This is a genomic window from Streptomyces sp. NPDC029956 (assembly GCF_055574655.1).
The window spans coordinates 83,653-127,461 of sequence record NZ_JBVHZJ010000020.1; the positions used below are offsets into that span (position 1 = coordinate 83,653).

The following is a 43,809-nucleotide window of genomic DNA, read 5'->3' on the forward strand; positions in this document are numbered from 1 at the left end:
ACCCCCCCCCACCCCCCCCCCCCCCCCCCCACCCCCCCCCCCCCCCCCCCCCCCCCCCCCCCCCCCCCCCCCCCGGGGGCGCCCCTGGGGGCGCGGGTTGGTTCAGTGCATGGCGATCGTCAGTGCATGACGGCCATGGCCAGCGCGCGGCGGGCGCGCAGCGAGACGCGCTCGGCGCGGCGCTGCATACGTCGAGCGGCGACCAGGCGCACAGCCTGGCGTTCCGCGTCGGCCTCACGGTGGCGCTCGTGCATATGGGCACGGGCCAGGGCTTCTGGGGCGAGTTGCATTTCACGGGTCCTGTTCTGACGCGCGGTGGGCGCGGCGGAGGGGAAGAAGACTGGGGTCGCGGAGCCGGCGGGCTCGCTGGTGGAAGAGGTCATCGGGGCCTGCTTCTGGGGATCGTGCGTGAGGGGGCGGTCGATGGTTCCGGTGGCGCTCATGCCGCGACCGGGTTCTTGCGCGGACGGCCACGGGGCCGCTTGCGGGCGACGACCACGCCCTGGACGAAGAGCTCGCCACCCCAGACGCCCCACGGCTCGCGCCGCTCCTGGGCGCCGGCGAGGCAGGCGGCCACGAGGGGGCAGGTCCGGCAGAGGGACTTCGCGTACTCGACGTCGGCCGGGGACTCCGCGAAGAAGACCTCCGGGTCGTAGGCGCGACAGGGGACGGGGACGCCGAGGTTCTCGATGGCGTCGTCGAGCGCGGTGAGCGTGCTGAGGGGGGTCAAAGTGGGGTCCTCCGTGGGGCGGCCGGGCTGGGCGATCGATTCGGAAGGCGGTACGGACGGGGCGTGCGCTTCGAGTTGCACGGTGGTCTTTCCTCGTCTGGTCGTTCCGGCCTGTTGACCGGGGTTTCGGCTGGTACCGGGGTGCGTCTGTCCCGAGGCGTCCTCGTGTCGTCGTCCCCGTTCGGGGACAAACAAAAGGGCCGCGGATCCCGGGTGGGGTTCCGCGGCCCTGAAGGCGCCGGTCTGATCATGGATCAGACTGGATCACTCCAGGGTTCGAGCCCACGGAAGGCCCACATCTTGTGGTCATGCGTCGTCGTCTGCTGCTGGGTGCCGGCACCGGTCGCCGCAAAGTCATAGGCCTTGGCCTTGCCTGCTGCTCCTGCTTCCAGTGCCTTGGTCGGTCGCTCATTGCGAAGCTCCACGGCAGGGCGCAGACCGGCGCCGGCAAGGCCGGAGACGGGCAGACCGGTGCCAATGAACGCCGAGGCGGAGAGGCCGAGCGAGCAGGCGGAGACGACGGAGCGATCGGTCATTTTGACGGTGCTGACGAAGCCGGCACGGCTGATGAAGCTGGCGGTGCTGGTCTGAATGACGTTGCTGATCACGTGGAATCGCCTCCTCTCGGCGTCTCGGAGGGCTCGGGTGCGAGCCGGACCCTCATGTTTATTTGGACAAGTACAGCACAGAGACAGGGCTTCTTAGAAGCCGCTGTTTCCGTGGTTAAGAACCTATGGGGCTTGACGGGGCAGGCGCAAACTATTTTTCCCACGAGTTTCACTCAGCTGTCGTCGAGGCCCGCCCCGCCGTCCTCACCTGCGCAGATGGCCAGGACGTCGGCGCCGAAGCGGTCGAGCTTGCGGGCGCCGACGCCGGAGATCGAGGAGAGCTCCCCGCCGGTGGCGGGGACCCGCTCGGCGATGGCCATCAGCGTCTTGTCGGTGAACACGCAGTACGCCGGCTGGCCGAGCTCCCTGGCCTGGTCGGCACGCCAGTCGCGGAGCCGCTCGTACAGCGCCTCGTCCATGTCCGAAGGGCAGTCCTCGCACCGCATGAGTTTCATGGCGCCCGCCTCGGTGAGGGTGGCCCCGCAGACCCGGCAGAGCACGGGGCCGCGCGGCTTGCGGCGGCCGGCGGCCGCGCCCCGCTCGAAGGAGCCGGACCCGCCGGAGGCGACGGTGCCGAGGGAGCCGGAGCCGGGCCTCAGGCCCTTGAGGAAGCGGCTGGGGCGCCGGGAGGCCCGGCCGCCCGGGGAGCGGGAGAGCGCCCAGGACAGCGTGAGGTGGAGCCGGGCGCGGGTGACGCCGACGTACAGCAGGCGCCGCTCCTCCTCGATCTGCTCGTCGGTCTTGGCGTAGGTGATGGGCATCATGCCCTCGGTGAGGCCGACCAGGAAGACGGCGTCCCATTCGAGGCCCTTGGCGGAGTGCAGCGAGGCGAGGGTGACGCCCTGCACGGTCGGCGCGTGCTGCGCGGCGGCCCGCTCGTCGAGTTCGGCGACCAGGTCGGAGAGGGTGGCACCGGCCCTGGCGCGGGCGAAGTCCTCGGCGAGGCGGACGAGGGCGGCGAGGGACTCCCAGCGGTCGCGGACGGCCCCGGAGCCCGAGGGCGGCTGCGAGGTCCAGCCCTTGGTCGAGAGGACTGCCCTGACCTGGGCGGGCAGGTCCTCGGCGTCGTCGAGGAGGGAGTCGTTGCCCCCGGCGCGGGCCGCGCCGCGCAGGGCGATGCCCGCCTCCCGTACCTCCTGGCGCTCGAAGAAGCGCTCGGCGCCGCGCAGCTGGTAGGGCACTCCGGCGTCGGCGAGGGCCTGCTCGTACACCTCGGACTGGGCGTTGATCCGGTAGAGGACGGCGATCTCGCCGGCCGGGACGCCGGCGGCGATGAGGTCCCGGATGCGGCGGGCGGTGCCCTCGGCCTCGGTCGGCTCGTCCGCGTACTCCGTGTAGACGGGATCGGGGCCGGGGTCGCGCTGGGAGATCAGCTCCAGGCGGTGCTCGGCGGCCCGGCCGCGGGCCTGGCTGAGCAGTCCGTTGGCGAGGTGGACGACCTGGGGGGTGGAGCGGTAGTCGCGGACCAGCTTGACCACGGTGGCCCCGGGGTGGCGGGTGCGGAAGTTCAGCAGGTGGTCGGGCGTGGCGCCGGTGAAGGAGTAGATGGTCTGGCTCGCGTCGCCGACGACGCACAGGTTGTCGCGGTCGCCGAGCCACAGGTCGAGCAGCCGCTGCTGGAGCGGGGAGACGTCCTGGTACTCGTCCACGACGAAGTGCTGGTACTGGCTCCGGATCTGGTCGGCGATGTCGTGCCGGTCCTGGAGGATGCCGACGGTGAGCAGCAGGACGTCCTCGAAGTCGATCACCGAGCGGTCGCGCTTCAGCTGCTCGTACATCGCGTAGATCTGGCTGATCTCCGCCGGATCACGAGGGGCGTCCCGGTGGGACTTGGCGACGATGGCGGGGTAGTCGGCGGGGACGGTCTGGGTGACCTTGGCCCACTCGATCTCGCCGGTGACGTCCCTCAGCTCGTTCCGGTCGAGCCGGACCCGGCAGCGGGCCGCGGCGTCGGCGACCAGCTGGATCTTCCGCTCCAGGAGCCGGGGCAGATCACCACCGACTGCTTTCGGCCAGAAGAACTGGAGCTGACGGAGGGCCGCGGAGTGGAAGGTGCGGGCCTGGACGCCGCCCGCGCCGAGCTGCCGGAGCCGGCCGCGCATCTCGCCCGCGGCACGGTTGGTGAACGTGACGGCCAGCACGCTGGCGGGCTGGAGTCTGCCCGACCGCACCCCGTACGCGATGCGGTGGGTGATCGCCCGCGTCTTGCCCGTGCCGGCGCCCGCCAGCACGCACACCGGGCCGGTCAGGGCCAGGGCGACCTCGCGCTGCTCCGGGTCGAGCCCGTCGAGCACCGCGTCGGCCGTCTCCGGGACCTGCGGGAAAAGAGTGGAGTGCGTTGCTGCTGTCACCCTCCAATGCTGCCAGGTCCGCCGAGCTCGCCGCGGAGGCTTGTCCACAGGCCGCGGTCGCGGTCATACGAATTCCGGGAATGGCCGGGACCGGGCGTACGTTCTCTCTCTCGGCACCCGTCAGCGAACCAAGAGGAGCGCCTCGCCATGCAGGGCACTGTGACGATGTACAGCACCACGTGGTGCGGCTACTGCCGTCGGCTGAAGAGCCAGATGGACCGCGAGGGCATCGCGTACACGGAGATCAACATCGAGCAGGACCCCGACTCGGCGGCCTTCGTCGAGAAGGCGAACGGCGGAAACCAGACCGTTCCGACCGTCCTCTTCCCGGACGGCTCGACCCTGACGAACCCGAGCCTCGCCCAGGTGAAGCAGGCGCTCAGCGTCTGAGCCACCCGGCCCCCGACGCCTGAGGAACCCCCGACCGGTACGGACCGGCCGGGGGTTCCGTGCGTGCAGGGGGCGCGTCCGGGGCGGCGAGGAGATCCCGAGGGGTTCGGGTGAAGATCGCGAAACGCCCCTGCGGAGACCGCGAGGAGCGGCGGCGCACCGGGGGTGACGCGGACCGGTCGGAGGTACCGTACGACCGGGATTTCGCCTGCGCGAACCCCATAAACACCCTCCCGCCGTGAAGAGCGTCACACAGCATCCCGTCTTTGTGGGGCTTCTGTCAGCACCCCTATGCTCTCGTCCCGACCGAGATTTGCGACTGCATATCCAGGTGGGATACCTCGTGCTCAACCAGACAGCCCCTGCCCCTCTCGCCGCGCCCGTGTCCTGGAGCCGCGTGCCGGGCACCAGGCCGGACGCCGCGGGCCGAGGCCGCGGACGTCTCCACGTCCTCGACGGCCTGCGTCTTGTCGCCGCCCTCATGGTGGTCGGCTACCACTACCTCGCCTTCGGGGAGGGCTGGCCCGCGCCGGTCGAGCGACTCTTCCCCGGCACCTACTCCGTGGCCTCGTACGGCTACCTCGGCGTGGAGTTCTTCTTCCTCATCAGCGGCTTCGTCATCTGCATGAGCGGCTGGGGCAGGCCGGTGAAGGAGTTCTTCGTCTCCCGTGTGACGCGTCTCTACCCGGCGTACTGGTTCGCCGTCGTCGCCACCTCCGTCACCGTCGCGGTGATCCCCGGCGGGCGCGAGCACCTGCCCTGGAACGACATCCTCACCAACCTGACGATGCTCCAGGAGCCGCTGGGCGCCGACTCCGTCGACCCGGTCTACTGGACCCTCTTCGCCGAGCTCCGCTTCTACCTGCTCTTCACGGTGCTCGCCTGGTGGGGCCTGACCTACCGCCGGGTGCTGCTGTTCTGCTGCGCGTGGGGAGCGGCGAGCGTCCTGGTCTCCCCGGCCGAGCCCGGCCCCCTGAAGCTGCTGCTGATGCCCGGGTACAGCTGGTTCTTCATCGCGGGCATGGCCTTCTACCTGATGTACCGGTTCCGCCCGAACCTGATGCTCTTCGGCGTCGTCGGCGTCTGCTACTGCGCCTCGCTCGCGCCCTCCATCGAACGGTTCAAGAAGCTCACCTTCCTCGGCGACCGGCCGGCGTGGCCCGTGCTCGTCGTACTCGCCGCCTTCTTCGGGGTGATGGCGCTCGTCGCGACCGGCAGGCTCTCCGGCATCCGCTGGCGGTGGCTGCCGGTGGCCGGGGCGCTCACCTATCCCCTGTACCTGCTGCACGAGGTCATCGGCTGGGAGCTCTTCGCGCGCTTCGGGGCGCGGGTCTCCCCCTGGGTGCTGCTCACCGCCGTGCTGCTCGGGATGCTCGTGCTGTCGTACCTGGTCCACCGTCTCGTCGAGCGGCCGCTCAGCCGGAGCCTCAGGCATCGCCTGCTCCGTCGGTGAGCACCGCGGAGACGTCCCCGTCCGGCCGTGCGGGCGGGGACGTCCTCAGGTGCGGGACCGTCTCAGATCACGTCGCCGGGCTTCGGCAGCGGCTTGCCGTACCAGCGCTCGATCAGTCGGGAGGCGATCGAGATGCCGTACGGCGGGATCACCTCGCCCGACTCGAAGGCGGCGGCCAGGTCCTCGCGGGAGAACCAGCGGGCCTCGTGGATCTCCTCGCCGTCCACGGTGATCTCCGAGGAGGTCGCGCGGGCGAAGAAGCCCAGCATCAGGCTGGACGGGAACGGCCAGGGCTGGCTCGCGATGTACTCGACCTCGCCGACCGTGACGCCGGCCTCCTCGAAGACCTCGCGGACCACCGATGCCTCGATGGACTCGCCGGGCTCGACGAAACCGGCGAGGGTCGAGAAGCGGCCCTCGGGCCAGTGGACCTGGCGGCCGAGCAGCGCCCGGTCCTCCTCGTCCGTGACCAGCATGATCACCGCGGGGTCGGTCCGCGGGTAGTGCTCGGCGCCGCACGCCTGGCAGCGGCGGATGTGTCCGGCGGCGGCGATGACCGTGCGTTCGCCGCAGCGCGAGCAGAAGCGGTGGAGGCGCTGCCAGTTCTCCAGGGCCACCGCGTGCACCATGAGGCCCGCGTCCCGGTCCGAGAGCAGCAGTCCCGCCTCGCGGAGCCCGGCGGGCCGTGCGGACTGGTCCATGCGGCCGGGCAGGGAGTCCTTCTGGAGCGCGAAGTAGGAGACGCCGTCGGCGTCCGTGCCCAGGAAGTAGCGGTGGGTCTCGGTGACCGGGGCCTCGAAGGCCGGGGTCATGACGAGTTCGGTCGTGCCGTCCGCGGTGTCGTCGATCAGCACCTGCCCCCCGGAGACCACGAAGACCCGCGTGGTGGGGTGGCTCCAGGCCGCCGCCAGCCACGCCTCGTCGAGGCGGTGGTGCGCGGCGCGGTCGATGCCGCTCGGGGCGGTGAGCGAGATCGGGCGGTCCGCTGACGCGTTCTTCAAGGTGCTCACAGGTGCTTCCAACTCCCCCGGATCGGTGTGTGGGTTCAGCGCTCGGCGGTTCAGGCGGGACGAAGGGCGGCGGACAGGTCGCCCCACAGGTGAGCGGTCGTCTCGACGCCCTTCATGAGGAGATCGAGCTCGATCTTCTCGTTGGGGGCGTGCCAGCCGTCGGACGGGACGGAGATGCCGAGGAACAGGACGGGTGCCTCCAGGACGTCCTGGAGGTCGGCGGCCGGTCCGGAGCCGCCCTCGCGGGTGTAGCGGACCTTGGCGCCGTCGAAGGCCCGGCTCATGGCCCCGGCGACCGCCGTGAGGGCGGGGTGGTCGAGCGGGGTGAGGCAGGGGCGGGTCGGGGCGCCGAAGACGATCTCGTACCGGATGCCGGCGGGGACGAGACCGGCGAGCCAGTCCCGCACCGCGAGCTCGATCTTGTCCGGGTCCTGGCCGGCGACCAGCCGGAACGACAGCTTGAGCTGGGCGGAGGCGGGGACGATCGTCTTGCCGCCGGGGCCCTGGTAGCCGCCGCCGATGCCGTTGACCTCGGCGGTGGGGCGGGCCCAGACCCGCTCCAGGGTGGAGAAGCCGGCCTCGCCGAGGGTGCCGTGCGACTTCGCCGTGCCCAGCCAGGCCGCCTCGTCGAAGGGCAGCTCGGCGACGAGGGCGCGCTCGGCGTCGCTGAGCTCGGTCACTCCCTCGTAGAAGCCGGGGATCGCCACGTGCTCGTCGGCGTCGTGGAGGGCGGCGACGATCCGGCCTGCGACGGTGGCCGGGTTCGGCACGGCGCCGCCGAAGGAACCGGAGTGGATGTCCTGGTCGGGGCCGTACAGCTCGATCTCGCAGTCGGCGACCCCACGCATGCCGGTGCACACGGTGGGGGTGGTCTCGGACCACATGCCGGTGTCGGAGACGATCACGACATCGGCGGCGAGGCGCTCGGCGTGCGACTCGACGAGGGCCCGGAAGTGCGGGGACCCGGACTCCTCCTCGCCCTCGACGATCAGCTTGAGGTGGACGGCGGGAGCGGTGCGACCGGTGGCGGCGAGGTGCGCGCGGACGCCGAGGGTGTGGAAGAACACCTGCCCCTTGTCGTCGGCCGCCCCGCGCGCGTACATCCGACCGCCGACCACGGTCGGCTCGAACGGGTCCGTGTGCCAGCCGTCCTCGCGGGCGGCGGGCTGTACGTCGTGGTGGCCGTAGACGAGGACCGTCGGCGCGTCCGGGTCGTCGGAGGGCCATTCGGCGAAGACGGCGGGGGCGCCGTCCGTCTCCCAGACCTCGACCGTGCCGAAACCGGTCTCGGTGAGCTTGGCGGCGAGCCACTCGGCACTGCGCCGTACGTCCCCTGCGCGGTCCGGCTGCGCCGACACGGAGGGGATGCGCAGCCACTCCGCGAGGTCGCCAAGGAAGGCGGCACGGTGCTGCTCGATGTACGTACGTACGGCGTGGACGGCGCTGTCCGGGGTCTCGCTCATGCCCCCGAGCCTATCCGGCGCCCGGGGGTGCCCCTCCCGGCAGGATGGCCTGGTCGGCGTCCGGGGCCGGCTCTCCGAGGAGGAGGGCCTCCAGCTCGGCTCGGCCGGGCAGGCGGGTGGGGCGGGCGACCTCGCCCGTCCGTACGTAGACGAAGGCGGCGGCCACGTCCTCGGGTGGGAGGCCGTGCTGCTCGGCCCAGGCGAGCCGGTAGATCGCGAGCTGGAGCGGGTCCGCGGTGCGCAGCCGGCTCGTCTTCCAGTCGACGATCTCGTACGCGCCGGAGTCCGGGTCCCGGTAGACGGCGTCGATCCGGCCGCGGACGACCCGGCCGCCGAGCGAGAGGTGCACGGGGACCTCGACGCGGTACGGGGTGCGGTGGGCGTACTCGGTACGGGCGAAGGCCTCCTTCAGCTCGTCGAGGTCCCGCTCGTCGAGGATCTCCGGTTCCCCCGCGAAGTCCTCCCCGCCGGGCAGCTCCTCCGGTCCGAGGAACGGCAGCGGCAGCTCCTCGAACCGGGACTCCACCCAGGCGTGGAACCGGGTGCCCCGACGGGCCGCCGGCTGGGGGGCCTTCGGCATGGGCCGGGCCAGCTCCCGGGCGAAGCCGTCGGGGTCGGCGGCGAGGCGGAGGACCTGGGAGGCGGAGAGGTAGGCGGGGAGGACCACGTCACGGGTGGTGGCGCGGGCGCGGCGGAGTTCGGCGGTGAGGGCGGTGAGGTCGCGGTCCCAGGAGGCGATCGTCCTCACGTCCTCGGGGGTCGGCGGGTGGGACTCCTCGCGGGGGGCGGGGACCGCGTCCGCGTGGGTGTCCTCGGGGAGTCCGTCCTCGTCCCAGACGGGTTCGTCCGCGTCCCACAGGGGTTCGTCCTCGTCCCGGACGGGCTCCTCCTCGTCCGGCCAGAGGTCCTCCGGGCGCGGGTCCCGGTCGACGGGCGCCGCGCCGTCGGGGTCGTGCCCGCCCGGCCCGTCCTGCGGGACGATGGCCCACAACCTGGCCAGGACGTCGTCCGCCGCCTTCCGGCGGCGCCTGAACGACTCCCCGTCGAGCGGGAGCGGCCAGGTCTCGTCGCCCTCCGCCTCCGTCAGCGTCGGGTTCTTCGCGTCCTTCTCCGGTTCCTCCGCCCATGCCTCGATCTCCCCGTGGCCCGTCTCGCAGTGGGCGTACAGGGCCTGGAGGAAGTCCGACGGGCCTCGGGGCTTCTTCTGGGACGGGCCCCACCAGTGGGCCGAGCCGAGGAGGAGGCTCCGGGGGCGGGTGAAGGTGACGTAGCCGAGGCGGAGCTCTTCGGTGAGCTGGTGGTCCCGCATCTCGTTCTTGAAGGCGGTGAGCGCCTTGGCGTTCCAGGTGTCGATGGCCGGCAGCGTGGCCGCGTCGCCGCGCAGGGCGTGCGGAAGGACCTGCGGCTGCGAGGTCCACGACTCGCGGGCCCGGGCGCTGGGGAACTGGCCGGTGACCAGGCCGGGGACGGCGACGACGTCCCACTCCAGGCCCTTGGACTTGTGGGCGGTGAGGACCTTGACGGTGTTCTCGCCGCCGGGCAGGGCGTTGTCGAGGCCCTTCTCGAACTGGACGGCCGTACGCAGGAAGCCGAGGAACGCGAGGAGGCTCGCCTCGCCGTCCAGGGAGGCGAAGCCGGCGGCGATGTCGAGGAAGTGGCCGAGGGTCTCGCGGCGGCGGGCGGCGAGCGCGTGCGGGGAGGCGGACAGTTCCACCTCGAGGCCGGTCGCGGAGAGCACCCGGTGCAGGACGTCCATGAGCGGGTCGGCGAGCGAGCCGCGCAGGGCGCGCAGCTCGGCGGCGAGGCGCGCGAAGCGGACCCGGGCGTCGGCGGAGAAGGCGAGGCCGTCGTCGGCCGCGCCGCCCGATTCGAGGAAGGTGTCGAGCGCGTCGGCGAGGGAGACGACCTCGGCCGGGTCGACGCCCTCGACGGCGGCGGCGAGCCGCTGCTCGGGGTCGGGTTCGCCGCCGCCCCGGTGGACGAGGTGACGGGCCCTCCTGCCGAGGAGCGCGAGGTCGCGGGGGCCGATGCGCCAGCGGGGGCCGGTGAGGAGACGGACCAGGGCGGCGTTGGCCCCCGGGTCCTGGAGGACCTCGCAGACGGCGACCAGGTCGGCGATCTCGGGCAGGTGGAGGAGGCCGGAGAGGCCGACGACCTCGACGGGTACGTCACGGGCGACGAGGGCCGCGTGAATGGCGGGGAAGTCGGTGGCCGTGCGGCACAGGACGGCGATCTCGCCGGGCTCCCGGCCGGTGCGGACGAGATGGGCGAGGGAGTCGGCGAGCCAGTCGATCTCCTCGGCGTGGGTGGGGAGGAGCGCGATGCGGACGCTTCCGTCGGCCTCGGCGCCGGGCGCGGGGCGCAGCGCCTCCACGCCCGCGTGCATGGCGCGCAGGGGCGCGGCGAGTCCGTTGGCGAGCTCGAGGAGGCGGCCGCCGCTGCGCCGGTTCTCGGAGAGCGAGTAGCGGTCGGCGGGGCTGCCGTCCTTGTGCGGGAAGTGCTCGGGGAAGTCGTCGAGGTTGGCGACGGAGGCGCCGCGCCAGCCGTAGATGGCCTGGCAGGGGTCGCCGACGGCGGTCACCGCGTGGCCGGTCGCCCGCTGCCCGGTGCCCTGGCCGAAGAGGCCGGAGAGCAGCAGCCGCTGGGCGACGGAGGTGTCCTGGTATTCGTCGAGGAGGACGACCCGGAACTCGTCGCGGAGGATCTCGCCGACCTCGGGCCGGGTGGTGGCCAGTTCGGCGGAGCGGGCGATCTGGTCGCCGAAGTCGAGCAGGTCGCGGGAGCGCTTGGCGGCCCGGTAGCGGACGACGAGGTCGAGGAGTTCGCGGCGGGCGGTGGCGGCCTCGGGGATCTTCCGCAGCTCGGCGTTGCTGAGCTTGGTCCCGGCGAGGCCGGTGAGCAGCGCGGAGTCGTACGAAAGAAGTCTTTCCGGCGGTACGAGGTGTTCGGCGAGCTCGGCGTCGAGGGCGAGCAGGTCGGTGATCAGGGTCGCGAAGGAGCGGGTGAGTGCCGGGTACGGGCCGGGGGCCTCGCGCAGGACGCGGGCGGCGAGCTGGTAGCGGGTGGCGTCGGCGAGGAGCCGGGAGGTGGGTTCGAGCCCGATGCGGAGGCCGTGGTCGGTGAGGAGCTGCCCGGCGAACGCGTGGTACGTGGAGATCCGGGGCTCGCCCGGGAGGTAGTAGGGGTCGGCGGCCGCCGTCGAGGGGTCGTGGCCGGGCACCGGGTGGGCCGGGTCGATGCCGTCGGGGTCCGTCACCCCGGCCCGGACGAGGGCGGTGCGGACGCGCTCGGCGAGCTCACCGGCCGCCTTGTTGGTGAACGTGAGACCGAGGACCTGCTCGGGGGCGACCTGGCCCGTGCCGACCAGCCAGACGACCCGGGCGGCCATCACCGTCGTCTTGCCGGAGCCTGCTCCGGCCACGACGACCTGCGGGGCGAGCGGCGCGGTGATGCAGGCCGTCTGCTCCGGGGTGAACGGGATGCCGAGGAGCTCCTTGAGCTGCTCGGGATCGGTGATACGTGCGGTCACCTCAAAGAGGCTAACGCGGAGGACCGACAGTCCGGTCCTGTCCGGTGCCGTCCGGCCCGGCCGGCCGGCGAGACCCTCCTCACGCGGGCGTGCCCGGGTCCAGCTTCGACAGGTCCACCGTCTCGTCGGCGGGCGGGACCACGACCCGGACGGGCTTGTCGTAGTCGGAGAGCCGGAGGGCGCCCGGTTCCGCGCCGCCGGCCTTGACCATCCTCAGGATGTACGGCTTGCCCTCCTGGGACACGGACACGGTGGTGGTCTCGCCGTCGGTCTTCTTCTTCACGAGGTTCGCGACGGGGGTGCCGTCGACCTCCGTGTCGGGGCCCCTGGTCAGTCCCCTGCGTTCCGACTTGTCCTTGTCGAGGTCGGCGAGGAGCGACTTCAGGTCGCAGACACCGCTGAGGTCGGCGCTGCCAGCCTGCCCCGGGGCGATCTTCAGCCAGCGGCCCTTGACCAGCTCGACCGTGGCGTCGATCTGGGCGTCGGGCATTCCCTGGGAGGCCATGGAGACGCGCCAGAAGGCCTCGTCGCCCTTCATGTAGGTGATCCGGTCGATCTTGCGGAGCTCGGCGGTGCCGCCCTCGATCTTCATCACACCGGTGCACTCGTCGCGGTCGTTCACGGCGAAGTCGATGTCGAGGGGCTGTTCCTCCGTGACGACCCGGCCGGTCATCCGGAGCGAGGTCGCCGATCGGGTCGCCGCGACCGCCTTGTCGCCGATCTCGTCGGCGGTGAGACCGGAGAACGGATCGGGCGACGGTGCCGACACCGAAGGTGCGGCGGCCGCGGTGCCGGTCGTCGCGGCCCAGGCCGCGACGGGTGCGGGACCCGTGACGACGGCGACGGCGCAGACGACGGCCGCGGCGCGGAGCTTTCGGTGGGACGCCATGCGAGCCTCCTCGCGGTTTCCCCGATCCCTGTCCACCAGGGTCTCCCCGGGCGCGCGTGCCCGCGAGTCCGCGCGCCGGGGTCTCCCGCGCGGGTGCCCGCGACTCTCCGCGCACCGGCGCCTCCCCGCGCGCGTGCCCAAGGCTCGGGGCGGCCCGGGCCGTGCCGTCAGTCGACGACCTGGCGGCCCTCCGGCTGGGCGCTGCACGAGGCGCGGAACGAGCAGTTCGTGCAGTGCTGGCCGGTGGTGGGGGTGAAGCGCTCGTCGAGGACCCGGCCCGCGGCGTTGGCGAGCAGTTCGCCGACCCATTCCCCGGCGAGCGGTTCCTGCGCCTGGACCTTGGGGAGGGCGTCGCCGCCCTCCTTCTGCGGGGCGGCCTGCCGGAGCTGGACGAGTTCGGCGCCGCCGGGCTCCGGCCGCCGCCCGTCGAGGACCTCGTCGAGGGCGCCCTCCCGGACCGCGAGCTGGTAGACGGCGAGCTGCGGGTGCTGGGCGACCTCGTCCTTGGTGGGGGCCGCCTTGCCGGTCTTGAAGTCGACGACGTACGCGCGGCCGTGCTCGTCGGTCTCGACGCGGTCCATGGAGCCGCGGATGCGGACCTCGTACGCCCCGGCCTCCAGGGTCACGTCGAAGCCGTGCTCGGAGGCGGCCGGGGTGCGGCCGCCGCGGTCCATGACGTGCCAGCTCAGGAAGCGTTCGAGCGCCACGCGCGCGTTCTGCTTCTCCTGGGCCGACTTCCAGGGCGCGTCGAACGCGAGGGCGTCCCACACCGAGTCCAGGCGGGCCATGAGGACGTCGAGGTCGGCGGGGGTACGGCCGGAGGCGACCTCGTCGGCGAGGACGTGGACGACGTTGCCGAAGCCCTGGGCGGCGGTGGCGGGGGCCGCGGCCTTGACCTCGCGGCCCAGGAACCACTGGAGGGAACAGGTGCTCACCAGGTTGTCGAGTGAGCTCGGCGAGAGGGCGACGGGCCGGTCGCGCTCGCGCAGCGGCTCCGGACTGCGGGTCGGCTCGAACAGGCCCCACCAGCGGTCCGGGTGCGCGGCCGGGACCAGGGACTGACCGTCCTCGTCGGTGAGCGCGGCGAGCTCGGCGAGCCGGTGGGCGGCGGCGTCACGGAGCGCGGGCGAGGCGTCCGGGTCGACGGTGGTGGCGCGCAGCTCGGCGACGAGCGCGGAGACGGCGAGGGGGCGGCGGGGGCGGCCCGGCACGTCCTTCGGTTCGGCGCCGAGCTCGGTGAGGAAACGGGAGGGCTGGTCGCCGTCCTCGGCGGCGGCCTTCACGGCGGTGACGACGAGCCGGTCACGCGCGCGCGTGGCGGCCACGTAGAAGAGGCGGCGCTCCTCGGCGAGGAGGGCGCCGGGGGTGAGCGGCTCGGCGAGGCCGTCCCGGCCGATGCGGTCGGCCTCCAGGAGGGAGCCGCGGCGGCGCAGGTCGGGCCAGAGTCCCTCCTGGACACCGGCGACGACGACGAGGCTCCACTCCAGGCCCTTGGACCGGTGGGCGGTCATGAGGCGGACCGAGTCGGGGCGGGTGTGGCGCCGGGTGAGGGTGTCGGCGGCGATGTCCTGCGCGTCGAGCTCTTCGAGGAAGTTGAGGACACCGCGGCCGCCGACGCGCTCCTCTGCGCGGGCGGCGGTCTCGAAGAGGGCGCAGACGGCGTCGAGGTCCCGGTCGGCGTTGCGGCCCGCGGGTCCGCCGCGGAGCGCGGCCCGCTCGAGCCGGCCGGGCCAGGGGGTGCCGTTCCAGATCACCCAGAGGGCCTCCTCGGCGGTGCCGCCGTCGGCGAGGAGGGTGCGGGTGTCGCGGAGCAGGTCGCCGAGCCGCTTGGCGCCGCGGGCGTAGGCGGGGTCGTGGGCGGCGAGGCGCTCGGGCTCGGCGAGGGCACGGGCGAGCAGGACGTCGGAGGGGGCGGGGACCTTCGTCCCCGCGGCCCGCTCCTCGTCCCGCAGTGCCCGGCCGAGGCGGCGGAGGTCGGCCGGATCCACTCCCGCGAGCGGCGACGCGAGCAGCTCCAGGGCGGTCTCGGTGGGAAGCCACGCCGCCGTGGCATCGCGGTCCACGGGCTCGCGGTCCACGGGCTCGGGGTGCACGGGCTCGGGGTGCACGGGCTCCGGGTGCACGGGCTCGGGCTCCACGGGCTCGGGGCCGGGTGCGGCGCCGTCGTCGGTCGTGGCCGCCCCTGCCCGGACGTCGTCCGTGGCCGCCTCCGCCCCGGCGTCGTCCGTGGCCGCCTCCGCCCCGGCGTCGTCCGTGGCCGCCTCCGCCCCGGCGTCGTCCGTGGCCGCCCCCGCCGCTCCCGCGGGACTCCTGCCCACGGCCGAGGCCACCGCCCGCAGGGCCAGCAGCAGCGGGGCGACCGCCGGTTCGTGGCGGAGCGGGGTGTCCGCCGCGTCCGTCTCCACGGGGACGCCCGCCGAGGTGAGGGCGCGGCGGAGGGACGGGAGGTTGGCGGAGGCCCGGGTGAGGACGGCCATGTGCTGCCAGGGGACGCCGTCCTCCAGGTGGGCGCGGCGCAGCAGGTCGGCGATGTTCTCGGCCTCCGCCGAGGCCGTCGGGTACGTGTACGCCTCCGCCCGGCCGCCGTCCCGGGCGGCCGTGAGGTCCCGGTGGGCGCGGACCTTGTCGGCGGGGAGCCGGGGCATCGGCATCCGCAGGGCGAGCTGCCGGGTCGCGCCGAGCAGTTCGGCGCCCGAGCGGCGCGCGGTGCGCAGGACCCGGACGTCGGCGCCGCCGAAGGCCGCGGGGAAGTCGAGGATGCCGTTCACGTCGGCGCCCCGGAAGGCGTAGATGGACTGGTCGGGGTCGCCGAAGGCGACGACCGTGCTCCCGCCCGTCGCGCGCCCGCCGCCCCGCTCGGACGCCCTTCGGGAGGCCCTCGTCGCATCGCCCGCGAGGGCGTGCAGCAGCCGGACCTGTGCCGGGTCGGTGTCCTGGTACTCGTCGACGTAGATCGCGTCGTACGCGGGCAGGCTGATGTCCTCGGCGAGGAGCACGGCCCGGTGGACGAGCTCCGTGTAGTCGAGGACGCCCTGGAGGTCGAGGACGTCGAGGTACTCGGCGAGGAAGCCGGCCGCGGCCTTCCAGTCGGGCCGGCCGACCTGCTCGGCGAAGTGGGCGAGGGCGTCCGGTCCGAGGCCGAGTTCGCGGGAGCGCGCGAGGACGGCCCGTACCTCGTCGGCGAAGCCGCGGGTGGTGAGGCAGGCACGGAGTTCGTCGGGCCAGCGGATGCTTCCGAGCCCGGCCTTCTCCAGGTCGATGTGGCCGGCGAGGAGTTCCCGTACGGCGAGGTCCTGCTCGGGTCCGGAGAGCAGTCGCAGGGGTTCGGCGAAGAGTTCGGCGTCCTGGTGGGCCCGGATCAGGGCGTAGCAGTACGAGTGGAAGGTGGTGGCCTGCGGCGGGCGGCGGCCGCCGAGCCGGGCGGCCATGCGGTCGCGGAGTTCGACGGCGGCCTTGCGGCTGAAGGTGAGGACGAGGAGCCGTTCGGGGTCGGCGCCCTTCTCCATCCGGGCGGCGACGGCCTCGACCAGGGTCGTCGTCTTGCCCGTGCCGGGTCCGGCGAGGACGAGAAGAGGTCCGCCGTCGTGGTCAACCACTTCGCGCTGGGTTGCGTCCAGCTGAGGGGAATCCATCGGGGCCGGCGTGGTACGCACCAGTCGGTACGCGCCCGGGTTCCGCGGCCGTCCCGAACCCGGGTACGGCTGTCCCTGGTACGGCGGCGTACGCCGGGTGGTCGAGGAGGTACTCACGTGGGTCGCCGGTCCTGGTGGGAGTGGTGGTGCGGGTGAGGCGGCCGTCCGCCGCGGCCGGCCGGCGGGCTCGTCGGCCCGCCGTCGCCTCGGGGGACGCGAACGTCGACGTTACGCGAAACGGCCCGCCGCCGAGCCGTACTCCGCGCCCCGTTCCGTACCGCGTACGCACCCTCCGGCGCCGCTCACGCCCGGCCCCGCACGGTCGTCCCCGGTCGACGGGCTCAGGTGTGAGTTCCGTCCCAGCGCGCCCGACGCATGTCGATCTTCGGCAGGTGTCCCCCGGCCGCCGGGCCCCGCTCGCGCAGCGGCGTGCCCTCCTCCCGGTAGTGGTCGAGGGCCCTCAGCTCGTGCCCGGGGAGCAGCGTGCCGTCCGAGCGGACCACCCGCCACCAGGGGGCCGTCCCGCCGTACAGGGCCATGACCCGGCCGACCTGGCGGGGCCCGCCCTCGGCCAGCCATTCGGCGACGTCGCCGTAGGTCATCACCCGGCCGGGCGGGATCCCGTCGGCGACGTCGAGCACCCGTTCCGCGTACTCGGGCAGTTCTCCGGGCTCCCCCACGGGTACCTCCATGCTCATCCGTCCCATCCTGCCTCACCCCACCGACATGGCCCTGATGCCTCCGCGCGGCGGCTCTTCGTGCCACCATCGTGCGGGCGGTGACTGGTGATACGAGATCAAGAGCGACAAGTACAAGAACAAGAGCAAGAACAACAGCGAGCACCACAGCCGGAACAACAGCGAGAACGAGAACGACACGACGCGCATGCAGAGACGGACATGGTGATGGCCCCGGACACCCAGCCCCCCGAGGAGGGCCAGGCCGACGTGCCCGAGCGGGTCTCCGGTGACGAGCCGCTGCTCGCCGCGCGGGTCCACCGGCCCTCGGACCTCATGCGGCTGCTCGCCGGTCTGCTCGCCATCGGGCTCGTCATCGCCATCGCCGCGTTCGCCCACGCGACGACCTCGGGCCTCGAAGAGGACATCAACAAGGGCGCCGTCGGCGCACCCGACGTCTTCGTCAAGATCGCCGGTCTCGTCTCCTCCATCGCCGTCCTGCTCGTCCCCGTAGCCTTCGCCATCGAACGCCTGATCAAACGTGACGGGCTGCGCATCGCGGACGGCGTCCTCGCCGCCGTGCTCGCGCACGGCCTCACCCTCGCCACCGACCTCTGGGTCGCCCAGGCCGCGCCGGGCACCATCCAGGACGCGCTGACCCAGCCGGCGTCCGGCGGCGGGCTCACCGACCCCGTGCACAACTACCTCGCCCCGGTGATCGCGTACATGACCGCCGTCGGCATGGCCCGCAGGCCGCGCTGGCGGGTGTCGCTCTGGGTGGTGCTGCTGCTCGACGCGTTCACCATGCTGGTGGCCGGCTACACCACCGCGCTCTCGATCATCCTGACCGTCCTGATCGGCTGGACGGTGGCGTACGGCACGCTCTACGCGGTCGGCTCCCCCAACGTCCGTCCCACCGGACAGACCCTCCTCGCCGGACTGCGCCGGGTCGGCTTCAGGCCGGTCACGGCGCTGCGCGCCGAGGGCGTGCCCGACTCGTCGGACAGCGGCGACCGGGGACGCCGGTACATCGTGACCCTGGAGAACGGGCCGCCGCTCGACGTCACCGTCGTCGACCGCGAACAGCAGGCGCACGGCTTCTTCTACCGCGCGTGGCGGCGGATCACCCTGCGGACGATCACCACCCGCAGGTCGATCGTCTCGCTGCGGCAGGCCCTGGAGCAGGAGGCGCTCCTCGCCTACGCGGCGATCGCCGCCGGGGCGAACGCACCGAAGCTGATCGCCACCTCCGAGCTCGGCCCCGACGCCGTCATGCTCGTCTACGAGCACATCGGCGGCCGCAGCCTCGACTCGCTCGACGACGACGACATCACCGACGAGCTGGTCCGCAGCGCCTGGCGGCAGGTACGGGCGCTCCAGTCGCGCCGGATCGCGCACCGCCGGCTCACCGGCGACGCGATTCTGGTGGATCGTTCCGGCAGAGTGATCCTCACCGATCTGCGCGGCGGCGAGATCGCCGCCGGCGACCTGATCCTGCGCATGGACATCGCCCAGCTGCTCACCACCCTCGGTCTGCGGGTCGGTGCCGAGCGCACGGTCGCCGCGGCCGTCGAGGTGCTCGGCCCGGACGCCGTCGCCGACTGTCTGCCGCTGCTCCAGCCGATCGCGCTGAGCCGCTCCACGCGCGCGACGCTGCGAAGACTCGCCCGGGAGCGGTCGGCACGCGAGCGGGAGGCCGTGCTCGCCGCCTCGGAGGCGGCCAAGCACGAGCGGGAGCTGGCCAAGGCCCAGGCCGCGGAGGCCGCCGCGGACCCGACGGCCGCGCGGGCGGAGACCAAGGCCGAGAAGAAGGCGGACAAGAAGGCCGAGAAGAGGGCTCTGGACACGGCGCTCGACGAGGCCCGCGAGGAGGACCTGCTCGCCCAGATCCGGCGGCAGGTGCTGCTCATCCGCCCGCAGGCGCCGGCGGAGCCGGTCCGGCTGGAGCGGATCAAGCCGCGGACCCTGGTCAGCATGATCGCGGGCGCGGTCGCCGCGTACTTCCTGCTGTCGCAGATCTCCCGGACCCCACTGTCGACGATCAGCGAGGCGGACTGGCGGTGGGTGGCGGCCGCGGTGCTGTTCTCCGCGGTCAGCTACGTGGCGGCGGCGATGAGCCTGCTCGGCTTCGTACCGGAGCGGGTCGGGTTCTGGCGCACGGTGGTGGCGCAGGTCGCCGGCTCGTTCGTGAAGATCGTCGCCCCGGCGGCGGTCGGCGGCGTCGCCCTCAACACCCGCTTCCTCCAGCGCTCCGGGGTACGGCCCGGACTCGCCGTGGCGAGCGTCGGCGCCTCCCAGCTCTTCGGGCTCGGGGCGCACATCCTGCTCCTGCTCTCCTTCGGCTATCTGACGGGGACCGAGCGGTCGCAGTCCTTCACGCCGTCGAGGACGGTCATCGCCGGTCTCCTCACGGTCGCGGTGCTCGTGCTCGTCGTGACGGCGATCCCGTTCATGCGGAAGTTCGTGTCGACGCGGCTGCGCTCGCTCTTCGCCGGTGTGGTGCCGCGCATGCTGGACGTGCTCCAGCGGCCGATGAAGCTGATCACCGGCATCGGCGGCATGCTGCTGCTCACCCTCACCTTCGTGCTCTGCCTCGACGCCTCGATCCGGGCCTTCAACCACACCAGCGTGTCGATCAGCTACGCGAGCGTGGCGGTCGTCTTCCTCGCGGGCAACGCGCTCGGCTCGGCCGCGCCGACCCCGGGCGGCGTGGGAGCGGTCGAGACCGCGCTCACCTTCGGTCTGGTGGCCGTCGGCCTCCCCATCGAGGTCGCGACCCCGGCCGTGCTGCTCTACCGCCTGCTGACCCTGTGGATCCCGGTCCTCCCGGGCTGGCTCTGCTTCAACTGGCTGACGAAACGCGAGGCGCTCTAGGCCTGTCCGGAAGGTGGCGCCGTACGCCCACGGGCAGGCGGGATCCTCCGGACGCGGCCCGGCGGCGGAGCCGGTCCGCGCGCCACCCGCATGGACCCCCGTCCCGCGCGGCGCCGGGGGCGGCGGCCCACCATGGGCCTATGCCGATCTCCGCCGCGCAGCGCGCCGCTCTGCTCACCGCCACCACCGTGCTGCTCGCCGCCGGGTGCTCGGACGGGGGCGACGAGGCGGACGGGACGAAGCCGAGCGGCACGGCCGGGATCTCCGCGCTGGCGGCGCAGAAGCTGTCCTGGGCCCCGTGCCCGGCGCCGTCCGCCGCCGAGGGCGGCGGGCCCGCGCCCTCGCCGCTGCCCGGGGGCGCCGCCTGGGAGTGCTCCTTCCTCCAGACGCCGCTCGACTGGTCGGTGCCGGAGGGCGAGACCATCGAACTCGCGCTGATCCGGGCCCGCGCCCGCGACCAGGACCGGCGGATCGGTTCGCTCGTCTTCAACTTCGGCGGGCCCGGCGGCTCCGGAGTCACGGCGCTGCCCGGATTCGCCAACGAGTACGAGGACCTGCGCGGCCGCTACGACCTGGTCTCCTTCGACCCGCGCGGGGTGGGCCGCAGCGACCCGGTGGAATGTCTCACCGACAAGGAGCTCGACGACTACTACGCCCTCGACTTCACGCCCGACGACGAGGCCGAGGAGCGGACGCTCTCGGACGCGCAGAAGAGGTACGCGGCCGGCTGCGACAAGGACGCGGGACCGGCCCTGCCGCACGTCGGCACCGAGAACGCCGCCCGGGACATGGACCTGATGCGCCAGGTCCTCGGCGACGACAAGCTCCACTACTTCGGCATCTCGTACGGCACCGAACTCGGCGGTGTCTACGCCCATCTCTTCCCGAAGAACGTCGGCCGGGCCGTCTTCGACGCCGTCGTCGACCCGGAAGCCGGCGTCGAGGACGGAGCGCTCGGCCAGGCGAAGGGCTTCCAGCTCGCCCTGGACAACTTCGCCCAGGACTGTGTGGACCGCGGCGACGCGTGCACCCTTCCCGGCTCGACCGTCGCCGAGATCGAGACCTTCGTGGTCGATCTCCTCGCCTCCCTCGACAAGGAGCCGATCCCGGGCATCGGCGACCGCAAGCTCACCCAGACACAGGCCACCAACGGCATCGCGCAGGCCCTCTACTCCAAGGAGTTCTGGACCTATCTGGAGCAGGGGCTCTCCGACGCCGAGGGCGGCGACGGGGCGCTCCTCCTGACCCTCTCGGACTCGATGAACGGGCGCGGCCAGAACGGCTCCTACAGCAACATCCAGGCCGCCAACGCCGCCATCAACTGCGTCGACTTCAAGGAGCGCTACACCCTCGGCCAGGCCAAGGAGCGGCTCCCCCAGTTCCGCGAGGCCTCCCCCGTCTTCGGGGACTTCATGGGCTGGGCGCTCTCCAGCTGCTCGCAGTGGCCGGTGCCCGGGACCTGGGAGCACCCGGACGTCTCCGCGCCGGGCGCGGCGCCGATCCTGGTCGTCGGCAACACCGGCGACCCGGCCACGCCCTACGAGGGCGCCCGCTCGATGGTGAAGGCGCTCGGCGACGGGGTCGGCGTGGAGCTGACGTACGAGGGCGAGGGTCACGGCGCCTACAACAGCGGCAGCGCGTGCGTGAAGAAGGCGGTCGACGCCTACCTCCTGGACGGCAAGGTCCCGGTCTCCGGCACCGTCTGCAAGTAGCCCCCGGCGGCTCCCCCAGGCCTGAAGTCACACGACAGGCCTAGGATGGGCCGCCCTGTCGGGCTCCTGGGGGGAACACATGTCCATACGTATGCGGGTGGCGGTCCTGGCCGTCACCGGCCTGCTGGTCGCGGGCTGCACGAGCGCCGGCGGCGGTGCGCCGACCACCTCCCCGGGCCGGCCGACGACCACGGCCGACGCCAAGCCGTCGGCCACCTCCGACCCTCCCTCCGCCACCGCCGCCGTTCCCCCGCTCCCCGCCTCCCTCACCGGCCAGCGCCCCGACTGGAAGGCCTGCCCGGCTCCCGGGCCCACCAGGGCGAAGCCCGGTGAGAACTGGCGCTGCGCCACCGTGAAGGTGCCGCTCGACCACGCGAGGCCCGAGGGCGCGACGATCCCGATCGCCCTGATCCGCAAGGAGGCGGGCCGCAAGTCCGACCGCATCGGCTCCCTGCTCTTCAACTTCGGCGGCCCCGGCGCCTCCGGCGTCGACATCCTGCCGCAGGTCGAGGAGGACTACGGAAAGCTCGCCGAGCGCTACGACCTGGTGGGCTTCGACCCGCGCGGCGTCGGCCGCAGCTCCGGCGTCGTCTGCCGGACCGACGCCGAACAGGCCGCCGCCGAGGCCACCGTCGACCTCACCCCGGACTCGGCCGACGAGGAGGCCGCGTACCTCAGGGACAACGCCGCCTTCGCCGCCGGCTGCGCCCGCCGCTCCGCCACGGTCCTCCCGCACACCACGACCACCGCCACCGCCCGCGACCTGGACCTGATCCGGCGCGTCCTCGGCGACGACAGGCTCCACTACTTCGGCATCTCGTACGGGACTCAGCTCGGCGGCACGTACGCGCACCTCTTCCCGAAGAGCGTGGGGCGCCTCGTCCTCGACGCGGTCGTCGACCCGACCGCCGACACCGTGGGGCACGCCCGCCACCAGACGATCGGCTTCCAGCGGGCCCTGGGCAACTACCTGAAGAGCACCGGCCAGGACGCCGAGGCCGGGACCGAGCGGATCGCGCGTCTGCTGCGGAAGCTCGACCGCGCACCGCTGACCGTCGGCGGGCGGAAGCTCACCGAGGGCCTGGCGCTCACGGGCATCGCGGTGACGCTGTACGGGCAGTCCAACTGGCCCCTTCTGACGGCGGCCCTCGCGGACGCCGAGAAGGGGCGGGGCGGCGCCCTGCTCGAACTCGCCGACTTCTACAACGACCGTGACGCGAACGGCCACTACGCCACCCAGGCGCACTCGCAGCGGGCGATCTCCTGTGCCGACTCCAGCGCCAGGCCGACCGCGGCGGAGGCGAAGGCGCTGATCCCCGAATTCCGGCGGCTCTCCCCCGTGTTCGGCGCGTTCCTCGCCTGGGACACGGCCGGCTGGTGCGCGGAGTGGCCGGTGAAGGGCGAACGGGCGACTCCGGAGGCGAGCGCTCCGGGCGCCGCTCCGGTCCTCGTCGTCGGTACGACGGGCGACCCGGCGACCCCGTACGAGGGCGCGGAGAAGATGGCGAAGGAACTCGGCACGGGCGTCGGCGTCCTCGTCACCAACGAGGGCGAGGGGCACGGCGCGTACGGCGCGTCGTCGTGCGCGACGGCGACGATCGACGCGTACCTCCTGGACGGCAAGGTCCCCGCGTACGGCAAGACCTGCTCCAGCGGGACGGCTCGCAGCGGGGCGTGACCCGTGACGGGGGCATGCGAAGGGGCCCGGATCTCGTGTCGAGATCCGGGCCCCTTCGTTCGACCGCCTAGTAGACCGGCTTCTCGGGCTCGATCTGGTGGACCCAGCCGATCACGCCGCCGCCGACGTGCACCGCGTCGGCGAAGCCCGCGGACTTGAGCACCGCGAGGACCTCCGCACTGCGGACACCCGTCTTGCAGTGCAGGACGATCCGCTTGTCCTGCGGGAGGTCCTGGAGGGCGGTGCCCATCAGGAACTCGTTCTTCGGGATCAGACGCGCGCCCGGGATCGAGACGATCTCGTACTCGTTCGGCTCGCGGACGTCGATGATGTCGATGTTCTCGCCCTCGTCGATCCACTCCTTGAGCTGCTTCGGAGTGATCGTGGAGCCGAGCGCCGCCTCCTGGGCCTCCTCGGACACGACGCCGCAGAAGGCCTCGTAGTCGATGAGCTCGGTGACGGTGGGGTTCTCGCCGCAGACCGCGCAGTTGGGGTCCTTGCGTACCTTCACCTGGCGGTACTGCATCTCCAGGGCGTCGTAGATCATCAGTCGGCCGACCAGCGGGTCGCCCACGCCGGCCAGGAGCTTGATGGCCTCGGTGACCTGGATGGAGCCGATGGACGCGCACAGCACGCCCAGGACGCCGCCCTCGGCGCAGGACGGGACCATGCCCGGCGGCGGGGGCTCCGGGTAGAGGCAGCGGTAGCAGGGGCCGTGCTCGGACCAGAAGACGGACGCCTGGCCGTCGAAGCGGTAGATCGAACCCCAGACGTACGGCTTGTTCAGCAGCACCGCCGCGTCGTTGACGAGGTAGCGCGTGGCGAAGTTGTCCGTGCCGTCGACGATCAGGTCGTACTGGCTGAAGATGTCCATCACGTTCTCGGCCTCGAGCCGCTCTTCGTGGAGGATCACGTTCACGTACGGGTTGATGCCGAGCACGCTGTCGCGCGCCGACGCGGCCTTGGAGCGGCCGATGTCGGCCTGGCTGTGGATGATCTGGCGCTGGAGGTTCGACTCGTCGACCTCGTCGAACTCCACGATGCCGAGCGTGCCCACGCCGGCGGCGGCCAGGTACATCAGCGCCGGCGAGCCGAGGCCACCGGCGCCGACACACAGCACCTTGGCGTTCTTCAGCCGCTTCTGCCCGTCCATCCCGACGTCCGGGATGATCAGGTGGCGGGAGTACCTGCGGACCTCGTCTACGGTGAGCTCGGCAGCCGGCTCGACCAGGGGTGGCAGCGACACGGGGACTCCGGTTGTCGGTATGTCAGTACGGTTGTTCTCCCCGTAACACTGCCACGCCTCTTCTCATTCCGAGACACCCGGTCCGATCCGCGAGACGATTTCGTCCCAGTAGCCGGGCAGCGAGTGAAATGGCGCGCTTTGTCCCGCACCCCCCGCACGGTCGGTGAAGAAGATCGTCCCGGCCCCCTGCCAGCGGGCGATCCGCAGGGCCTCGTCCAGGTGGGTGCGCGGAACTCCGTGCACGAGATGGACGAACTTCGCCTCCGTGTACTCGGCCGTCCACTCGGCCACCTGCGACCAGCGGTAGTCCGCCCAGGCGCCCGAGAAGGTCACCAGCTGGTCGGCGGTCTCGGCGTATCCCGGGTGGGGATGGGTGCCGTGCCCGAGGACGAGGTGGGCCTCGCCGCCGAGGACCGCCTCCAGCGTCGCGGTGACCCGCCGCACCCCGGCCAGGTCCGCCCGGTCCGCGGGGCAGCGGTCCAGGTAGTAGCCGTCGACCTTGTACCAGTCGACGAAGCGGTGGGCGTCCGAGACCAGTTCCCCGAACGGCCGGGAGCCGTACGCGGCGTCCAGGTGCCCGAGGACCCTGACCCCGGCGTTGCGGAGCCTCCCCGCCGCCTCCAGACAGTGCGGGTCCGGACGGCTGCCCGGGCCCTCCGCCACATTGAGCACCGCCCAGTGCAGCGGGGTCCCGGGGCGGGTCAGCTCGCCCCACTCGACGGGGGCGAGCAGCGGGTGGGCGTAGCCGGGCACGCCCACCCCCAGGGCTTCCTTCACCGCCCCCGTGGTCGCCGTCAGATGCGACACGCCGCCTCCATCCAGATGTCGGCGAGCGACTCCTCCAGGTTGATCCGGGGCCGCCAGCCGAGCCGGTCGCGGGCGGTCCGGACGTCGGCCTGCTGCCAGGGGCCGCAGCCGTCGGGGTACGGGTAGGGGGCGGCGGCCAGCTGGTCGGCGATGGTCCCCTCGGTGCGGGGGGCACCGATCATCGGGCGCTGCGGCATGCCGTGCGGGGCGTCCAGCTCGTGCAGGTTGCCGGAGTAGCCGGCGACCCTGGCGAGGACGGCGGCGGCGTCCCGGAGCCGGACCGCGCGGCCGGTGCCGATGTTGACGACGCCCTGGGCGGCGGAGAGCGAGGCCGCGTGCACGGCCCGCGCCACGTCCCGTACGTCGACGAAGTCACGCTGCACGCCGAGGCCGCTGAGCTTGAGCTCGCCGTCGCCGGCCTGCATGGCCCGGCGCATCGCCTCGGCGAGCCGTCCGAGCGGCGAGCCGGCGGGGGTGCCGGGGCCGACGGGCGAGAAGACGCGGAGGACCACGGCGTCGAGGCCCGAGCCCAGGACGAGTTCGGTCGCCGCCAGCTTCGACACCCCGTACGGGCCGCCGGGGCGGGGTACGGCGTCCTCGGCGGTGGAGGAGCCGGGCTGGCTGGGCCCGTACTCCGAGGCGCAGCCGACCTGGACGAGCCGGGCGCCGCAGCCGCTGCGGCGCAGGGCCTCGCAGACGGTGGCGACGGCGACGGTGTTGTGCCGGGTCAGGTCGCGGGCGCCGCCGCGGGTGGCGCCCGCGCAGTTGACGACGACCCCGGGGTGGACGGCGTCGAGGAAGCGGGTCAGCGCGCCCGGGCTGCCGGAGGCGAGGTCGAAGCGCACGTCGGCGTCGTCGCCCCGACCGAGCGCGGTGAGGTGGACCGCCGGGTCGGCGAGGAGCCGGTCGGCGACGAAGCGGCCGATGAAGCCGTTGGCTCCGAGCAGTAGCACCCTCATCGTGCGGCCCCTTCGTGCCGACCGGCCGTTCCTTGGGGTTGCGGGGTCATGGTCTTCGGTCTCCTTGCGAGGTGATCAGAGAGGTGACGGGGCACGCCCGCGGCGTCGGCTCCGCGGGTGCGAGAAGGTTTCCTGCCGGGAGGCTCGGCGGGGTGGGGGGTGCTGTGGTCGCCCGGCCTCCGCCGGGGGGTGCGGCGGGTCCTCACGGGGTGGCGTGGGCCGAGGCCCGGGCAAGGGAGCCGGTCGCGTGGGCCAGCAGGCCGAGCGCGGCGGCACCGCAGACGAGGGTGGGTACGGCCCCGGGGCCCCAGGTGCCGACGACGGCCCGCACGGGGGCGGCGAGCGCGTCGAAGCCGGGGACGGGGACGCGGGCGGCGAGGACGCTCGTGAGGGCGAGGGCCTCGGCGGCGCTGGCGGCGGCGAGGGCGGCCGCGGCCGTCTCGGGGTGGCCGTGGACGGTGAGGAGCCGGGCGAGCAACAGGAGCGCGCCGAGGGCCAGGGCCCCGGAGCTGAACCCGGTGACCCCGAGCAGCAGGGTGAGGGCGAGGAGCTGGAGGGTCACGGTGCCGAGGAGCAGTGGGCGGGTGCCGGCTGCGAAGTCGGCGAGGCCCCGGCTGTCGGCGATCCGGCGGCGTGCCCGGTGGGCGAAGAGCCGGGCGCACCAGGCGGCGGGGGCGACGGCGACGGCGAGCGCCAGGACCGGTCCGGGGGTCAGGTCCCAGGGGCCGTCCGGGCCGCCGCTGAGGACCTGGGTGAGGAGTCCGTCGCCGCAGACCGCGTACGCCACGAGCCAGACGGTCCAGAGCCGGGCGGCGGGTACGGTGCCGCCGTCGGGGGCGCGGAAGGGGCCGCGCCGCACGGCGAGGAGGAGGGCGGCGGTGAGCAGCAGGGCACCGGTCGCGCCGACGGCGAGACGCACGGGCCCGTGGGTGACGGCGAGCCCGATGCCGGTGAGCGCGGCGGCGGCGCCGGGGGTGAGGACGGCGAGCACCCAGGCCTCGGTGTCACCGCGCGGGGGTGCCGGGGGCGCGGGGGTCCCGCTGCCGCGGGGCACGCGGGCGTAGAGCTCCTCGGCCAGCGAGAACACGTCCCGGTGCCGGAAGCGGGCGGCGGTCCGGTCGGTGAACCCCTGGGCCTCGAGACCGGCGGCGATCTCCAGCGGGTCGACGGCTCGGGCGCAGAGTTCCCGGTGCCGGTGCATGAGGACTCTGACGGGGTCTGCGGTGCCGCGCCGGGGGCGGGCGGCGGGGACTCCGGCGGGGGTGGCGGCCCCCGCCGGTGCGGGCGTGACCGGGACCCGGCCGGGCAGGTCGCCCGCCGGGGCGGGGGCGGCGGCGGGGCTGGTCGTCTCGGCGGCACCGGACGGCTCGCCCGAGCCGGCCGGGCCGGTGCTGCGGGACGTGCCGACCGGGCCTGACGGTTCGGACGGGCCGGTGCTGCCGGACGGGCCGGACGGATCTGACGGGTCGTTCGCGTCGGACGGGTCCGAGACTCCCGCCGGGTCCGAAGCGCCCGCCGGGTCCGAGGCCCCCGCCGGGTCGGGGTGTGTGGCCGGGGCTATTCCGGACGGCAGGGCGTCGACGGGGCCCTCGGGTGTGCGCGGGTCGAGGCCGCCGGTACGGGGGGTCAGCGCGGGGGCGCCGAGGAGGGCCTCGGAGCGGGCGTCCCAGGCTCCGGGGCTCGTCGGGGCGGCGGAGCCGCGCATGGGGGTGTCTCCTTCAGGCATCGGGGGCTCCTGTCCCGGCGGCCACGGCCTTGTGCGCCCAACTGCCCGGCACGTGTGCCTCGGCGGGGTGGGCGAAGGGCACGCCGTCCCCGGGGCGGTGGCGCACCGGCGCGTGGGAGAGGAGTTCCAGGTAGATGCCGCGGAACGCGGCGAGGTTCTGTTCGACGGTGAAGAGTTCGAGCGCGCGGGCACGGGCGGCGGCGCCCAGGCGGTGGCGGCGCTCGGGCTCGCGGAGGAGCGCGAGGCAGGCGTCGGCGAGCGCCCGGGGGTTGCGCGGGGGGACGACGAGCCCGGTGCCGCCGATGATCTCGACGACCGCGCCGACGTCGGTCGAGACGGTGGCCCGTGCACAGAACATCGCCTCGACGAGGCTCGCCGGGAAGCCCTCGACGACGCTGGAGAGGACGACGACCGCGCCGGAGGCGTAGGTGTCCTCCAGGGTGGGCGCCTCGGGGCCGCCGAGCTCCTCGAAGGTGACCGGGTTCTCGCCGACGGCGTGCGCGCCGGTGGCCTCGTCGGGGAAGAGCTGGGCGGCGAGCCCCTTGATGTGGGTGAGGTACGCGCCGGTGCCGGGGTCCCGAACGGGTACGGCGACGATCCTCAGCCGGGCGTCGGGCTGCCGGGCGCGGATCTCGGCGAAGGCGTGCAGCAGGGCGATGAGGTCCTTGGCGGGTTCGACCCGGCCGACCCAGACGAGGGTGGTGGGGTCGCCGCTCTCCTCGTCCTCGCCGACCTCGGCGAAGCGATCGGCGGCCATGCCGGGGTGGACGGTGCGGATCCGGGCGCGGTCGGCGCCGCACTTCTCCTGCCAGCGGCGGGCGTGGGCGTTGCCGGGGGTGAGGAGGGCGGCCTGCCCGTAGACCTCGGCGGCGATCCGGCCGTGGAGGGCGGCGAGCAGGGTGCGCAGGGGTGCGGAGCGGTCGGCGCCGGCGGCCGAGAGGTAGTGGGAGCGGAGCTGTACGCCGTACTCGGTGACGAGCAGCGGGGTCCCGAAGAAGCGTTTGGCCAGCAGGCCGGGGAGGGCGGTGGTGCCGCCGGCCGCGGCGTGGCAGAGGTCGGCGGCGCCGAGCGCGTCCTCCGCGTACCAGTCGAGGGAGAGGGGGCGCAGGGTGCGCTCGAGGTGCTCGACGAAGGCGAGGTGGTCGGGGAGTCCCGCGGCAGCCGCGCCCCGGCGTGCGCCGGGCGCACGGCAGGCGGATTCGAGGGTGCGGACGGCGTCGTCGGAGCGGAGCGCACCGGGGAGCCCGCCGCGCTCGCGGGCGAGTTCGGCGAGTGCGTAGAGCCCTTCGGAGAAGGCGCTCCCGGGTTCGGCCCCTGCCTCGTCCTCCGCGCTCCCGGAGGGGTGCTCCGCGCACACGCCGACCGCGAGGCGGTGGAAGGCCTCGACGAAGCGGCGCCGCTCGCGCCGGCCGTAGGCGCGGCGAGCGGCGCGGCGGTCGCCGAAGGCGGTCCGCTCGAGGAGGGTCCGGGGGGTCCGGGTCGCCGGACCGGTGTCGGAGCCGCCCGGGTCTGCGGTGCGTGCGACGCGGGCGTTCGGGGGGAGCGGGCGCGGGGGGCCGGCCCCGCCGAGGGCGTACAGGTCGAACTGGTGCTGCCCGAGTCCCCGTACGAGCCGCTCGCACCAGAGTCCGGACTCACCGGTGGCGTACGGGTAGCCACCCTCCGTCAGCAGTCCGATCCGCATGAGTGCACCCCCGATCTCCCTTGACGACGGCCACCGTTGGTCCGGCGACTCGCAGCGGGAAGAACGTAAGCGGAGATACCGGTGGCGCGGCGGACGGTTGTCCGTCGCACCACCGGAAGGGGTGAATGCACGTAACTTTCCCACCCCGGTAGCGTTCCGTCGCGGTACGCCCCGGAGTGGTCACGGAGCGTCAGGCGACGGCCAGCTCCTGGCGTTCCTCGCGGCGCAGGTCCCGGCGTTCCGTCGCGCGGACCGGGTCGAGCGAGGGGACGGCGGCGAGCAGCTGCCGGGTGTACGGGTCCCGGGGCGCGCCGTACACCTCGGCGACCGTGCCCTGCTCGACGATCCGGCCCGCGCGCATGACGGCGACCCGGTCGCTGACCTGCCGGACGACGGCGAGGTCGTGGGCGATGAAGACGAGCCCGAGGCCGAGTTCGGCCTGGAGTTCGGCGAGCAGTGCGGTCACCTGGGCCTGGGTGGTGACGTCGAGGGCGGAGACGGGTTCGTCGCAGACGACGATCCGGGGTTCGGCGGCGAGCGCGCGGGCGATGCCGACCCGCTGGCGCTGGCCGCCGCTGAACTCGTGCGGGTAGGCCTCGTACCGGTCGGGGTCGAGCCCGACCCGGTCGAGCAGCTCCCGCACCCTGCCCCGTATCCGGGTCTCGTCCCGCTCCCCCGCCACCCGCAGCGGGTCGGCGATGGACTCGCCGACGGAGCGGCGCGGGTTGAGCGAGGCGACCGGGTCCTGGAAGACCATCTGGAGTTCACGGCGGTACGGGCGCAGCTCCCGCTCCGACAGGGTGCCGATCTCCGTTCCCCCGTAGAGGAGTCGGCCGTCGGTCGGGTCGAGGAGCCGCACCAGCATGCGGCCGAGGGTGGTCTTGCCGCTGCCGGACTCCCCGACGACACCGAGGGTTTCGCCCGCGTGGAGGGTGAGAGAGGCGCCTTCGACGGCGGTCACCGCCTTCGGACCCCGCCCGAACACCTTCCGCAGATCGCGGACTTCGAGGAGCGGTGCCCCCTGCTCCAGGGGCTCGCGCACCGGTCCGTCGAGCCGGGGCACGGCGGCCAGCAGCCGTCTCGTGTACGGCTCCGCCGGCCCGCCCAGCACTCCGGCCACGGGACCGCGTTCGACCTCCCGGCCGTCCTGCATGACGAGCACCTCGTCGACGCTCTCGGCGGCGACGCCCACGTCGTGGGTGACGAGCAGCAGCGCCGTGCCCGTCTCCCGCCGCAGCTCGTGCAGCAGGTCGAGGATCTGGGCCTGCACGGTGACGTCGAGGGCGGTGGTGGGTTCGTCGGCGACGATGAGCCGGGGTTCACAGGCGAGGGCCATCGCGAGCAGGGCGCGCTGCCGCATGCCGCCGCTGAACTCGTGCGGGCGGGAGCGGGAGCGGCGGGCCGCATCGGGGATGCCGACCCGGTCGAGGACCTCGACGGCGCGGGCGCGGGCGGCCCGCCGTGAGCCGCCGGCGTGGACGCGGTACACCTCGGCGATCTGGTCGCCCACGGCGTAGTAGGGGTCGAGGGCGGACAGCGGGTCCTGGAAGACCATGGCGGCGACTCCGCCGCGCAGTCGCCGCAGCTCGCCGGGCCCCGCCGTACCGACGTCGACGCCGCCGACCCGTACGGTCCCGCCGACCCGCGCCCCCGTCCCCCGGTGGAGTCCGAGGAGGGCGCCGGCGACGGTGGACTTGCCGCTGCCGGACTCGCCGACGAGGGCGAGGGCGCGGCCCTCGTCGAGGGTGAAGGAGAGGCCGTCGACGGCCCGCACGGCCTCCGCGGAGCGGGCGAACTCGACGGTGAGGTGCTGCACTTCGACAAGCGGCGGGGTCACGTCAGGACCACCCTTCGGTCGGCGGCCGCGTACAGCAGATCCGCGAGGACGTTGGCGAGGACGACGAACGTGCCCGTCACCATGACCACGCCCACCACCACCGGCAGGTCGATCGCCTTCACCCCGTCGATGAGCGTCTTGCCGAGCCCGGGGATGCCGAAGAGGGACTCGGTGAGCACCGCCCCGCCGAACGTCGAGCCGAGGTCGACGGCGCTGACCGCGACGACCGGCGGGACGGCCCCGCGCAGCGCGTGGCGGGTGACGACGGACCGCTCCCCCACCCCGTAGGCGCGGAAGGTGCGGATGTGGTCCTCGGCGAGCGTCTCCAGGGTGGAACTCCGGGTGAGCCGCGCGTACTTGGCGGATTCGAAGAAGCCGAGGGTGAGCCAGGGAAGCAGCATGTTCCAGGCCCACTGCTCGGGGTCCTCGCCGAGCGGTACGTAACTGGGGAAGGGCAGCCACTGGAGATAGGCGCAGACGGCCATGAGGAGCAGCAGCCCGAGGATGAAGACGGGGGTGCCGGTCCCGGCGAGGGTGAGCAGGGTCAGGATCCGCTCGGTGGGGCCGCCGCGGCGCAGCGCGGAGAGCAGTCCGGTGCCGACGCCGATCACCAGCCAGACGACCATGGCCCCGAGGGTGAGGGAGGCGGTGGCGGGGAGCCGTTCCAGGACGAGCCGGGTGACCTGCTGGTCGCTCTGGTACGAGAGTCCGAGGCAGGGCGCGTCGCAGTGCACGAGGGAGGTGCCGGTGGAGTAGTCACGGCCGGCGAAGACGCCCTGGAGGAAGTGCAGGTACTGGACGGCCATGCTGTCGTTCAGGCCGAGTTGCTCGCGGACCTGGGCGATCTGCTGCGGGTTGCAGCGCTCTCCGCAGGCGAGCCGTGCGGGGTCGCCGGGTGCCAGGTAGAAGAGCGTGTACACGAGGACCGAGAGGGCCAGCAGGACGAGCACGGCACCCGCGAGCCGCTTGAGGACGAAGCGGGTCATCAGGAGGCCTCCTTGCGGGTGCCGACGCGCAGGCGGCTCGCCTCGCGCGGGTCGAGGGCCGTGCGGACCGCGTCGCCGAGGACGGTGAAGGCGAGCACGGTGACGAAGAGCAGTCCGGCGGGCAGCAGGACGTAGGCGGGGTCGGCGCGGAACCAGGTCTGCGCGGTCGACAGCATCTGTCCCCAGGACGGGGTGGGCGGGGTGACGCCCACCCCGAGGAAGGAGAGGGACGCCTCGACGACGATGTTGGTGGGGACGAGGATCGCCGCGTACGTGATGACGGGGGCGGCGAGGGAGGGCAGCAGCTCGCGGCGGGCGGTCCGCCAGGGTCCGGAGCCGGCGAGCCGTGAGGCGGCGACGAAGTCGAGGCTCTTCAGGGTGAGGGTCTGGGCGCGCACGATCCTGGAGGTCCCGGCCCAGCCGAGGAAGCCGATGACGAGGATCAGCAGCAGGGGACGGGGGAAGCCGCGCGGGACGACGGCGGTGAGGGCGATGGCGAGGACCAGCATCGGGAGGGCGACGAGGACGTCGGTGACCCGGCCGAGGACGCCGTCGACCCAGCGGTTGCCGAGTCCGGCGGCGAGGCCGACGAGGACGCCGATGAGGATCTGGACGGCGGTGGCGCCGACGGCGACGAGCAGTGAGATCCGGGCGCCGTGGAGGAGACGGACGAACAGGTCGCGGCCGGTACCGGGTTCGACCCCGAGCCAGTGGTCGGCGCTCGCCCCGCCGAAGGCGCCGTACGGGACGCCGCCACGGGCCGAGTCGACGAGGTCGTCGTGGTAGGTGTTCGCGTCCTGGCCCGCCAGGGCGGCGAGCAGCGGCGCGGCGACGGCGAGGAGGACGAGCAGGAGGAGGACGGCGGCGGAGACGAGGGCGGCGGGGCGGGTGCGGAGCCGTCGCCACACCTGCCGGGCGGCGCCCGTGGCGGGGAGGCCCGCCACGGGCGCCGTCGTGTCGGTCAGGGAGGTCACGGACGTCACTTGACCGCGACCTGCGAGACGTCGAGGACGCCGGTCCAATCGCTGATGACGACGTTCTTGACGTTCTTGCCGACGAGCCGCTTGTAGACGGGGTGGAAGAGCGGCACGTCGAGGGCCTGCTCGCCGATCTTCTTGTCCAGGGCGCCCCAGCGGGAGGCGGCGGCCTTGAGGTCGGTCAGCTTGTTGATCTCGTCGATCTCCTTGTTGACCGCGGGGTCGTTCAGCTGCGCGTGGTTGTAGTTGGAGCCGTTGGTGACGATCTGGCGCCCGTCGAAGATCGGCGCGAGGAACGGGCCGCCGGCCGGCCAGTCGGCGCCCCAGCGGGAGAGGAAGAAGCCGGGCGCGTCCTTGACGCTCCAGCGCTTCTCGTTGAAGGAGTTGGGCTCCTGACCGTCGAGCTCGACGGTGATGCCGGCCTTGCCGAGGGCCTCCTGGACGGCGGTGGCGATCTCGGGGCTGGTGGCGCGGTTCTGGGCGGTGGAGTGCAGCAGGGTGATCTTGAGGCCGTCGGGGAAGCCGGCCTCCTTCAGGAGCGCCTTGGCCTTCTCCGGGTCGCCCGTCTTCCCGGCCGGGAAGTGGTCGTACGGCGTGAAGCCGAAGGACTTCTGCTCGGGCAGGAAGGTGGTGGCGGGCTCGGCGAGCGCGGAGCCGCCGGCCGCGTTGACGACGCTGGTGCGGTTGATCGCGTACGAGATCGCCTGCCGCACCTTCGGGTTGTCGAAGGGCTTCACGTCGGGGTTGAAGGCGAGGTAGTTGGTGAAGCCGAAGTGGCCGGTGCCGACGCGGGCGGCGAGCGCCTCGTCGGAGCCCACCTGGGCGAGTTCGGCGGGGCCGAGGTTGGTGTCGGTGGTGATCGCGGAGGCGTCGGCGCCGGTGGAGGTGGCGAGGCGCTGGTTGATGACGGCCTCGTCGAGGCCGGACCGGACGTCGATGCGGTCCGGGTATGCCTTGCGCTCCTCGTCGGTCCTGGGGTCCCAGTGCTCGTTGCGCTCCAGGGTGAGGCGCTCGCCGTCGTTCTCGTTCCTGACGACCTTGTACGGGCCGGAGGAGACGGGGTGCTCCTCGTACTTGGCGCCGGTGTCGTGGGCCTTCGGAACGGGGGTGAACTGGGTCTGGGTGGCGACGAAGGGGAACTCGCCCTCGGGCTTCCGCAGCTTGAAGACGATGGTCCTCGCGTCGGGCGTGACGATGGACGCCAGACCCTTCTTGTCCTTGTAGGGGCCTTCGTACGTGTCGCCGCCGATCAGCCAGTCGCGCAGGTACGGGGCTCCGCCGGAGAGTTCGGCGGCGAAGGAGCGCTCGATGCCGTACTTGATGTCGGCGCTGGTGATGGGCGTGCCGTCCTCGAACTTCAGGCCCTCCTTCAGCGTGTACGTCCACTCCGTGGCGTCCTTGTTGGGGCGGCCGGTGTCGGTGGCGAGGTCGGGCACGACCTCGGTGCCGGCGGCGCCCGCCTCGCGGTTGCGGGTGGTGAGCGTACGGAAGACGAGGGAGGGGACGTTGCCGCCGCCGGAGGTGTAGAGACGGGCGGGGTCGAAGTCGGTCTGGGCCTCGGCGTTGAGGACGGTGAGCGTGCCGCCCTTCTGCGGGGCGCCCGCGGCCTTGCCGGAGGTGCCGCTCTTGGCGCCGGTGTCCTCGGGGCCCGCGCAGGCGGCGACGCCCAGGGTCAGGACGAGACTGACGGCGGTCGCTGCCACGCGGCGCGAAACGACGGACGATTGACGCATCGGAGAAAACCTCTCGGAGAACTGCGGTTACGGGAAAGGGAATTCCACGCAGGCAGCGGCGAGCGGCGGCATCCGAGGGGAATGGCCGGGCACAGGGAGATCAGAGAAGAAAGCCGCGCCTGCGGGGAGGAGAAACCCGGGCGCGGAAAGTCGCCGGTGATGCGGGAACGGCAATACCGACGGGGCGCTCGGGGGCTGGGGGTACCACCCGGGCCGCTGGGCCCAGGGGGAGTCAGCTACAGAGAACGTCGGCGACGGAATGTCCGGCCACGCCGATGAGCGCCAGCTCGAAGGCGGCGCGATCGGAGACGACGTGACGGTGCGACATGCCGAGAAATATGAACGAACGCGCGAACGATGTCAACGCGGTTCGACGATTCCCGAGACGCCCGTCTCAGGATGTGATCGGCGGAGGAACAGGCCGGATCTCAACTCCCGGGATGCACCCAGGGGTTGGGACGGCACTTGATTCCGTCGATGTTCAGGGACTTCGTCTGCTGCTGCATCACGGGCGCGAGCGCACCGGGAGTGCTGCACATCACATGCCCGTGGCCCAGCCGGTGTCCGACCTCGTGGTTGATGAGCATCTGGCGATACGCGAACATCGCCTTGGGGCCGAAGGTCTCCGAGCCCTGCGCCCAGCGATAGGCGTTGATCATCACGCGGTCCGTCTGGGCCGAGTCGCAGGAGACGTTGTCGACCGTGGTGTCGAGTCCGGACTTCGCGCACCAGACGCCGGTGGTGCCGGGGCTGGCGAGCGTGATGACGAACTGGGGCTCCCCGCTGGAGATGCGCTCGAAGGTCATCTCGCCGTTGCCGGCCCAACTGCGGCGGTCGTTGAGGGTCTTGAACACGGCCGTGGCGAAGAGGTTCTGGTCGAGGCCGAGCCCCTCCTCGACGTCGATCCGGTAGCGGACCAGGGTGCCCTTGCCGGGCGCCTTCTGGAGGCCGGGCACGGCCTTGAACGTGCCGGAGCCCTTGAGCTTCGGGTCGATCGGGTACTGACGGGCGATCAGCTGCTCGTACGTCGGCGGCTGGGCGGCAGGGGCGGGCGCGGCAGGGCTCGACGGGGTGACCCGCTCGTCGGAACGGGAGGCCGAGGTGTCGTCCGAGGCCCGCTCGTCCGGCTGTCCGGCGGCGTGGGCGACGCCCGGCGCCTCGTCCTTGTCGGCGACCTGTCCGGTGACGACGACGGCGAGGACGGTGGCCACGGCGGCGGCCGCGACCCCGGTGAGGGTACGGCCCAGGCCGCCCCTGCCGGTCGACTCGTCGGTATCGGGGACGCTCTCGCGGCGCGGGCCGGGGATGAACGGCGCCTGGGGGGCGGCCTGTTCGGTCTCCTCGGTGCGGGAAGCGCCGTGCCGCGGGGCGTACGGCCGGGGCGCGGAGCCCTCCTCGTGCTGCGGATGTCCACCCCGTACGGAGCCCCCGTAGACGGGGACGCCGTGCGCGGGTGTCCCGAGGGCCGCGTGCGCCCCGGTGTCGTAGGCCCCGCCGCCGTACCCGGACCCGCCGTACGCGGGAGTGCCGTGCGCGGGGGTCCCGTACATAGGAGTGCCCTGCGCCGGGGTGCCGTACACGGGAGTGCCGTGCGCGGGAGTGCCGTGCGCGGGAGTCCCGTACATCGGGGTCCCGTGCGCCGGAGTCCCCGACGGGTCCTGGCCTCCGCCGCCCGTGGTCCTGCGGCGGCGTCCCGTGCCCCCGCCCTGCGGCGGGCGGCCCGCCTGCGTGCCCGGCGATCCGGCCGCGGGCCGGCTCTGCGGGGCCGCCGCCTGCTGCCCGGTGTCGGCCACCGAGGGCGCGGAGCCCTTGCGACTATGTCGTCCCACGCCCCGGATCAGCTCCCGCCGTGATCGGCGATCAGGTCCCGGGCGGCCTGCGCGACCGTCTCGGGGTACTCCATCATCGCCACGTGCCCCGCCTCGGGAAGGGTCAGCAGACGCGAGCCGCGGAAGGCCGCGGCCGCCCGCCGGGCCATCCGGTACGAGACGAGTTGGTCGCGCCCACCGTAGACGAGGAGCGTCGGTGCGAGAACCCGTTCGGCCTGCCTCCACAGTCCGTGCTGCCCGCCGAGCGTGTACGCGTCGACGATGCCGCGCGAGGAGCGGGCCATGGCGTCCCAGAAGTAGGGGAGCTCCAGGCGCCGCTCCATCTCCTCCACGGCGTGCAGCAGTCCCTCGTCGGTGACCCGGCCGGGGTCCCCGTAACAGAGTGAGAGGACACCCCGGACGCGCTGCTCGGCCGTCCAGTCCTTGGTGAGCTTCGCGAAGGCCCCGGCGACGCCGGGCACCGCGAGCAGCACCGTGGGCCAGGCCGTGCGCTGGGCGCGCAGCTCGGGCAGCGCGGGGGAGACGAGGGTGAGGGTGCGGACCAGGTCGGGGCGCACCGCGGCGACGCGGGTGGCGACGGCGCCGCCCAGCGAGTTGCCGAAGAGGTGGACCGGTCCGCGGCCCGTGGAGTCGAGGAGCCGGATGACGGCGCGCGCGTGCCCGGTGACCGAGTAGTTGCCGTCGTCGGGCGGCGGCGAGTCGCCGAAGCCGGGCAGGTCGACCGCCTCGCCGTCGACGAGGTCCGCGAGCAGCGGCATCAGGGCGGACCAGTTCTGCGAGGAACCACCGAGGCCGTGCACGTACAGCGCGGGCGGCAGACCGGGCTCGACGCCCGGCCGGGCACGCACGGTGAGGGTGAGTCCGGGCAACGAGACGGAGCGGAGCTCCTCGCCGTCGGCGACCCGTACGGCGCGCGCGGGGCGCGACGCGGCGGGCGCGGCGGTCCGGGTTTCCGGCAGCTCGGTCGACGACATGGCCGCAATATTACGAGACGATCACGCGCGGAGACGTGTGGGTGCCGTCACAGGTGCGTGTGCGGCGAGCCGCGTGTGCTCCTACGCTCGGAGAGAGGGCCATCGGAGACGACCGCGACCCGCTCCTCCGGAAGGAACCTCATGACTGTCGATCCGACCGAGCCGGACACATTCACCGAGGAAGAGGACGTCGTGCTGGACCAGGAGATCCCGGAGGCCGACGCTGCCGAACAGCACACCGAACTGCGGCAACGCGACGACGAACCGCTCACCCACGTCGAGCGCGACTCGGCGAACGAGGCGGACTCGTCCGAACAGGCCCGGGTCGTCACCCAGGACGAGGACGACTACCGCTGAGCGGACGACTACCGCCGATTTGTTCGGTTTAATTTTGAATCGACTGTCGACCCGGACGTCCGGTCCGTGAAATTCTGCGTCCGCACCGCGCACAGCCGGGTTACCCAAAAGTACGATGGCGGCGCGCGCGACAGCGTGCATGGATCGATTTTTGGGAGGCCGCGTGAGCGCCATCGAGCAGACAGAGGCAGCACGCCCTCGGGGCACGCGCCTGCCGCGACGTGCCCGACGGAACCAGCTCCTCGGCGCCGCCCAGGAGGTCTTCGTCGCCCAGGGGTACCACTCGGCCGCGATGGACGACATCGCCGAGCGCGCGGGCGTCAGCAAGCCGGTTCTCTACCAGCACTTCCCCGGGAAGCTGGAGCTCTACCTGGCCCTGCTCGACCAGCACTGCGAGTCCCTCCTCCTGGCGGTGCGCACGGCCCTCGCCTCCACCACCGACAACAAGCTGCGCGTCGCGGCCACGATGGACGCCTACTTCGCGTACGTCGAGGACGAGGGCGGCGCCTTCCGCCTCGTCTTCGAGTCCGACCTGACCAACGAGCCCGCCGTACGCGAGCGCGTGGACCGGGTGAGCCTGCAGTGCGCCGAGGCGATCTCCGACGTCATCGCCGAGGACACCGGACTCTCCAAGGACGAGTCGATGCTGCTCGCCGTGGGGCTCGGCGGCGTCTCCCAGGTCGTCGCCCGCTACTGGCTGTCGAGCGGCTCCGCCATCCCGCGCGACAAGGCGGTCGGACTGCTGACCTCGCTCGCCTGGCGCGGCATCGCCGGCTTCCCGCTGCACGCGGTGGACGGCCAGCTCGGCGCCGAGGGTCACTGAGCGTTCCCGCGGGCCGGTTCATTCCCGCGGCCTGTTCGCTCCTGGCGTGCGGCGGCTGAGCCGTACGCGTCCCCTCACCGGGCTAATGTGTGCAGCGTACGGCGCGGTATTCGCGCAACGCTGACCGTTCGGAGGGACATAGCCGTGGAGGTCAAGATCGGCGTGCAGCACGCACCCCGGGAGATCGTTCTGGAGAGCGGGCAGTCCGCCGAGGAGGTGGAGCGCGCCGTGGCCGACGCGCTGGCCGGCAAGGCGCCGCTGCTCACCCTCTCGGACGAGAAGGGCCGCAAGGTCCTCATCCCGGCCGAGAAGATCGCGTACGTGGAGCTCGGCGAGCCCGCCGTGCGCCGCGTGGGGTTCGGCGCGCTCTGAGCCCAGGATCTACGGGAGGGGCCCGGTGGACCGTCATGGTCCGCCGGGCCCCTCGTCGTGCGGGCGCGCGTCGTGGCGCCATGCCCTCGTATGTCCGAATGGCCACGTCAGGGCGTACGGGAGGATTGCGTTCCGGAGCCCTGGGGTAGGAGGGTTCTCGACCGCACCACCCGCCCCGCACCCCTCGCGAGGTGATCCGCAGTGTTCCTGGAAGCCCTCGGCTCCGCCCTGCTCGGTTTCGCCCTGGCCTGGGCCGCCGTGCACCGGCTGCCCGACCGCCTCCCCGTCCGTGTGATCGTCCTCGCCACCGGCGCACTGGGCGGCGTCTTCGGCGCGCTCGTCACGCACGGGGCCCTCGGCCCCGGTCACTTCCTCGCCACCCTGATCGGTGCGGTGGCGGTGGCGGCGGTGCTGCTCTCGCTGCTGATCCGGCCGGCCTCGCGCAGGCTGCGGCGATCAGCGGCGGCGTGAACAGCGCCGCACACCCCCTTCCCGTACGACGGGAACGCCCTCGTACGGGAACGTCTTCGTACGGGTGATGCTCAGGCGGCCAGACCGAGCGCGGCCATGCGCTTGGTGTGGGCCTCGGTGATCCGGGAGAACATCCGGCCGACCTCCGCGAGGTCGAAGCCGTCGGCGACACCGCCGACCAGCATGGTCGACAGCGCGTCGCGCTCGGCGACCACGCGCTGCGCCTGCGAGAGCGCCTCGCCCATCAGGCGGCGCGCCCAGAGCGCGAGCCGGCCGCCGACGCGCGGGTCGGCGTCGATCGCGGCGCGGACCTTCTCGACGGCGAAGTTGCCGTGGCCCGTGTCGTCGAGCACCGAGACGACGAGCCCGCGCGTGTCCGAGTCGAGGCGGGCCGCGACCTCCCGGTAGAAGTCGCTGGCGATCGAGTCGCCGACGTACGCCTTGACCAGGCCCTCCAGCCAGTCCGACGGCGCGGTCTGGCGGTGGAAGTCGTCGAGGGCCTTGGCGAAGGGCTCCATGGCCACGGTCGGCTCGGCGTCGACGGCGGCGAGGCGGTCGCGCAGCCGCTCGAAGTGGTGGAACTCGGCGGAGGCCATCTTCGCCAGCTCCGCCTTGTCCGCGAGGGTCGGCGCCAGCTTGGCGTCCTCGGCGAGCCGTTCGAAGGCCGCGAGCTCTCCGTAGGCGAGGGCGCCGAGGAGGTCGATCACGGCGGCGCGGTACTGCGGCTCGGCGGAAGCCGTCGCCCAGTCCTTGGCTGCGATCCCGGTGGGTGTGGCGTTGTCAGGCGTCTCCATGGAGCGCACAATAGCCCGCTCGGGCACGGGGGGAAGGGGCTGGTCAGTCAGTGTGACCGTGCCCTCATCACCATTTCTCCCAACACACATGCGCGATTCCGGGGTACAGTGATAAGGCGCCTGCTGAGTATGCGGACATGCTTTCGCACGTTCGGACGTATCCGGTGGGCCGACTCATGAATGAGGATGCCCGGTCGGTGGCCCGATCGGCTCCGGCCCGACAGCCCTTCCGGCGGACCCGCGGAAGGGTCACCTCAGCGGTACGACGCTCGAGCGACGGCAGTGGTCCCGTGCCACCCGGCAGCGATCCCCAGGATCGCGTCGGCAGTTCCCGGCACGGTACGACCCCCTTCGTTCGCCTCGCACCGCGTCCACAGAAGAGGCAGCACCCTGACTACGACTTTCCGAGACCTCGGAATCCTTCCCGAGACGGCCGAAGCCCTTGAGGCCGTCGGCATCGTCACCCCCTTCCCCATCCAGGAGATGACCCTCCCGGTCGCCCTGACCGGCACCGACGTCATCGGCCAGGCCAAGACCGGCACCGGCAAGACCCTCGGTTTCGGTCTGCCGATCCTGGAGCGCGTCACCGTCCCCATGGACGTCGAGGCCGGCCGGGCGAAGCCCGAGCAGCTGACCGACGCCCCGCAGGCGCTCGTCGTCGTCCCCACCCGCGAGCTGTGCCAGCAGGTCACCAACGACCTGCTCACGGCCGGCAAGGTGCGCAACGTCCGCGTGCTCGCCATCTACGGCGGCCGGGCGTACGAGCCCCAGGTCGAGGCGCTGAAGAAGGGCGTCGACGTCGTCGTCGGCACCCCCGGCCGCCTGCTCGACCTGGCGGGCCAGCGCAAGCTCGACCTGTCCCACGTCAAGGTCCTCGTCCTGGACGAGGCCGACGAGATGCTCGACCTGGGCTTCCTGCCCGACGTCGAGAAGATCATCAACATGCTTCCGGCGAAGCGTCAGACCATGCTGTTCTCGGCGACCATGCCGGGCGCGGTCATCGGCCTGGCCCGCCGCTACATGTCGCAGCCGACGCACATCCGCGCCACCTCGCCCGACGGCGAGGGCGCGACCGTCGCCAACATCAAGCAGCACGTCTACCGCGCGCACAACATGGACAAGCCGGAGATGGTCTCCCGCATCCTGCAGGCCAACGGCCGCGGGCTCGCGATGATCTTCTGCCGCACCAAGCGCACGGCGGCCGACATCGCCGAGCAGCTGGAGCGTCGTGGCTTCGCCTCCGGCGCGGTCCACGGCGACCTCGGCCAGGGCGCCCGCGAGCAGGCGCTGCGCGCCTTCCGCAACGGCAAGGTCGACGTGCTGGTCTGCACCGACGTCGCCGCCCGTGGCATCGACGTCGAGGGCGTCACCCACGTCATCAACTACCAGTCGCCGGAGGACGAGAAGACGTTCCTCCACCGCGTCGGCCGCACCGGCCGCGCGGGCAACAAGGGCACCGCCGTGACCCTGGTCGACTGGGACGACATCCCGCGCTGGCAGCTCATCAACAAGGCGCTCGAGCTGGACTTCCACGAGCCGGTGGAGACGTACTCCTCGTCCCCGCACCTGTTCGAGGAGCTGGACATCCCGGCGGGCACCAAGGGCATCCTGCCCCGCGCCGAGCGGACCCGTGCGGGTCTGGGCGCGGAGGAGCTCGAGGACCTGGGCGAGCCCGGCGGACGCCGTGCGCGCGGCCCGAAGAACGACCGGAACGAGCGCACCGAGCGGACCGAGGAGCGCCCGGAGCGGACGCGGACCCCGCGTCAGCGCCGACGCACCCGTGGCGGCGAGCTCGACGCCGCGGCGCCCGCGGCCTCCGCGGCCCCGGCCGTCGAGACCGCGTCGGTGACGGACGAGGCGAAGGCCGAGTCCGGCCCGCGAACCCCGCGCCGCCGCCGTCGCACCCGTGTCGGCGCCCCGGGCTCCGCGCCGGTGACCCAGGCCGCCCAGGCCGCCCCTGTGGCGGTCGCCCAGGCCGAGCGGACGGCTCCGGCCGCCCGGACCGTGGTCGAGGACGCCGCTCCGGCGCCTGTGGCCGAGGCTCCCGCCGCCGCGGCCGCCGTGGTCGAGGCCCCCGTGGTCGAGACCCCGGCCGCCGAGGCGAAGACCCCGCGGCGTCGCAGCCGTACCGCCGCCCGTCCGGAGGCCGTGCGCACCGCGCCCGCCGCTCCGGCCCCCGTGGCCCAGGAGACGGCCCCGGCCCCGCGCCGTCGTCGTCCCCGGGTGGCCCGCCCGGTCGAGGACACCGTCTCGTTCCAGACGGTCGAGACCGCCGCGGCCGCCCTGCGCGCCGCGAAGGCCGCGTCGGTCGTCGAGGCGCCCGTCGCCGTGGCGCCGGTCGTCGAGGCCCCGGCCGCCGAGGCCCCGGCCGCCGAGGAGCCGAAGAAGGCCCCGCGTCGCCGTACCGCCAAGAAGGCCGTGGCGGAGCCGGTCGCCGAGACCGCCGCCGCTCCGGTGGTGGCCGAGCCGGTCGCGGCCGTCGCGCCCGTCGTCGAGGCCGCCGCAGCGGTCACGGCCGAGGTGCCCGCTCCGCGTCGTCGCCGTGTGGTGCGGAAGGCAGCCGGTTCGCCGGTGACCGCCACCCCGGTCGTCGAGCCCGTCGTCGAGCCGGCGCCCGTGCCGGTCGTCGAGGAGGAGCCGAAGAAGCCCGCGCGTCGCCGTGTGGTCCGGAAGGCCGCCGGTTCGCCGACGACGTCCACCGCCGCCGCGACCGTGATCGTCACGAGCCCGGTCGCCAAGGCGGCCCCGGCCGCCGTCGTCGAGGCCGCTCCGGCCGTCGTCGTCGAGGCCCCGGTCGTCGAGGAGCCGAAGAAGGCCCCCCGTCGCCGTACCGCCAAGAAGGCCGTGGCGGAGCCGGTCGCCGAGACCGCCGCCGCCGCCGAGGCCCCGGCCGCCGAGGAGGCCCCGAAGGCTCCCCGTCGCCGCGCGGCCAAGAAGGCCGTCACCGCCGAGGCGCCCGACGCCTCGGAGCCGAAGACGCCGACCCGTCGCCGGACGACGAAGAAGGCCGCCGCGGAGCCGGTCGCCGAGACCGCCGAGGCCGAAGCCCCGAAGGTCCCGCGCCGCCGCACCACCAAGAAGGCGGCGGCCGCTCAGCCCGAGAGCTGATCCCGCCCGACCTCATGACCGCGGGGCGGGGCGCCCCCCCGGAGGGGGGGGAGGGAGGGGGAACGAAAAAGGGGGAGAGCGGGGGGGAGGGGCGGCGCGGGGCTCTGGAGGCACGGTGGTCGATCCCCCG

33 protein-coding genes are annotated in these 43,809 nt (G+C 73.3%); 10 read left to right on the plus strand and 23 right to left on the minus strand.

From position 1 onward, the window contains the following. Positions 1-119 precede the first annotated feature (119 nt). From ACZ4XX_RS18445 to ACZ4XX_RS18460, 4 genes are all read right to left on the minus strand, one after another. The gene (locus ACZ4XX_RS18445) at positions 120-443 is read right to left on the minus strand and encodes a hypothetical protein (RefSeq protein ID WP_055600983.1); all 324 of its coding nucleotides are present in this window, start codon (positions 441-443) and stop codon (positions 120-122) included. Further along, positions 440-811, minus strand: coding sequence for a WhiB family transcriptional regulator (locus tag ACZ4XX_RS18450; RefSeq protein ID WP_030320770.1), 372 nt, complete (start codon positions 809-811; stop codon positions 440-442). The genes ACZ4XX_RS18445 and ACZ4XX_RS18450 overlap by 4 nt, the downstream gene beginning before the upstream one ends. Before the next feature lie 173 nt (positions 812-984). After that, positions 985-1,338, minus strand: a complete 354-nt coding sequence (locus tag ACZ4XX_RS18455) for a hypothetical protein (protein WP_468508913.1) — start codon at positions 1,336-1,338, stop codon at positions 985-987. A 173-nt stretch (positions 1,339-1,511) separates the two neighbouring features. Then, a complete protein-coding gene (locus ACZ4XX_RS18460) occupies positions 1,512-3,689 on the minus strand; it encodes an ATP-dependent DNA helicase UvrD2 (protein WP_468508914.1) in 2,178 nt (725 codons plus the stop codon). A gap of 147 nt (positions 3,690-3,836) precedes the next feature. Here ACZ4XX_RS18460 and ACZ4XX_RS18465 point away from each other — a divergent pair, with 147 nt between their 5' ends. Both ACZ4XX_RS18465 and ACZ4XX_RS18470 read left to right on the plus strand, forming a co-directional pair. Continuing rightward, on the plus strand, positions 3,837-4,079 hold the full coding sequence (locus tag ACZ4XX_RS18465) for a mycoredoxin (RefSeq protein ID WP_073912119.1): 243 nt from the start codon (positions 3,837-3,839) through the stop codon (positions 4,077-4,079). A gap of 343 nt (positions 4,080-4,422) precedes the next feature. Continuing rightward, entirely contained in the window at positions 4,423-5,532 is a 1,110-nt protein-coding gene (locus ACZ4XX_RS18470; protein ID WP_468508915.1) for an acyltransferase family protein, read from the plus strand. A 62-nt stretch (positions 5,533-5,594) separates the two neighbouring features. Here the strand turns inward: ACZ4XX_RS18470 and nudC are convergent, their stop codons facing one another. The 6 genes from nudC to ACZ4XX_RS18500 form a co-directional block, all read right to left on the minus strand. Continuing rightward, the gene (nudC, locus tag ACZ4XX_RS18475; RefSeq protein ID WP_468508916.1) at positions 5,595-6,542 is read right to left on the minus strand and encodes an NAD(+) diphosphatase; all 948 of its coding nucleotides are present in this window, start codon (positions 6,540-6,542) and stop codon (positions 5,595-5,597) included. 50 nt (positions 6,543-6,592) lie between these two features. Then, positions 6,593-8,005: a dipeptidase gene (locus ACZ4XX_RS18480; protein WP_468508917.1), complete on the minus strand. Its 1,413-nt coding sequence runs from the start codon at positions 8,003-8,005 to the stop codon at positions 6,593-6,595. Between the two features lie 10 nt (positions 8,006-8,015). Then, complete coding sequence (locus tag ACZ4XX_RS18485) at positions 8,016-11,534, minus strand: ATP-dependent helicase (protein ID WP_468508918.1); 3,519 nt, start codon at positions 11,532-11,534, stop codon at positions 8,016-8,018. Positions 11,535-11,613: 79 nt separating this feature from the next. Next, complete coding sequence (locus ACZ4XX_RS18490) at positions 11,614-12,423, minus strand: hypothetical protein (protein ID WP_468508919.1); 810 nt, start codon at positions 12,421-12,423, stop codon at positions 11,614-11,616. A gap of 167 nt (positions 12,424-12,590) precedes the next feature. After that, positions 12,591-16,172, minus strand: a complete 3,582-nt coding sequence (locus tag ACZ4XX_RS18495) for an ATP-dependent helicase (protein WP_468508920.1) — start codon at positions 16,170-16,172, stop codon at positions 12,591-12,593. A 224-nt stretch (positions 16,173-16,396) separates the two neighbouring features. Next, positions 16,397-16,762, minus strand: a complete 366-nt coding sequence (locus ACZ4XX_RS18500) for an MGMT family protein (protein WP_468508921.1) — start codon at positions 16,760-16,762, stop codon at positions 16,397-16,399. Positions 16,763-16,954: 192 nt separating this feature from the next. Here ACZ4XX_RS18500 and ACZ4XX_RS18505 point away from each other — a divergent pair, with 192 nt between their 5' ends. The 3 genes from ACZ4XX_RS18505 (at position 16,955) to ACZ4XX_RS18515 (ending at position 22,996) form a co-directional block, all read left to right on the plus strand. Next, positions 16,955-19,606: a flippase-like domain-containing protein gene (locus tag ACZ4XX_RS18505; protein WP_468508922.1), complete on the plus strand. Its 2,652-nt coding sequence runs from the start codon at positions 16,955-16,957 to the stop codon at positions 19,604-19,606. Positions 19,607-19,746: 140 nt separating this feature from the next. After that, on the plus strand, positions 19,747-21,318 hold the full coding sequence (locus tag ACZ4XX_RS18510) for an alpha/beta hydrolase (protein WP_468508923.1): 1,572 nt from the start codon (positions 19,747-19,749) through the stop codon (positions 21,316-21,318). A gap of 79 nt (positions 21,319-21,397) precedes the next feature. Next, positions 21,398-22,996 carry an alpha/beta hydrolase gene (locus ACZ4XX_RS18515; protein WP_468508924.1) on the plus strand — a complete coding sequence of 533 codons (1,599 nt, stop codon included), beginning with the start codon at positions 21,398-21,400 and terminating at the stop codon, positions 22,994-22,996. Positions 22,997-23,063: 67 nt separating this feature from the next. Here ACZ4XX_RS18515 and moeZ read toward each other — a convergent pair whose 3' ends face one another. The 12 genes from moeZ to ACZ4XX_RS18575 all read right to left on the minus strand — a co-directional run bounded on the left by moeZ (position 23,064) and on the right by ACZ4XX_RS18575 (position 37,754). Further along, positions 23,064-24,242 (minus strand): adenylyltransferase/sulfurtransferase MoeZ, encoded by a 1,179-nt coding sequence (moeZ, locus tag ACZ4XX_RS18520; RefSeq protein WP_189835720.1) that lies wholly within the window; start codon positions 24,240-24,242, stop codon positions 23,064-23,066. 63 nt (positions 24,243-24,305) lie between these two features. Further along, positions 24,306-25,049, minus strand: a complete 744-nt coding sequence (locus tag ACZ4XX_RS18525; protein ID WP_468508925.1) for a spherulation-specific family 4 protein — start codon at positions 25,047-25,049, stop codon at positions 24,306-24,308. Beyond that, positions 25,037-26,008 (minus strand): NAD-dependent epimerase/dehydratase family protein, encoded by a 972-nt coding sequence (locus tag ACZ4XX_RS18530; protein ID WP_030320749.1) that lies wholly within the window; start codon positions 26,006-26,008, stop codon positions 25,037-25,039. Before ACZ4XX_RS18530 ends, ACZ4XX_RS18525 begins: the two co-directional genes overlap by 13 nt. 202 nt (positions 26,009-26,210) lie before the next feature. Next, the gene (locus ACZ4XX_RS18535) at positions 26,211-27,734 is read right to left on the minus strand and encodes a hypothetical protein (RefSeq protein WP_468508926.1); all 1,524 of its coding nucleotides are present in this window, start codon (positions 27,732-27,734) and stop codon (positions 26,211-26,213) included. Further along, positions 27,727-29,418, minus strand: coding sequence for a glycosyltransferase (locus tag ACZ4XX_RS18540; RefSeq protein WP_468508927.1), 1,692 nt, complete (start codon positions 29,416-29,418; stop codon positions 27,727-27,729). The genes ACZ4XX_RS18535 and ACZ4XX_RS18540 overlap by 8 nt, the downstream gene beginning before the upstream one ends. Positions 29,419-29,608: 190 nt before the next feature. Next, positions 29,609-31,255 carry a dipeptide ABC transporter ATP-binding protein gene (locus ACZ4XX_RS18545; RefSeq protein ID WP_468508928.1) on the minus strand — a complete coding sequence of 549 codons (1,647 nt, stop codon included), beginning with the start codon at positions 31,253-31,255 and terminating at the stop codon, positions 29,609-29,611. Then, a complete protein-coding gene (locus ACZ4XX_RS18550) occupies positions 31,252-32,241 on the minus strand; it encodes an ABC transporter permease (protein WP_468508929.1) in 990 nt (329 codons plus the stop codon). Before ACZ4XX_RS18550 ends, ACZ4XX_RS18545 begins: the two co-directional genes overlap by 4 nt. After that, a complete protein-coding gene (locus tag ACZ4XX_RS18555; RefSeq protein WP_468508930.1) occupies positions 32,241-33,215 on the minus strand; it encodes an ABC transporter permease in 975 nt (324 codons plus the stop codon). The genes ACZ4XX_RS18550 and ACZ4XX_RS18555 overlap by 1 nt, the downstream gene beginning before the upstream one ends. A 5-nt stretch (positions 33,216-33,220) precedes the next feature. Beyond that, positions 33,221-34,951 carry an ABC transporter substrate-binding protein gene (locus ACZ4XX_RS18560; protein WP_468508931.1) on the minus strand — a complete coding sequence of 577 codons (1,731 nt, stop codon included), beginning with the start codon at positions 34,949-34,951 and terminating at the stop codon, positions 33,221-33,223. Positions 34,952-35,183: 232 nt separating this feature from the next. Continuing rightward, complete coding sequence (locus ACZ4XX_RS18565; protein WP_317851059.1) at positions 35,184-35,279, minus strand: Ms4533A family Cys-rich leader peptide; 96 nt, start codon at positions 35,277-35,279, stop codon at positions 35,184-35,186. A 100-nt stretch (positions 35,280-35,379) separates the two neighbouring features. Continuing rightward, a complete protein-coding gene (locus ACZ4XX_RS18570; RefSeq protein WP_468508932.1) occupies positions 35,380-36,780 on the minus strand; it encodes a DUF3152 domain-containing protein in 1,401 nt (466 codons plus the stop codon). Between the two features lie 8 nt (positions 36,781-36,788). Continuing rightward, positions 36,789-37,754: an alpha/beta fold hydrolase gene (locus ACZ4XX_RS18575; RefSeq protein WP_468508933.1), complete on the minus strand. Its 966-nt coding sequence runs from the start codon at positions 37,752-37,754 to the stop codon at positions 36,789-36,791. Positions 37,755-37,895: 141 nt separating this feature from the next. Here ACZ4XX_RS18575 and ACZ4XX_RS18580 point away from each other — a divergent pair, with 141 nt between their 5' ends. The 4 genes from ACZ4XX_RS18580 to ACZ4XX_RS18595 all read left to right on the plus strand — a co-directional run bounded on the left by ACZ4XX_RS18580 (position 37,896) and on the right by ACZ4XX_RS18595 (position 39,777). Then, a complete protein-coding gene (locus tag ACZ4XX_RS18580) occupies positions 37,896-38,111 on the plus strand; it encodes a hypothetical protein (RefSeq protein ID WP_468508934.1) in 216 nt (71 codons plus the stop codon). Positions 38,112-38,274: 163 nt separating this feature from the next. After that, positions 38,275-38,934 (plus strand): TetR/AcrR family transcriptional regulator, encoded by a 660-nt coding sequence (locus tag ACZ4XX_RS18585; RefSeq protein ID WP_468508935.1) that lies wholly within the window; start codon positions 38,275-38,277, stop codon positions 38,932-38,934. Positions 38,935-39,078: 144 nt separating this feature from the next. Then, entirely contained in the window at positions 39,079-39,306 is a 228-nt protein-coding gene (locus tag ACZ4XX_RS18590; protein WP_468508936.1) for a DUF3107 domain-containing protein, read from the plus strand. A 201-nt stretch (positions 39,307-39,507) separates the two neighbouring features. Then, positions 39,508-39,777, plus strand: coding sequence for a hypothetical protein (locus ACZ4XX_RS18595; protein WP_030320729.1), 270 nt, complete (start codon positions 39,508-39,510; stop codon positions 39,775-39,777). 71 nt (positions 39,778-39,848) lie between these two features. Here the strand turns inward: ACZ4XX_RS18595 and ACZ4XX_RS18600 are convergent, their stop codons facing one another. Next, positions 39,849-40,571, minus strand: a complete 723-nt coding sequence (locus tag ACZ4XX_RS18600) for a ferritin-like fold-containing protein (protein WP_384327359.1) — start codon at positions 40,569-40,571, stop codon at positions 39,849-39,851. Between the two features lie 483 nt (positions 40,572-41,054). On the opposite strand from ACZ4XX_RS18600, the gene ACZ4XX_RS18605 reads away from it, so the two are divergent. Beyond that, complete coding sequence (locus ACZ4XX_RS18605; RefSeq protein WP_468508937.1) at positions 41,055-43,679, plus strand: DEAD/DEAH box helicase; 2,625 nt, start codon at positions 41,055-41,057, stop codon at positions 43,677-43,679. Positions 43,680-43,809: the final 130 nt, after the last annotated feature.

Coding starts and splice junctions, on each gene's coding strand:
- ACZ4XX_RS18565 (WP_317851059.1), bottom strand. CDS start 35,279: ATGTCGCACCGTCACGTCGTCTCCGATCGCGCCGCCTTCGAGCTGGCG.
- ACZ4XX_RS18580 (WP_468508934.1), top strand. CDS start 37,896: ATGACTGTCGATCCGACCGAGCCGGACACATTCACCGAGGAAGAGGAC.
- ACZ4XX_RS18500 (WP_468508921.1), bottom strand. CDS start 16,762: ATGGGACGGATGAGCATGGAGGTACCCGTGGGGGAGCCCGGAGAACTG.
- ACZ4XX_RS18575 (WP_468508933.1), bottom strand. CDS start 37,754: ATGTCGTCGACCGAGCTGCCGGAAACCCGGACCGCCGCGCCCGCCGCG.
- ACZ4XX_RS18605 (WP_468508937.1), top strand. CDS start 41,055: ATGACCCTCCCGGTCGCCCTGACCGGCACCGACGTCATCGGCCAGGCC.
- ACZ4XX_RS18560 (WP_468508931.1), bottom strand. CDS start 34,951: ATGCGTCAATCGTCCGTCGTTTCGCGCCGCGTGGCAGCGACCGCCGTC.
- ACZ4XX_RS18535 (WP_468508926.1), bottom strand. CDS start 27,734: ATGCCTGAAGGAGACACCCCCATGCGCGGCTCCGCCGCCCCGACGAGC.
- ACZ4XX_RS18480 (WP_468508917.1), bottom strand. CDS start 8,005: ATGAGCGAGACCCCGGACAGCGCCGTCCACGCCGTACGTACGTACATC.
- ACZ4XX_RS18445 (WP_055600983.1), bottom strand. CDS start 443: ATGAGCGCCACCGGAACCATCGACCGCCCCCTCACGCACGATCCCCAG.
- ACZ4XX_RS18490 (WP_468508919.1), bottom strand. CDS start 12,423: ATGGCGTCCCACCGAAAGCTCCGCGCCGCGGCCGTCGTCTGCGCCGTC.
- ACZ4XX_RS18530 (WP_030320749.1), bottom strand. CDS start 26,008: ATGAGGGTGCTACTGCTCGGAGCCAACGGCTTCATCGGCCGCTTCGTC.
- ACZ4XX_RS18510 (WP_468508923.1), top strand. CDS start 19,747: ATGCCGATCTCCGCCGCGCAGCGCGCCGCTCTGCTCACCGCCACCACC.
- ACZ4XX_RS18515 (WP_468508924.1), top strand. CDS start 21,398: ATGTCCATACGTATGCGGGTGGCGGTCCTGGCCGTCACCGGCCTGCTG.
- ACZ4XX_RS18600 (WP_384327359.1), bottom strand. CDS start 40,571: ATGGAGACGCCTGACAACGCCACACCCACCGGGATCGCAGCCAAGGAC.
- ACZ4XX_RS18540 (WP_468508927.1), bottom strand. CDS start 29,418: ATGCGGATCGGACTGCTGACGGAGGGTGGCTACCCGTACGCCACCGGT.
- ACZ4XX_RS18505 (WP_468508922.1), top strand. CDS start 16,955: ATGGTGATGGCCCCGGACACCCAGCCCCCCGAGGAGGGCCAGGCCGAC.
- ACZ4XX_RS18465 (WP_073912119.1), top strand. CDS start 3,837: ATGCAGGGCACTGTGACGATGTACAGCACCACGTGGTGCGGCTACTGC.
- ACZ4XX_RS18550 (WP_468508929.1), bottom strand. CDS start 32,241: ATGACCCGCTTCGTCCTCAAGCGGCTCGCGGGTGCCGTGCTCGTCCTG.